Origin of the sequence: Pseudomonas sp. YuFO20 (genome assembly GCF_035064975.1) — a bacterium.
Taxonomy (GTDB): domain Bacteria; phylum Pseudomonadota; class Gammaproteobacteria; order Pseudomonadales; family Pseudomonadaceae; genus Aquipseudomonas; species Aquipseudomonas putida_AE.
In genome coordinates this window covers 56,973-110,574 of record NZ_JAXDEO010000019.1, presented here as the reverse complement: position 1 = coordinate 110,574, position 53,602 = coordinate 56,973, and the positions used below count along the sequence as shown (strand labels likewise).

The window sequence follows — 53,602 nt, the reverse complement described above, 5'->3', positions numbered from 1 at the left end:
AGCAAAAGCCAGAGCAAAAGCCAGAGCAAAAGCCAGAGCAAAAGCCAGAGCAAAAGCCAGAGCAAAAGCCAGAGCAAGGCGAGCTAACGCTCGACCTCGTTGTTGGGTAGTACGTGTTCCTCTGTAGGAGCCGGCTTGCTGCGGGCGGCGTTCCGACAATGGGGCCGCGGGCTCCTACACCTTGGGCCTTAGCAAAATTGAGGTGTAGCCCACCAGAAACAACCCAAACGCAACACACCAAAACAACGCCGAAACCCCCAACCCCAACCCGGATAACGGCACCAGCAACACCCGCACCACCCCTGCGATCAACACCAGGACAAACCCCGCAACGATGGCTTTCGAAGGCCGCAGCGCCCGCCCGGTGTGCCCCAGGCTGACCCGGGCGATCATCGCCAGAATCAACCCGCCAATGCCACCCACCGCCAGCGCATGGGTGGCCAGGCTCTGTTGCGGCATCAGGCCGGCGTGCCACAGCGCCATGGCAAACACCGCCACCACCAGCCAGGCATACGACAGATACAGCGACCACAGCAGGGGCACGCGCCAGATACCGCGGTCATGCCAGCGCCACAGGCGCAGCAGATGCAGACTGCCGATCAAGACAAACAACGCCGCCAGCCAAAGTCTGGGCAGGTCATTCAAACCGAGGGCATATGTCAGCGCGGCCAGCAACCCGCTCACCAGCAGTACCCTGGTGGGTAATGGATTGGCCGCAGGCGGTGCTGGACGATTCAAGCCGCGCTGAATGAAGAACGGGATCACCCGCCCGCCAATCACGCTCATCAGCGCGCCGACCAGCCACAAGGCCGCCAGTACGCCCCGCCGCTGCAAACCCGTATCATCGGCCCAGAGCCCCCACAACGTCATGGCCTGGCAGCCGGCCAGCAAAGTGATCATCAGCAATATCGGATAGTTGTCGCGCTTGCCCGCGGCCACCAGGTCGCGCCCCAACACCCAGGCCAGCAACGGCAAAAAGGGCATTTGCACAAGCAGCAACCCTGCGGGAGCAATCGGCAGCAACCAGGCAATTCGTGCAACCAGCCAGACCAGCAGCAGCCCGATCAACGGCCAGCCCTTGAGTCCCGGGCGACCGGTCCAGTTCGGCACCGCCGTCAGCAGGAATCCGGCGATGATGGCCACGGCGAATCCGAAAGGCATCTCGTGCCGATGCCAGGCGAGCATGCCGCCAACCGGTTGCGCGCGGGGCAAGCGGCCGTACAACCACAGGGCCCAGATTGCCACTGCCAGTGCGGCGAACGCGGCACCTGCCAGAAAGAACGGGCGAAATCCAAGACTGAAGACGGGAGTAGCGGCCAGTTTGCGCATCAGGCCAGCGCCACGCGCTGAGGTTTGCTCAACCAGTGCTGGGCCAGCAGGCGCATGACGTAGCCGATTTTCAGCAGGGTCGGTCCGATGATGGTCATGGCGTGCAACGCCACCAGCGCCACGATCGACAGATGGCCGGCATACAGGTAAGCGCCGTAGATGCCTGCCAGCAACATGGCCAGGCCGACGCCAAGTACACGGCTGGAAAGGTGCAGGACGTTCTGAGCATTGCTGAAGAAATGGAACATTTTCCGTACTCCTGAAGCAGTTCAGTTGTACGTTTCATCCATCAAGTCTCGTGCCAGATATTTAGCCCTTACAAATCAGGTATCTGAGGTCGTAGGTGTCATAACGACTCGCGCTGAAAATAGTCTTAATGACACAAGGCTTGGTCATTAAGACTCCACTTTGTAGAAAATCCTTACACACCCGGCGATCTACGGCTCGGCCAGACCGCCGCAGGCTAGCTACGCTGATAGTCCAGCATGCAAAAACCTGCCAAGGAGACCCGCCATGCTACACATGCAAAAACTCACACCCTGCCTGTGGTTCGATGGTCAGGCCGAAGAGGCCGCGAAGTTCTACTGTGCGATCTTCGATCACTCGAAAATCACCGCCATCACTCACTACGGCGAGGCCGGAAAGGAATTCCATGGCCGGGAAGTCGGCTCGGTCATGACGGTCAGTTTCGAACTCGACGGGCAGACGTTCACCGGCCTAAACGGTGGCCCGAACTTCATCTTCAACGAAGCGATCTCGTTCCAGGTCAACTGCCAGACCCAGGAGGAAGTCGACCACTTCTGGGGACGCCTGTCCGCCGGCGGGCCTGTCGAGGCACAGCAATGCGGCTGGCTCAAGGACAAATTCGGCGTGTCCTGGCAGATCGTCCCGGTGGCGATGATGGAGATGATCAAGGACCCCGACACGGTAAAATCCCAACGCGCCATGCTGGCGATGATGCACATGAAAAAACTCGATATCGCCGAGCTGCAACGAGCCTTCAACGGCGAGAACTAATACACTGTGGCGCTGATCTGCCTAGGATTGACCATGAAGCCCGCAACACCCAGGGACACCGACAAGGCCCCGCGCTTCTGGCGCGATGATGCCCTGCCCTTCATCGAAGCCCGCTCCATCGCCGACGGGCGTGAGGTCTGTTACACCCGGCATGCCCACGAGCACTTTTCCATCGGTGCGATCACCGCCGGGCGCAGTACCTATGTCCATGAGCAATCGAACTCCGAGGTTTGTGCCGGCACCGTGGTGCTGATGAACCCCGGTGATGTGCATGCCTGCAATCCGATCGACGATCAGCCCTGGTCGTACCTGATGCTGTATGTCGACAGCCCATGGCTCACCGACTTGCAGCATCAGCTGGGCTTCAGCAACGATCTGGCGTTTCGCCGGTTCGCGGTCACCCATACCGCAGACCCTGGCCTCTTCATGGGTTTGCAGGCTTTGTATCAGGTGCTGGTCGACGAGCAGCAAGACGTGATGTGTAAACACAGCGCAGCGGTGGAGTTTTTCACCGAGGTGCAGCTACACCTGAACCCGACCGAACAACCGCTGCGCGAGCCCAACTTCAAGCTGGAGCGCGCCGCCGACTTCATCCGCGAGCACTGCACGCAGATGCTCAAGCTCGAAGACATCTGCCAGGCGGCGCAATTGTCGCCGTCCTACCTGATCCGCGCCTTCAAGCAGCATTACGGCATGACACCCCACGCCTTCCTGGTCAACCGCCGCATCCAGTTCGCCCGGGATCAACTGCGCAATGGCAAGCTGATCGCCGACGTGGCGCTGGAAGCAGGGTTTGCCGATCAGGCGCATTTCCAACGGGCGTTCAAGCAGCATCTGGCGGCAACGCCAGGGCAGTATCGCGGTTGATTAAGGCACCAACAGATACACCGCACTCACCGCCAACAACAACGCCATGCCCCGATTGAACAAGCGCATGCCCGCCGGATTGTTCAGGTAGCCGCGCAAAAACGTCCCGGCGTAGGCCCAGCAACCGACCGACAGGTAGCAAATCACCAGGTACACCGCCGCGAACTGCCACACCAGGCGGGCTTCGCCATCGGCGACGAACGCGCCCATGCCGGCCACGCAGGCCAGCCAGGCTTTCGGGTTGAGCCATTGCATGACCGCGCCGTACAGCATCGACGGCGCCCGGTTCGAATCCTTTGCCTGCAGTTGCCCGTCGTCGGCGGCCAGCTTGAACGCCATGTACAACAGGAACGCCACCCCGGCCCACTGGACCACCTGAGTCATTGCCGGCCACAGCAGCAACAGCTCATGCAACCCCAACCCCATCAGCACCAGCAGCAACACGAAGCCCAGCGTCGCCCCGGCCACATGGCGCTGACTGGCACGAAAGCCGAAGCGCGCCCCCGAACCCAGGGCCACGATATTCACCGGCCCCGGCGTGATGGAAGCGGCCAACGCAAACGCCGCCATGGACATGATCAAACTCATTTGCACACCTGCTCAGTCAGTTGAACCAGGCGTCAATGTAAGGAGCCCTGTGCTGCGCGTATTGAAGAAAACTGCCCTGTGCTATGAGTAATAGTCGACCACCTTCTTCACCTTCACCAACGCCTGGCGCAGCGCGACCATGTCCACCGAGCCCAGCGCCAGACGTATCGCGTGGGGGACATGGGGGCTAATCGCAAAGGGTTCGGCGGGCGACACCGACACCTGCTCGCGCATCAACGCCATGGCGATCTGGTCGGCCCGGGCGTCCTCGGCCAAGGGCAGCCAGATGAAATACGAAGACGGATGGCTGATGGTCCTGAGTCCCGCCAGCACCTCACGGGCCAAGGCTTGCCGGGCTTGTGCGTCCACACGCTTTTGCCCCTCGAGTTTGCTGACAGTGCCGTCGTCGAGCCAGGCCGAGGCAATGGCCGTCATCACCCCGGGGGTGTTCCAGGTGGTCGCCATGATGGTGCGTTCAAATCCGGCAATCCATGGCGCCGGCGCGGCGACAAAACCGACGCGCAACCCGGTGGCGACATTCTTCGATAAACCGCTGACGTACACCGTTCTTTCCGGCGCCATTGCAGCCAGGGGTGGCGGGACGTCTTCGGCGAGGAAAGCGTAGGCCGCGTCCTCGATGATCGTCAGGTCATGCCGCCGTGCGATCGCCACCAGATGCTCGCGCTGATCGGCGTCCAGCACCCAGCCCAACGGATTGTGCAAGGTCGGCATCGAGTAGACGGCCCGCACCGGGCGAAGCCGGCACAGTTTGTCCAGGGCAGGCAAATCAGGCCCCTTGTCCGTGACGGGAATGGGCAGGACTTCAAGATGCAGGGTTTCGGCCAGCGTCTTGAAGCCCGGATAGGTCAAGGCGTCCGCGGCAATCACATCGCCGGGCTTGAGCAGGGTCATCATCGCCACCGTCAGGCCATGCTGGGCGCCACTTACGATCAGCACCTGTTCGGCCGGTACGTTCAGGCCGCGTTCGAGCAGATGACGGGCGAATGCCGCCCGCTCATGCAGGCGCCCGGCGTGGGGCTGATAGCGCAGGAGCGACTCTAGGTCACCGGACAGCGCGAGTTGACGCAACGCGTTACGCAACAGATCGGCCTGACCGGGCAATGACGGGTAGTTGAAGTTGAGGTCGATCATCCCTGCCGCCACCACCGACTGGGAAATGCCCTGCCCCGGCGGCAATGAGGTCTCCCGGACAAAGGTCCCGCGCCCGGTTTCGCCGCTGACCAGGCCCATGCTCTCGAGCTCGGCATAGACCCGGCTGGCCGTGACCAGGGCCAAGCCGTGCTCAGCAGCCAACTGGCGGTGAGTCGGCAGACGCGTACCGGGCGGCAAACGTCCGGCGCGGATCTCGGCGGCATATGCATCCACCAGTGTTTTGTAGCGGGAACGAGGCATGTCGAGATGTATCCATGACAATTTTTTGATTGTACCGATAGTCAATCATACGATGGCTTTCGTGCAACCCGACAATGAGTGAGCCAAATGGAACGGACTTCAAACGTGCAAAACCCGGCGCTGGAAAGCAGTGCCCGCGGATGGATCAATGGCCTGATCGGCGTGGTGATTTTCAGTGGCTCGCTGCCTGCGACGCGGGTGGCGGTGCTGGAATTCGACCCGGTGTTCCTGACGGTGGCCCGCGCCACCCTTGCAGCCATCCTGGCCCTGTGCCTGCTGTTGCTGTTCAAGGAAAAACGCCCCGCTCGCAGTCAGCTGGTGCCCTTGTTGATCGTGGCACTCGGCGTGGTGGTGGGGTTTCCGCTGTTGACCGCGCTGGCGCTGCAATACGTTACTTCCGCGCATTCCATCGTCTTCGTCGGCTTGCTGCCACTGGCGACCGCGGCGTTCGGTGTCCTGCGCGGTGGCGAGCGCCCACGGCCGGTGTTCTGGTGTTTCTCGGTGCTGGGCAGCCTGCTGGTGGTCGGATTCGCCGTCGCCCAGGGCCTGACGGCGTCACCCCAGGGTGACATCCTGATGCTGCTGGCGATCCTGGCCTGCGGGCTCGGTTATGCCGAAGGCGCGAAGTTGTCCCGCACACTGGGAGGCTGGCAAGTGATTTGCTGGGCGCTGGTACTGGCACTGCCGGTCATGGCCGCATTGACCTTGTGGCGGCTGCCCGCAACCTTTGCCAGCATCAGTACACCAGCCTGGGTCAGCCTGGCCTACGTGTCCCTTTTCAGCATGCTGATCGGGTTTGTGTTCTGGTATCGCGGGCTGGCGCAGGGCGGAATTGCGGCCGTGGGGCAACTGCAACTGCTGCAGCCGTTTTTTGGCTTGGCGCTGGCGACGACGTTGCTGCATGAAAAGGTCAGCATTGGCATGCTGGCGGTCACTGTGGCGGTGATTCTTTGTGTGGCGGGTGCGAAGAAATTCGCGAAGTAGATTATCGGTTCGCAACAAATTCCCCCGCTTAACCCGCTTGTTTAACAGGCTGGAAAAGCGTGGGCCGTTACGCAGTCACCGTGTAGCGATAACCCACACTGGTCAGCCGCCCATGAAAAGCCAGCGTCGCCTCCGAGGTGCCAAGGGTGTTGGTCGGCAAATGTACATAGCGCAGGTTTTGATCCAGATACGCACCTGGACTGCCAATGATTTCAACACCGCCCGGTTCAAACAGGTAGTCACCTGGCGTCAGGGCCTGCTCAAATATTTTCTGCAGCCTGATGGGCAACGAACTGTTTTGCCTCACATTGCCCAGCTCAAAAACGCCCAAGGCTTGATTGCGGGCATTGATGCTGGTGGTCGAAGGCATGACATTCAAGACGGTCATGTCTTCAAACCCGTTGCTTTGCACCAACATGAATTTGAGGGCGATCAGCCTGGAAAGGGAATCGGGTAGTTTTCCGCAGAGGTTATTGTTATTACCCACGTCAAAGCGTTCCAGTTTGATCAGGTTACCGATCGACTCCGGAATACCGCCTCTGAGAATGCCCCGCGGTGACTGAGAACTCAGATTCAGGCTGGTCAGGTTGTTGAGATTGCCGATCCACTCCGGAATTGATTTGATTGAGTTGTTGACGAAATGCGCCGACGTCAACTTTGCTAACGTCCCAAATTCTTCAGGAAGGCGAGTGATCAATTGATTTTCTATCATCAGGTCCTGCAAATTGCGCAGATGTCCAATGCCTTGCAGGCTGGTGATTCTTCTCGGCTGCCCGCTCAACACCCGTAACACCGTCACTTTATCCAGCATGTCCTGCGTCACCGTGTCTTCGATCGTCACCGGCGTGTTCGTGGCTGCCGAGATATGCTCGGCCGCCACGTGTGCAAATGCAATATCGTCAAAAAGCGTCTTGATCGGCGCCGGGATTGTCACCGCGGCAAAAGTTTTTACAGTTGCAGTATTCGAAGTCATGTCGGTCACTTGGCCATTGAGTAATGACTCCTTTTTAACGCATCGCCGAAATGCTTTTAACTGTCACAACTGTCAGGTAGCTAGACCCGTTTGGAATAATCGGGAGCGCCTGGCGGCAAATAGTTACTGCCCCCCTTGATTGTACGGTGCCTGCGGTTCACGACTGTACGGGGCAAGCCGCACGGCACCTGTGGTAGAAATATCGCTCTCGCTACTGGAGCCGATAATGGACCTCGCCACCCTCTCCCTCTTTCTCCCGGCCTGCTTCGCCCTGAACATGGCGCCAGGCCCGAACAACCTGCTGTCGGTCAGCAACTCGACCCGCTATGGCTACCGCACCGCGTGCCTGGCCGGCATCGGCCGCTTGCTGGCGTTCGCCGCAATGATCGCCCTCGCCTCGGCCGGTCTGGCGGTGGTGCTGCAAACCTCGGAATTGCTGTTCTACGGGATCAAGACTCTCGGTGCGGCGTACCTGTTTTATCTCGCCTGGCAATTGTGGCGGGCCAACCCCGGCGCAGAAACCGCCGTAACCACCCCGCCGGCGGGCATGCTGGCGTTGGCCCGGCAGGAGTTTCTGGTGGCGGCCGGCAACCCCAAGGCGATCCTGATCTTCACCGCGTTCCTGCCGCAATTTGTCGATCCGACCCGCGCGATCACGCCACAATTCGCCCTGCTGGGAGCACTGTTCCTGATCCTGGAATGGATCGCCATCGGCGCCTACGCTTACATGGGCCTGCACATGCGCCGCTGGTTTGCCAAGCCGTCGGGCAAGCGGCTGTTCAATCGCTGCTGCGCGGGTTTGTTGTCGGCGGCGGCTTCAGTGTTGCTGATGGCGCGTCGGGCCTGAATCAACTACCGCTCATGGGGCGCATGCCAATGGATCAATCTACGCCGGACGCTCAGGCCATCTGCAGCCCCATCACCCGCAGCGCGATCTTCATCGTCGCCACCCTGGTGCCCGGCAGTGAAGCCGCGAGCAAAGTGCGGGGCTGGTGCGCAGACGTCGCAGCCCTCACGCGCTCGGTGGGCAAACGCGTTCCCGCCGGTAACCTGTCGTGCATCTGTGGCTTTGGCTCGGCTGCGTGGGACACCTTGTTTGGCCACCCGCGCCCCGCCGCGCTGCACAGCTTCCGCGAATTCGGGCCGGAGGAACGTCGCGCCATTTCCACCCCTGGCGACCTCCTGCTGCACATCCGCGCTGAACATATGGACTTGTGCTTCGAACTGGCGACGCAACTGCTCTCGGCGCTTGACGGTGCGGTTGCGGTCGTCGATGAAGTCCAGGGGTTCCGCTACTTCGACATGCGCAGCATCATCGGTTTTGTCGATGGCACCGAAAACCCCGTCGGGCGCAAGGCTGTCGGCTTCACGATTGTCGGCGATGAAGACCCGTCGTTCAGCGGCGGCAGTTATGTGCTGGTGCAGAAGTACCTGCACAAGATGAATGCCTGGAACGCGTTATCCGTCGAGGCGCAGGAGGGCATTATCGGGCGCACCAAACTGTCCGATATCGAACTCGACGACTCGGTCAAACCGTACAATTCCCACAGCGCCCTGACGACCATCACCAACGATGGGGAAGAAGTGAAGATCCTGCGCGACAACATGCCGTTTGGCCGGCCCGGTGCGGGAGAATTCGGCACCTATTTCATCGGCTATGCGCGCTCGCCCGATCCTCTGGAACAGATGCTTGAGAACATGTTTGTCGGCAAGCCTGCGGGTAATTACGACCGCTTGCTGGATTTCAGCACCGCTGTCACTGGTGGCTTGTTTTTCACGCCCTCGGCGGATCTGCTGGAAGAACTGGCGGATCGCGAGCCCTGAAACTGAAAAGGTTACCCTTGTAGGAGCTGCCGAAGGCTGCGATCTTTTGATCTTTTTTTTCAAGATCAAGATCAAAAGATCGCAGCCTTCGGCAGCTCCTACAGGTCATTGCAAAACCGGAATTCTCTGTTCATTTTCCGGTGGAGACTGTCCCTGCCCCGTTCTATGCTTCGCCCATGAACCTACCACACACACTGCTTCCGCCCCACGCCGAGATGGTCCGCGCCATGCTCGAACGAGACACCACCTACGAAGGGGTGTTTTTTACTGCGGTCAAGACCACCGGGATCTTCTGCCGCCCCGGTTGCACCGCACGCAGCCCGAAACCGGAGAACGTCGAGTTCTTCGCTCACGCCGACGAGTGCCTGGCGGCGGGCTACCGAGCCTGCCTGCGATGCAAACCCATGGACGCCGCCGCGATTGCGCCGGACTGGGTGCAGAAGCTGCTTAAATCGGTAGACCTTGATCCGGACATTCGCTGGACCGACGCCCAATTGCAGGCCGAAGGCATCGAACCGCTGAAACTGCGGCGCTGGTTCAAGCAGCATTTCGGCATGACTTTCCACGCCTGGCTGCGCACCCGCCGCTTGGGCATGGCATTGGGCGGCATCAAACAGGGGGACTCGATCGACAGCGCCGCGTTCGACTCAGGCTACGAATCCCTGAGCGGCTTTCGCGATGCGTTTCAAAAGTCCTTCCACATCACCCCGGGACGCGCCGCCAACAGTGAGCCGCTGCTGTTCACCCGGTTGACGACGCCGCTGGGGCCGATGATCGCCATGGCCGAGCGCCGTGGGCTGGTGCTCCTGGAATTTCTCGACCAGCCTTCGCTGACCCGCGAAGTGCAAAGCCTGCAAAGTCGCCATGGTTATGCCGTGGCGCCGGGACACAACGGGCATTTGCAGCAAGTCGAAGAGCAACTGACCGAGTATTTCGCCGGCGAGCGTACTGAATTCAGCGTCCCCCTGCACATGCCCGGCAGCGAGTTCTCCCGCCAGGTCTGGGCCGAGCTGGCCCACATCCCCTACGGCCACACCACCACCTACGGCGCGATTGCCGCCACCCTGGGCAAACCCGGCGCCAGCCGCGCCGTCGGCCTGGCCAACGGTCACAACCGCCTTTCGATCATCGTACCCTGCCATCGGGTGATCGGCGCCGATGGCTCGCTGACCGGCTACGCTGGAGGCCAGCCGCGCAAGGCGTTCCTGCTCAGGCTGGAGAAGGCGGCGGTGCAGATCACCGAGCAATTGGCCTTTTGATCACAGGCTGCGTTCGCCCAGCCCCGCCAAGGATGCTTCATGCCTGACCCCTACCGCCTGGCCAGCCAATGGCTGGCAAATCTGGATGACGACTGGCGTCGGCACATCGACGCTGTCGGCCCGTGCCTGCATCAACCCCACGCCGCCCGCGATCCCTATGAGTCGCTGGTGCGGGCGATTGCCTACCAGCAACTGCACGCCAGGGCCGGGGATGCGATTGTCGGTCGATTGCTGGCGCTGTACCCCTCGGTGGCGTTTCCGCGGCCTGAGCAGATCGTGGCGACAGATTTCGATCGACTGCGCAGTTGCGGCTTTTCCGCCAGCAAGATTGCGACCATCCTGGGCATCGCCCAGGCGGCGCTCGATGGCGTAGTGCCGGATTACGCCACGGCGCTGTCCATGGACGATGAAGCGCTGATCGAGCGCCTGGTCACCCTGCGCGGCGTGGGTCGCTGGACCGTGGAAATGCTGCTGATCTATAGCCTGGAGCGGCCGGACATTTTGCCGGCCGATGACTTTGGCGTGCGCGAGGGCTATCGACGGCTCAAGGGGCTTGAGGTGCAGCCGACGCGCAAGCAGATGATAGAGATCGGGTTGGCGTGGAGTCCGTATCGGACTGTGGCTGCCTGGTATTTGTGGCGAGTGCCTAACAGGTAGACCGCGTTATCGTTCTTCGCGAGCAAGCCCGCTCCCACATTTGACAGCGCTCTTCTGATGAAACTCGGATAAATGTGGGAGCGGGCTTGCTCGCGAAGACGTCAGCAATCACAACCCGGATTTCAACCGTGTAAACGCCCGGATCAACGCCTTGTTGAACGCCTTGCCATTGTCATTCTTGCTGTACAACGAAGCCCGCACCGCCTGCGCCGGATAGGTCCCCGGATCATTGCGGATCGCCGGGTCGATCAAGGTATCCGCCGCCGTGATCGCATTGGCGTAGTGGATGGTGTCGGTGATCGGCGCGATCACTTCAGGTGTCATCAGGTAATCCATCAAGGCCAGCCCCGCCTCGGGATGCGGGGCATCCTTGGGGATGACCATGGCATCGAACCAGATCAGCGTGCCCTCCCTGGGTATCCGGTACTGCAACGAAAACGGTTTGCTAGCCGCTTGTGCTTGCCCCGCCGCAATGGCCACGTTTCCGTTCCACGACATCGCCACGCAGGTATTGCCATTGGCCAGGTCGCTGATGTTCAGGTCATTGTCGAAGTAGCGAATGTACGGACGGATCTTCGCCAGTTGCTGCTCGGCCAGTTTCAGGTCATCGAGGCTCTGGCGGTTGATGTCCAGGCCCATGTACTTCATCACGGCAGCGAACACTTCATTGGGATCGTTGAGCAGGCTGACCCCGCAATCGGCGAATTTCGCCACCACCGCCGGGTCGAACAGCATGGCCCAGCTGTCGGTTGGCGCATCGGCCAGGCGCTGCTTCACCGCCTCTTCCTGATATCCCACGCCAGTGGTGCCCCAGGCGTAGATTCCGGCATAACGGTTGCCCGGATCGAACACCGCCATGTGCTGGCGGAACTCTTCGCCGACTCCGGCGAAGTGCGGTATCTGCTGCTTGTCCAGGGTCTGGATGGCACCGCTCTGGATCGCCCGGGACAGATGCTGTCCCGCCGTCAACACCAGGTCATATCCGCTGCGACCGGTGAGCAATTTGGTCTCGACGGTTTCCAGGGAGTCGAAGTGATCGGCGACGACATGGATACCGGTTTTTTTCTCGAAGTTGGTCAGCGTGTCCGGGGCCAGGTACTCGCCCCAGATGTACAGGTTTACCACCGGTTTGGCGGTGTCGGCGGCCTGCACACACAGGGGTGCAAGCACCAGCATTAACGCTTGGGTCAGTTTGTGCAGGCGCATTTTTTAAACTCCTTTGCCGGCGTACTGCGGCATGGTGATGCAGGCGACGTTGCCGCCACCGAGAAGAATTTCCCGGGAGTTTTCGATGCCGACGATCTTGTGCCGGGGGAACAGTTCGGCCAGGGTCGCCAGCGCGACCTGATCATTGCGGTCGCCAAACAGCGGTACCACGATCGAGGTGTTACCGGCGTAGTAATTGATATAGGAGGCGCAGATTTTCGTACCCGCCTGACGGGTATGGGTGCTGTCCTGCTGATCCAGGCCCTCGGCCTCCTCCAGGGTCCACTCCAGCACGTCCGGTTGCGGCAGCTTGTGCACGATCAACTCGCGACCACGACTGTCGCGGGTACTGCGCAGGATGTCGTAGGCCTCCTGGTAGATTTCCCACTGCGGGTCGTCGCGATTGTCGGTCCATTGCAGCACCACTTCACCGGGGCGCACGAAGCACGCCAGATCGTCGACGTGGCCGTCGGTTTCGTCAAACTTGCACCCCCGTGGCAGCCAGATGACCTGTTCGGCGCCGAGGTAATCGGTCAAGCGGCGAGTGACTTCGTCCTTGCCCAGGTGCTGGTTGCGATTACGGTTGAGCAGGCATTGCTCGGTAGTGAGGATGCTGCCCTGGCCGTCGCTCTGGATGCCGCCCAGTTCGGCAATCAACGGTGCGCGGTAGCGATCGAAGCGTTCGATTTCGAGGATTTTGCTGGCGATCTGGTCGTCCTTGTCCCAGGGGTAGTACAAGCCGCCGTCGAGGCCGCCGTAGGCGTTGAACTCGAAGTCGACGCCGCGCACTTCGCCGCTCTGGTCATTGACCACAAAGCACGGCCCGCTGTCGCGGAACCAGGTGTCGTTGCAGGTCATTTCCACCACCCGTACCTGCGGCGGCAATTGTCGGCGGGCGGTGGCGAATTGCGCGGCCGAGGCGCAGACGGTGACCGGTTCACTCTGGGCGATGGCGCTGACGATCTGCACCCAGACTTTCTGTGCCGGCTTGGCACCATTGCGCCAGACATCAGTGCGCTCCGGCCAGCCGAGCCAGCAGCCGGACTTGGCTTCGAATTCTCCGGGCAAACGGAAGCCGTCGGATTTAGGCGTGGAATCGAGCAAACGAGCCATGGGCAAACCTCATCAGTGGGCATTGGAATGACCACAGGCTAAGGTGGCTGGCCCTCTGCTCGCCAACGAAGATTATTTCGGAATACTTGAATTCAACTCATCAATCGACCAGTTGATCGTTGAACCATTCCAGCATCTGCGTGACCGCTGGCCGCTCCAGGCGCACGCGCTCACACACCAGCGCGTATTGACCCAGGGCGGTCATGCTTGAGGTGAAAGGACGGACCAGACGACCGCTGAGCAGATCTTCCTGGGCCGTCAGGTTATCGCCCATGGCCACGCCCTGCCCCTGGGCCGCGGCTTCCAGAGCCAAGCCGGCGTGGGCGAAGTACAGTTGCCGTTCGGGGCGCTGATCACCGGCATGGCTGGTGAGCCACGCGGTCCAGGTCTTGCCGTCCTGATCGTCGTGCAGCAGGCAGTGGCGCGCCAGGTCCCTGGGGTTTTTCAGGGTGCCCTGGTTGAACAGCCCGGGACTGCACACCGGAAAAAACTGCAACGCCGGCAACGGCCGGACGAAATAGGCACTGCTGTCCACGGGACCCGTGCCATAGGTGATCGCCAGGTCGATGTCCTCGCCCGGCGCCGTGGCGTCGATCGGTTGCTCGTAGAGGTGCAAGGTGATGTGCGGATACCGCGCGTAAAAATCCGTGAGACGACTCATCAACCACTTCTGCGCGAGTTCCGCGGTAACCGCCAGGCGCAAGACTGCCAGGGACGATGGATCGCGTAGCTCGTCGCAGGCATCGCCGATCAGCTCGAAGGCTTGTTGCAGGCTTTGCATCAGCCGGCCAGCGGCCATGGTCGGGCGAATCTGCCGGCCTTCACGGACGAACAGCGACACACCGAGTTGTTCTTCCAATTGGCGGATCTGGTGGCTGACGGCGCTGTCGGTGACGCACAGCTCCGCCGCCGCCCGGCCGAAATGGGCGTGGCGGGCGGCGCATTCGAAGGTTCGCAGGGCTGCCAGGGAGGGTAGACGTCGCATGAGGGTCTTGTCCGGGTTCGAGGCGTCCATGCTGACCCGGTGGATCGTGGGCGTCCAGTGAGTCCGCGTTATCGTTTTTCGCGAGCAAGCCCGCTCCCACAGTTGATCTGCGGTGTTCCCTGTGGGAGCGGGCTTGCTCGCGAAGAGTTCAGTCCATTCACCGCTCACCCAACTGCCCATCACCCGCGCTAATGGTCGATGACGCCCCCGGAGTCGAGGTGCATGGTAAATCCTCAATCGGAGGGATTCGCGATGCTCAACACACTCAAACAGATCAATTCAACCTCAGCTTTCAACCGCTGGGCCGGCTTCGAGGTCACCCGCGCCGAATCGGGCGAAGCCGAAATCACCCTGGCTTTTCGCGAAAGCGACATGGCGCAGTATGCGGGTTTCCTGCATGCCGGGCTGATTGGCGCATTGCTCGACACGGCCTGTGGCTTTGCCGCTGGAACGGTGGCCGGGAACGTATTGGCATCGCACTTTTCAGTCAACTGCCTGGCGCCCGCGGTCGGTGAAGTGTTCATTGCCCGGGGTCGCGTGGTGAAGGCTGGCAAGAAGCAGGTATTCGCCCATGCCGAGTTGTTCGCGCAAACCGGCGATCAACTGAAACTGGTGGCGACCGGTGACGCGATTCTGGTGCCTGTCGAGGAGCGCTGAGGGTCTAGGCTGTCTTGAGTTCGCTCAAGACAGCCGGAGGTTCTCATGCAACTCGAAGGTTCCTGCCATTGCGGCGCGGTGTCGTTCAGCCTCACCAGCGCCCACCCCTACCCCTACCAACGCTGCTACTGCTCGATCTGCCGCAAGACCCAGGGCGGTGGCGGTTTTGCGATCAACATCGCCGGTGATGCCAATAGCCTCAAAGTGCGCGGGCGCAAGAACATCGCGATCTACCATGCCCTGCTCAAGGGCGAAGGCGAGAAACGCGCCCATCGCAGCAGTGCCGAACGGCATTTCTGTTCGCTGTGCGGTTCGGGATTGTGGCTGTTCAGCCCGGAGTGGCCCGAGTTGATCCATCCGTTTGCGTCGGCCATCGATACACCGCTGCCGGTGCCGCCGGAGCACACGCACTTGATGCTCAGTTCCAGTGCGCCCTGGGTGGAAGCCGAGGTGCGGCCGGGGGATAAACAGTTTGATGTTTATCCCGAGGAGTCCATCGCCGAGTGGCATGAACGTCTGGGTTTAAGCCGCTGATGCTGCGGGCACACCACTGTGGAAACGAAATTCCACATCCGGCGACTCGATCAAGTCCTGCTCGGCGGCGCGGACCTTGTCGATCACCTGGGCGATGTCCTTGGCGTCCCCGTACTGATAGGCCAGCTTCAGGTACCCCTGGAAATGCCGGGCCTCGCTCTTGAGCAGGCCGAAGTAGAACTTGCCCAGTTCGTCGTCCAGATGCGGCACCAGTGCCTCAAAACGCTCACAACTGCGGGCCTCGATGAATGCGCCAACCACCAGCGTATCAACCAGTTTCACCGGCTCGTGACTGCGCACCACCTTGCGCAGCCCCGAGGCGTAACGCCCGGCGGACAGCTGACGCAACTCGATCTTGCGTTTTTTCATCAGGCGCATGACCTGCTCATGGTGCACCAGCTCTTCCCGGGCCAGGCGCGACATCATGTTGATCAATTCGACATGGGAGTGATACTTGGCAATCAGGCTCAACGCCGTGCTGGCGGCCTTGAATTCGCAGTTCTTGTGGTCGATCAGCAGGGTTTCCTGATCGGCCAGCGCGGCTTGAACCCAGCCGTCAGGGGTGCGGCAGCCGAGGAACTCGTGAATTTCGGGAAGGATCATGGGGCTCACGGAAAAATAGGTATAAATCGAAGGGCGCCGATTATACCGGCCTGCCCGAAGACCACCAGCCACTACCGTTGATATGCATCAAGTCACCGAATGTCGCGCAGCAACTATAGTTGTGCAACGCCATGCTTTTTCATTTTCAGGAGATCCCGATCATGCAAGCCATTCGCAGCATCCTGGTGGTCATCGACCCCGAGCATTCGGAAAGCCTGGCACTCAAACGCGCCAAACTGATTGCTGGCGTGACCCAGGCACACCTGCACCTGCTGGTCTGTGATCCCAAGCATGATCACAGCGCCATGCTCAGCGTGCTCAAGGCGGCGTTGCTGGAAGATGGTTACAACGTCACCACCGAGCAGGCCTGGAACCAGAGCCTGCACGAAACCATCGTCGACGTGCAGCAGGCGGAAGGCTGCGGGCTGGTGATCAAGCAGCACTTCCCCGACAGTTCGCTGAAAAAGGCCCTGTTGACGCCGGTGGACTGGAAACTGCTGCGCGCCTGCCCTACCCCGGTACTGCTGGTGAAAACCTCCGGTTCCTGGAAGGACAAAGTGATTCTGGCGGCCGTCGACGTGGGCAATATGGAAAGTGAGCACCGCCATTTGCACGACACCATCATCGATTACGGCTATGACATCGCCAGCCTGGCCAAGGCGCATCTGCATGTGATCAGTGCTCACCCGTCGCCCATGCTGTCGGCGGCCGACCCGACCTTGCAGCTCAGCGAAACCATCGAGGCGCGCTATCGCGAACAGTGCCGGGCGTTCCAGGCGGAATTCGACATCGACAACGAACACCTGCACATCGCCGAAGGCCCGGCGGATGTATTGATTCCGTTCATGGTGCACAAACTGCAGGCGGCCGTGACGGTGATCGGCACGGTGGCGCGTACCGGGTTGTCAGGGACCTTGATCGGCAATACCGCGGAAGTGGTGCTCGATGCAGTGGAGAGCGATGTGCTGGTGCTCAAGCCGCAGGAGGTTGAGGACCACCTGGAGGAGTTGGCGGTGAAACATTGATTTGAAGATCAAAAGATCGCAGCCTTCGGCAGCTCCTACAAGGTGAACGCATTTCCCTGTAGGAGCTGCCGCAGGCTGCGATCTTTTCAGGCGCCAAAGGCGTCTTTCAGAAACCCGGGCGCGATATAGCGCTGATAATGCGCCTCAGACAGCAAAAAGAATTCCCGATCAATGGCATCGCGCAGTTCCGGCAGGTTCCAGTCGCGAAATTCCGGCAACAGCACCATCCCGTAGGCTTCCAGATTGTTGATCACCCGGGCGCCCCGGGCGATCAGCTGGTAGGCCCAGCAATACTCGGACTGATGCGGCACGAAGCGGATCTTGCGCTGTTCCAGCTGGCTCCTGAGCAGCGCCGGATCGAAAATTTCCACCTTGGCGGCCATCACCTGGGACAACAACTGCTCCAGGCGCAGCCATACGGCGCGTTTTTCTTCCTCGTTGTAGCCGTTCCAGCGGATCACTTCGTGGTGGAAACGCTTGCAGCCACGGCACACCAGATCACCGTAAACAGTGGAGCAAAGGCCGACGCAGGGGGTCTTGATGGTCTGATTGGGCATAGGTAGGCAGAACGCGAAAAGCAAAACAGGATGGCATGTTAGCCCTTTGTCTAACATTGATCACCCCTCAAAGTTTCATGAGCCAACTTACCTTTAATTTTTTTTTGCCGTAGAATCAGCCTGCCTTTTTAGGCGCCAATGTCCGTTAGAAGCTGTTTTCAAAGCGTCACGAGCACAGTCGTTCCTTCAGAGCGGTGTTGGCGAAGGGTTTTTCCAGCGGGGAAAAGCCCAGCGCCAACCCTCATCAGCTCCCGTTCTGCAGGCGTAAAACTTTGAAAGCAGCTTCTGTAAGGAATTGTCGGTAATTCTGGCTAAGTGGCTCACAACGCCATGCAGCGCATGAGTACGGCAATTTCGGGATGAGCGTCCCGGACACCCATTTGGGACCACTGATGAGGGTAATAACTGTGCTTGAAGCCTACCGCAAACATATCGAAGAGCGCGCAGCACTGGGTATCGTTCCCCAGCCGCTAAACGCCGAACAAACTGCAGGCCTGGTCGAGCTGCTGAAGAATCCCCCGGCTGGCGAAGAAGCATTCCTCGTTGACCTGATCACCAATCGCGTTCCGCCTGGAGTGGACGAAGCAGCCTATGTCAAGGCCGGCTTCCTGTCCGCCATCGCCAAAGGCGAAGCCACCTCCCCCCTGATCGACAAGAAGCGCGCTGTTGAACTGCTCGGCACCATGCAGGGCGGCTACAACATCGTGACCCTGGTGAACCTGCTGGACGACGCCGAACTGGCGCCAGTGGCCGCCGAAGAACTCAAGCACACCCTGCTGATGTTCGATGCCTTCCACGACGTCGCTGAAAAAGCCAAGAACGGCAATATACACGCCAAAGGCGTGCTGCAATCCTGGGCTGACGGCGAGTGGTTCGTGAAACGCCCGGTGCTGGCCGACAAGATCAGCCTGCGCGTGTTCAAGGTCTCCGGCGAAACCAACACCGACGACCTGTCCCCTGCTCCGGATGCCTGGTCCCGTCCGGACATCCCGTTGCACGCCCTGGCCATGCTGAAAATGGCGCGCGACGGCATCGTGCCGGACGCACAAGGCGTCACCGGTCCGATGAAGCAGATCGAAGAAATGCGCAACGCCGGCTTCCCGATCGCCTACGTGGGCGACGTGGTCGGTACCGGTTCTTCGCGTAAATCGGCAACCAACTCGGTGCTGTGGTTCTTCGGCGACGACGTTCCTTACGTGCCGAACAAGCGTGCCGGCGGTTTCTGCTTCGGCAACAAGATCGCTCCGATCTTCTACAACACCATGGAAGATGCCGGCGCACTGCCAATCGAATTCGACGTTTCCAACATGAACATGGGCGACGTGATCGACCTGTACCCTCATGCTGGCAAAGTCTGCAAGCACGGCACCGACGAAGTTCTGACCACCTTCGAAATGAAGACCCCGGTGCTGTTGGACGAAGTACGTGCTGGCGGCCGTATCCCGCTGATCATCGGCCGTGGCCTGACCGAGAAGGCTCGTACCGAGCTGGGCCTGCCACCTTCGACCCTGTTCAAGAAGCCAGAAGCTCCGGCTGAAAGCACCAAGGGTTTCACCCTGGCGCAGAAAATGGTCGGCAAGGCTTGCGGCGTGACCGGCGTTCGTCCGGGCACCTACTGCGAACCGAAGATGACCACCGTGGGTTCCCAGGACACCACCGGTCCAATGACCCGTGACGAACTGAAAGACCTGGCGTGCCTGGGCTTCTCGACCGACCTGGTGATGCAGTCCTTCTGCCACACCGCGGCATATCCAAAGCCGATCGACGTAACCACCCACCACACCCTGCCTGACTTCATCATGACCCGCGGCGGCGTTTCCCTGCGTCCGGGCGACGGCATCATCCACTCGTGGCTGAACCGCATGCTGCTGCCAGACACCGTCGGTACCGGTGGTGACTCCCACACCCGTTTCCCGATCGGCATCTCGTTCCCGGCCGGTTCCGGCCTGGTGGCGTTCGCCGCCGCCACTGGCGTCATGCCGCTGGACATGCCTGAGTCGGTGCTGGTTCGCTTCAAGGGCGAACTGCAGCCAGGCGTCACCCTGCGTGACCTGGTTCACGCCATTCCTTACTACGCGATCCAGGCTGGCCTGTTGACCGTAGAGAAGAAAGGCAAGAAAAACGCCTTCTCCGGTCGCATCCTGGAGATCGAAGGCCTGCCCAAGCTGACCGTCGAGCAAGCGTTCGAACTGTCCGACGCCTCGGCTGAACGTTCGGCTGCCGGTTGCACCATCCAGCTGTCGAAAGAGTCGATCGCTGAATACCTGCAATCGAACATCACCCTGCTGCGCTGGATGATCGGCGAAGGCTACGGCGATGCCCGTACCCTGGAGCGTCGTGCCCAGGCGATGGAAGCCTGGCTGGCCAACCCTGAACTGATGGAAGCGGACAAGGACGCCGAGTACGCCGAAATCATCGAGATCGACCTGGCCGACATCAAGGAGCCAGTACTCTGCGCTCCGAACGACCCGGACGACGCTCGCCTGCTCTCCAGCGTTGCTGGCGAGAAGATCGACGAAGTGTTCATCGGTTCCTGCATGACCAACATCGGCCACTTCCGCGCTGCCGGCAAGTTGCTGGAACAGGTCAAGGGTCAGCTGCCAACCCGTCTGTGGCTGTCGCCGCCGACCAAGATGGACGCTCACCAGCTGACCGAAGAAGGCTACTACGGCATCTACGGCAAGGCTGGCGCGCGCATGGAAATGCCGGGCTGCTCGCTGTGCATGGGTAACCAGGCACGTGTAGAGCCGAACTCGACTGTCGTGTCGACTTCGACCCGTAACTTCCCGAACCGTCTGGGTGACGGCGCGAACGTCTACCTGGCTTCGGCTGAGCTGGCGTCCGTGGCTTCCATCCTGGGTCGCCTGCCGACCGTCGAGGAGTACATGGAGTACGCTGGCAAGATCGACAGCATGGCGGCCGATGTCTACCGCTACCTGTCCTTCGACCAGATTGCCGAGTTCCGTGAAGCTGCTGCGAACGCCAACATCCCGGTCGTTCAAGCCTAACGCTGCAACGCAATGAAAAACGCCGCCCCTCGTGAGAGGGGCGGCGTTTTTTTATGCCCTTGAATCAAAAGATCGCAGCCTGCGGCAGCTCCTACAGGGACAAGTGAGCCCTGTAGGAGCTGCCGCAGGCTGCGATCTCTTGATCTTTACATTACGCGCTCAATGAGTAGATCAACGCCGAAATCGCCACCAAACCCACTGCAACCACAAACACATTGGAAGCCTGGCCACGATAACGCGCCATCGCTGGCACCTTGCGGATCGCATACATCGGCATCAGGAACAGGATCGCCGCGATCACCGGGCCACCCAGGGTTTCGATCATGCCGAGGATGCTCGGGTTCAGTGTGGCGACGATCCAGCACACCACCAGCATGAACGCCGCCACGATGCGGTCCAGGGTCTTGGCCGCCGGACGCTTGCCGCTCTTGACGATCAGGCCCTTGAGACCTTCACTGGCGCCAATGTAGTGGCCCAGGAACGACTTGGAGATGGCCACGAAGGCAATCAACGGCGCCGCGAAGGCGATGGTCGGGTTGCTGAAGTGGTTGGCCAGGTACGACAGGATCGACAGGTTCTGTGCTTTCGCCTCGGCCAGTTGCGCCGGCGACAGGGTCAGCACGCAGCTGAACACGAAGAACAGCACCATCACCACCATCAAGGCGTGGGCCCGGGACAGGATCTGCGAGCTGCGTTCCTCTGCGTGTTCGCCGTAACGGCGCTTCTGGTCCACGGCGAACGCCGAGATGATCGGCGAATGATTGAACGAGAACACCATCACCGGAATCGCCAGCCACAGGGTGTGCAGCAACTCCGATGGCTCAGGCAGCGTGCTGGCCGTGCTGAGGATGCCGCCGTTCCAGTGCGGAATCAGGAACACCGCCAGGAACAGCAGCGCGACGATGAACGGGTAGACCATCAGGCTCATGGCCTTGACGATCACCTGCTCGCCGCAGCGCACCACGGCCAGCAGGCCGAGGATCAGCACCAACGACAGGACCGCCCGCGGTGGCGGCATGATGTGCAACTGGTGTTCGAGGAAGCTGCCCACGGTGTTGGTCAGGGCCACGCTGTAGATCAACAGGATCGGGAAGATCGCGAAGAAGTACAGCAAGGTGATCAACGCGCCGGCCTTGAGACCGAAATGCTCTTCCACCACTTCGGTGATGTCCGCGCCTTCACGGCCGGACAGCACGAAGCGGGTCAGGCCGCGGTGTGCGTAGAAGGTCATCGGGAACGCCAGCAGCGCCAGCACCAGCAGCGGCCAGAAACCGCCCAGGCCCGCGTTGATCGGTAAAAACAGGGTGCCCGCACCAATCGCCGTGCCAAACAGGCCCAGCATCCAGGTGGTGTCCTGGCGATTCCAGCTCGAAAGCGTTGCGGGTGTCGCTGCTACAAAGCGTTCGTTAACGCTATTGGCCTGATCATTCATCCGGTGGGATCTCCACATTCCGGTCACTTGCCACCCGGCCAGAACGCGTCGGAATACCCGACAGGCAGCGCCCTGGCCGAAACAGGGGCGCGATTCTGGAGGATTAATGAACAGAAGCAAAGACTTAGGTGAGGAACGGTGGTGCCAGATTGGCGTTTTCTCCCCCTGTAGGAGCTGGCTTGCCAGCGATTGGCCCTCAAGCCATGCGTCGATCGCACCGACGCAATCGCCAGCAAGCCGGCTCCTACAAATGGCGTTTCATCGCGCGATCGTATGATCGGTTTGATAAAGGTCATCCATCATGTATTTTAAATGAACCTGTCAACCTTCCGGAGTCTTCCCATGCCACTGGTTCGCGTCGATCTCAAAAAACAGCAGGACCCCACCTACGCCAAACGTATCGGCCAACAGATCTACGCCGCCCTGCGCAGCGCGATTGGCGTGCCGGAAAACGATAACTTCCAGATCCTCGCTGAACACGACGAACAGCATTTCATCTTCGACCCCCAATACCTGGGCATCCAGCGCACCGACGCCCTGGTGGTCATCCAGATCACCCTCAGCGAAGGCCGAACCCTGGAGCAGAAGAAGCTGCTGTATAAAACCATCGTCGAAAACCTCAACACGCAACTGGCCGTGCGCCTGGAAGATGTTTTCATTAATCTGGTGGAAGTGAAGAAAGAGAACTGGTCGTTCGGCAACGGCATCGCCCAGTACGCCCTCTGACAGCCAACCCATAGACCTGTGAGCCGCCCATGCCCCGCGTTTCCCGCAAACAAGCCGACCTCAACCGCGAAATCATCGTCGAGGCCGCCACCCGGCTGTTTCGCGAACGCGGCCTGCACGGGATCAGCGTCGTCGACGTCATGGCGGCGGCGGGCCTGACCCATGGCGGTTTTTATGGCCACTTCGAATCCAGGGAAGCGCTGGCCAGAGAGGCCAGCGAGCGGGCATTCAAGGAGGTGGGGGCGAAATGGCGCGAACGGATCACCGGCGAAGACAAAGCGCAGGCGCGGCGAGCCTTGATCGAGCCTTACCTGTCGGTCGAAAGCCGCGACAATCCCGGTGAAAGCTGCCCGGTGGTAGCCTTTGCCGGCGACATGTGCCACGAACCCACCGACAGCGGCTTGCGCGAACCCTTCATGGCCGGACTGAACCGGCTGCTCGAGGCCTTCGGCAACCTGATGGACTCGGACGATGCCGCGCAAAACCGGCAACAGGCGCTGGTGCAATATTCGCTGATGGTTGGCGCGCTGACACTGGCACGGGCTACCCGCGGCGACGCCCTGTCTGAGGAAATCCTTGAGGCGGCACAGACCTTCCTGACAGAGCCCCCTGCTCCGGTTTGAAATTTCGGTGCGATCAAAAAAGATCGCAGGCTGCGCCAGCTCCTACACTGAGGAGCATGGCTGTTGCCAATCTGCCCCGCAGCCAGCACTCTCAACCGACTTTCGAGCCCGACGTTCCGCTGCCCACAGGAGCAAAGCATGCCTGCAACCGTTCTGGTACTGGTTGAAACCATCAATGATTACCTGCCCATTCTCGAACGCCAGGGCTTTCACCTGATCCTGGCGCCCACGCCCGCCGAGCGCGCCGAGGCCATCAGCCGCCACAGTGGCCAGATCGATGCGGTCCTGACCCGTGGCCCGCTCGGCCTGTACGGCGATGAAATCGCCGCCCTGCCCAACCTCAAGATCATCTGCGTGATTGGCGCGGGCTATGAACAGGTCGACCTGCAAGCCGCCGCCGACCGGGGCATCACCGTCACCAATGGCGCCGGGGTCAACGCCTCCTCGGTCGCGGACCATGCCATGTCGCTGCTGCTGGCGCTGGTACGTGACATCCCCCGCTGCGATGCCGCCGTACGCCGGGGTGAATGGCCGAAAATCATGCGCCCTTCCCTCGCCGGCAAGCGCCTGGGCATTCTCGGCCTCGGCGCGGTCGGCATGGCCATCGCCAAACGTGCCGGCGCGGGCTTCGACATGAGCGTGAGCTACCACAACCGCCAGCACCGCAGCGATGTACCCTACAAGTTCTGCTCGACACCCACTGAACTGGCCCGGGCCTCGGATTTCCTGATCGTCGCCACCCCGGGGGGGCTGGGCACCAAGCACCTGATCAACAAGCAGGTACTCGAGGCCCTCGGCCCCAACGGTTTTTTCGTCAACATCGCCCGGGCCAGCGTGGTGGTCACCGCCGACCTGATCAGCGCGCTCGAGCAACGGCGCATCGCCGGCGCCGCCCTGGATGTCTTCGATGCCGAGCCCAAGGTGCCGGATGCCCTCAAGGCCCTGGCGAACGTCATCCTCAGCCCGCACGTAGCCGGACTGTCCCCCGAGGCCACCCAGGGCACTGTGGAACTGGTGGGCCGTAACCTCGTGGCGTTTTTTTCCGGCCAGCCGGTGCTGACCCCCATCGAGCTGCCGAAGGGCGTGACCCAGGCCGTCTAGCCGGACAATTCAAACAGGTGTATCAAAAGCAATGATTGTCCGGCAACACGCTCACCTATAAGGGCGGGCGGAGGTTGTGGGTGCCGGGTGCGCGCATTAGATTAGCCAATAGTTTCAGGCCACCAGAATAAGCAGAAGGGATAAGCATGGCGCTTACTGACCAATCCACCCGCACCCGCACCGGCGAAGAACTCGATGCCAGCCTGATCGACCCCTACCTCAAGGCCCACATTCCGGGCCTGAGCGGCCTGCCACGGATCAGCCAGTTCCCGGGCGGTGCGTCCAACCTCACCTACTTGCTCGAATACCCGGAACAGGAATTCGTCCTGCGTCGGCCGCCCTTCGGTCACAAGGCCAAGTCCGCCCATGACATGGGCCGCGAATTCCGCATCCTCAATCAGTTGCGCGACGGTTTTCCGTACTGCCCGAAGGCCTACGTGCACTGCACCGACGAAGCGGTGATCGGCGCCGAGTTCTATGTGATGGAGCGGGTCAACGGCATCATCCTGCGCTCCGAACTGCCGCCGGAACTGGGGCTGGACTCGGCGAAAACCCAAGCCCTGTGCAAAAGCTTCATCGACAAGTTCGTCGAGCTGCACCGGGTCGATTACAACGCCTACGGCCTGGGCGACCTGGGCAAGCCGCAAGGCTACGTGGCACGGCAGATCAAAGGCTGGAGCGAGCGCTACGAGAAAGCCCTGACCCCCGACGCGCCGCACTGGGAAGCGGTGAAAGCCTGGCTCAACGACAAGATGCCGGCCGATCACCCGACCTCCAGCATCGTGCACAACGACTACCGCTTCGACAACGTCATCCTCGACCCGAACAATCCGATGCAGATCATCGGCGTGCTCGACTGGGAACTGACCACCCTGGGCGACCCGCTGATGGACCTGGGCAACACCCTCGCCTACTGGATCGAAGCCGATGACCCGGCGCCGGTACAGCTGATGCGCCGCCAGCCCAGCCACGCACCGGGCATGCTGACCCGCCGTGAATTCGTCGATTACTACGCCGAGCGTTCAGGCATCAAGATCGACAATTTCGACTTCTACTACACCTACGGCCTGTTCCGCCTGGCCGGCATCGTGCAGCAGATCTACTACCGCTTCTACCATGGCCAGACCCAGGACAAACGCTTCGCGCAGTTCATTCACATGAACAAACTGCTGGAGCAGATGAGCCTGCAGGTCATCCAGAAATCCAGCCTCTGATACGACACAGCACTTGTAGGAGCCAGGCTTGCCTGCGAAGGCGGCCTCAAGTACGCCTTCGCAGGCAAGCCGGGCTCCTACAAACCGCGATTCAGGCTCCATAACAAGGAAAAACCATGTCCAAGACTCAGTTGTTCGACCTCGACGGCAAGATCGCTTTCGTCTCCGGCGCCAGCCGCGGCATCGGTGAAGCCATTGCCAAACTGCTGGCCCAGCAAGGCGCCCACGTGATCGTCTCGAGCCGCAAGCTCGAAGGCTGCCAGCACGTCGCCGATGCAATCATCGCCGCCGGTGGCAAGGCCACTGCCATCGCCTGCCACATCGGCGAGATGGAACAGATCAGCCGGGTCTTCGCCGGCATCAAGGAACAGTTCGGGCGCCTGGACATCCTGGTCAACAACGCCGCGACCAACCCGCAGTTCTGCAACGTGCTGGACACCGACCTCAGCGCCTTCCAGAAAACCGTCGACGTCAATATCCGCGGCTATTTCTTCATGTCGGTGGAAGCCGGCAAGCTGATGCGCGAAAACGGCGGCGGCAGCATCATCAACGTGGCCTCGATCAACGGCGTGTCGCCGGGTATTTTCCAGGGCATCTACTCGGTGACCAAGGCCGCAGTGATCAACATGACCAAGGTCTTCGCCAAGGAATGCGCGCAGTTCGGCATCCGCTGCAACGCCCTGCTGCCGGGCCTGACCGACACCAAGTTCGCTTCGGCGCTGGTGAAGAACGAGGCGATCCTCAACACCGCGCTGCAGCAGATCCCGCTCAAGCGCGTGGCTGATCCGAGCGAGATGGCCGGCGCGGTGCTGTACCTGGCGAGCGATGCATCGAGCTACACCACTGGCGTTTCGCTGAACGTGGATGGCGGCTTCCTGTCCTGACGCTGACTTCCCGAATCACACCCACACTGTAGGAGCTGCCGCAGGCTGCGATCTTTTGATCTTGTTCTTTAAAGCAAAATCAAAAGATCGCAGCCTGCGGCAGCTCCTACAGGGGGGCATCGTCGTTCGGGTTACTGGGTGACACATCGCGTCACGGTGGTTTCGCGCGTCACCTGCCCTTCCGCCCGCACATCGCCCATCACCTGGGTGCTATCGGAGGTCTGGCAGGTCTTTTCAGGCGGTGGCGGTGGCGCGGCAGGTGGTGGCGGTGGCGGACTGCTGCAGCCGCCGAGAATGATTGCACAGAGCGACAGTGGTGCAAAAATGCGTTTCCCAAGACTTTTCATAGGATGACCCGCGAATAGGATGGACACATTTCTGTGACAACAGAACACCGCCGTAAAGTTCACGGGTGGTCGCAGAAATATCACTTCTGTCCATTTTTATCGCGTATTCAGTCGTCCGGGCAGGGCAAACCTGACAATTCCTACACTACCGGGTCTGGTCGTTGCAGGCTGTTGCTTTGCAACTCGTAGCGCAGTTCTTCGAGGAGCGCGGCCACTGATTCGGGGGACTGCAACCTCGCCACGTTCAAACCGCTGACCACCAGATCGACTTGTCCGGACACCGGGTGGTAGAGCTTGATGGTCAATGAGTGATCGCCACTGACGTTGCACTCACAGGCCAGGGGCGAGAAGGTCCGCTCGATTTGCGTGCGCAACTGGGACACCTGGATCATTGCGATAGCCCGGTGCGGCAATCAAAGGTGCGGGTAATAAGCATGGCTGTTCCTTTTGCGGTTCAAGGCAGACGAATGCTCCGAAACTGTCATTCGCCCGCTCTTAGCCTAAGGTTTACCTCCTGCTTGCCAGAACCTGAGTTTGCACCCCGGCGACTAGTGCATTTGCACCTTAACGCTGGCCCTTCGGACCCCATGCACTTGAAAACAACCCACGCTCGCGCGCCCAGACTATCGCCTCGCTGCGACTGTGCACATCGAGCTTGGAATACACCGTCGCGACGTGATTGCGCACGGTATTGGGCGCCAGTTTCAGGCGTGCGGCGATCTCCTTGTCCGCCAGGCCTTCACAGATCAATTCCAGCACATCGCGCTCCCTGGCGGTCAGGTCGGTAAAGGACACACTGGGCAACTGCGGCGATTTCACGTGCTTCACGTTAGCGAGTTTCTCGATCAGGGTACGACTGAACCATGAGGCGTCTTTCATCACCTCTTCGATGGCCGACAGCAACTCAAGCTCGGTGCGTTTGCGCTCGGTGATGTCCATCAGCACCAGCAGATAGCAAGGGCTGTCCTGGATGTTCACGGTATCGGCACAAACGACACAATCGATCAGTTCCTCGTCTTTCCTGCGCACGCGTATGTCAACGCGGTCCAGGCTTGCGGCTTTCTCCAGGGCGGTAAAGAGCCGTGTCCGCGCGCCTTTGTCATGGAAGAAGTCAATCTCGACGATGGTTTTGCCGAGCACTTCCTCGTTGGCGTAGCCGAGGGTAACGAGGAACGCCTCATTCACATCCATCACCACCTGATCGCTGGCGCCGCACACCAGAATCGGTACCGGGCTCAGGCGAAACGCCTTGGCAAAGCGTTCCTCACTCTGGCGCAGGGCGACCTCGGCCTTGTGCCGGGGCTCCATGTCGACAAAGGAAAACAGCATGCAGGCTTCGTCATTGAGCTCCAGCGGCTGGCCGGCCACTACCACTTGCTTGCTGCCACCGTCGGACAGGCGCAACTCGGCCTGCATCTGCGGTATGGTCGCGCCTTCCAGAAGGCGCTGCTTGGCCAATTCCTTTTTTTCCGCCTGCTCCAGCACATCCAGTTCATAGGTCGAAGTGCCGATCACCTGGTCGCGGGAGTAACCGGTCATTTCGAGGAAACCGGGGTTGACCTTGATGTAGCGCAAATCACTGAGGCGGCAGATCACCGCCGGTGCCGGGTTGGCGGCGAAGGTTTTCTCGAAGCGTTGCTCGGCGCTGGCCCAGTCAGTGACGTCGTCCATGATCAACACCAGCGATTCCGGCTCGTCCTCACTGTCGGCCAACACCATGCTGCGTACGCTATGGACCCAGGTACGCTCTTCGTCCGCAACCGACGTCACTTCCACCAGTACATCGCTGAACGTCTCGCCCCGCGCCACCCGGTTGATCGGGTAGCTGTCGGCCGGCACCGGGTGATGGTTGCGATAGCGCAAGGCAAAACGCTTGGCGTACGCCTTGGCATCGGCACCGAGTTCGCTGACCTGCGCGACTCCGTGCATGGCCAGCGCCGCGTCATTGGCCCACAGGATGCTCTGGTCGGGGTCGAGCAGAATCACCCCGTCGGACAGACCGGCGATGATCTGCTGCAACTGGCGGCGGTTGGTTTCCCGGGTCAAGACGTCCTGGCTCATTGGATCTCCACGTGTAGTGCCTTTGTGAAGATTACGACCACAGGCGTTCATGATCGTGCAGCCTGCCCATCGCGGTCTTGGAGGACCAGTTCACGCAGCGTATCGAGAAACAGCTTGAGCACCGGCGAATCATCGTCCGCACGGTAGGTGGCGTATAACGGCACCTCCGGCAACGCCGGGGTCAGGCGCCGGAACACCAGCCCGGCGGGTGCCAGCTGCTCGATGGACGCCGGCAGCAGTGCCACGCCAAAACCGGCCCTGACCAGGCTGAGCAAGGTTTGTACTTCGATCACCTGTTGGCGGATCTGCGGCGTGAACCCGGCCTGGATGCAGCATTGGTAAAGAAAGTCGGCAAACCGCGACTGCTTCAGTTCCAGCGCCACGAACGGCTCCTGGGCAAGGTCCGCCGGTGCCAGGCTGTCGCGTCGGGCCAAGGGGTGATCGAGCGGCATGACCACCCGGATCGGCTCGTAGATCAGCAGCTCGTTGCGCAGTTGCGGATCGTCATACCCGACCCGGAACACACAGGCATCGATGCGTTTTTCCTTGAGCGCCTTGACCTGTGCGGCAGGGGTCATTTCATGCAGGCGCCAGTTCACCTGCGGGTAACGCTCGCGAAACAGGTGCAGGGCCCGTGGCAACACCCCGACCATCACCGAACTGATCATGCCGATTTCCAGCTCGCCCAACTGACCGCGGCCGGTTTGCCGCGTCAGGTCGAGTGCACGGTTGAGCTGCTCGAACACCAGCGGCGCCTGTTCCTTGAGCATCTGCCCGGCGGCGGTCAGCTCGACCCGGTGGTGGCTGCGCTCGAACAGCGGCGTGCCCAGTTCCTCTTCCAGCAATCGAATCTGCTGGCTCAGTGGCGGCTGGCAGATGTGCAGGCGGGTGGCGGCCCGGCCGAAATGCAGCTCTTCGGCCAGCGCCATGAAGTAACGCAGCAGTCGCAAGTCCATGCCGGTTATCCCAGGTTCAGCGGTGTAGAGCGCTGCCGCACCCCGGTCAGACTGAACAGGGCATTGGCGATGGCCGGCGCCACCGATGGGCTGCCCAGTTCACCGACACCCCCGGGCTTGGCCGGATCGCCCTCGACCAACAGGATGTCGACCTCTGGCATGTCCGACATGCGCGTCACCCGATAGTCATGAAAATTGCTCTGCACCACCCTGCCCTGCTTGATGTCCAGTCGATCGAACAGGGCATGACCGAGGCCCCACATCAGGCCACCGTAGATCTGTTCTTCGACACCGCCGGGCGACACCGCCAGACCACAATCGACCACGCAGGTGAGCTTCTCGACCTTGATGGCGCCGTCCTGTTTCGACACGCGCGCCACGATGGCGATGAAACTGGTGTAACCCTGATTGGTGGCGATCCCCAGCGCCGTGCCATCGGGCAGCGGCTGATCCCAACCGGCACGCTCGGCGGCGCTTTTCAACACGGCGACATGCCGTGGCCGGTCCTGCATGTTGGCCAGGCGGAAGGCCAACGGGTCTTGCCCTGCGCCATGGGCCAGCTCATCCATGAAGCTCTCTACGGCGAACACATTGGGAATGAAGCTCACCGAGCGATACCAGCCACTGGGCACCTGGCTCTCGTGCCTGACCCAGGTCAGGTCGAGGTTGGCCGGGCGATAGGCGAAATCCCAGGCGGTGATGGCTTCCGTGGTGCTGTAGTCCATCTTGTCCGGACGCTCGAAATAGCCTGGCTCCCACTGTTCCGGCGAGGCTGGCGAGACCGCCTCCAGCTGCAACGCGGTCAGACGGCCCTGAGCATTCAGCGCTCCTTTGGCCCGGTGCAGCGTGGCCGGGTGCATGAACAATGAACACATTTCGTCTTCGCGGCTGTTCATCAGTTTCACCGGCACCCTGGCCTGCTGCGCCAGGTAAGCCACTTCGAACAGCCAGTATTTGGCCTCCCGCGCACCGAAACTGCCGCCCGACACCATCTCGTTGATGGTGACCTTGTCCTTGGCGATCCTGCACACCGTTTGCGCCGCTTCCAGCGCCGACGACGGCACCTGCACCCCACCCCAGTAAGTGATGGCGCCGTCCTTGACCTGTGCGGTGATGCAGATGGGCTCCAGTGGATTCTGCACCTTGTAGGGCATGCGGTAATCGGCTTCGAGCAGCTTCGCGGCGTTCGGCCACTGGCCGCTCACATCCCCGGCGGCCATGGCGGACACCCGTTGCGCGCCTTTGTCAGTCAACTCCGCAGCCTGGGCCTTGACCAGTTCATCGCTGTCGAATCCGGCCAGCGGCGAGTCGCTCCACTGCACCTTGAGCAATTCGCGCCCCTGGTGCGCGGCCCAGTAATTGTCCGCCAACACCGCCACACCCGCGACGTTACCGCCCAGGACATCGGGCCGTCCCGGCACCTTGATCACCTTGCGCACACCCGGTACTTGCAGCGCCGCCGCGCTGTCCACCGACACCACATTCGCGCCCACCACGGGAGCCCGTTGAATCACCGCCACCAACATCCCCGGCAGCACCACGTCGATGCTGTACTTGAAGCGCCCGCAGACCTTGGCCTGGGCATCGCGCTTGTGCCGCAGCTTGCCGATGTACTTGAACTGCGCCGGGTCCTTGAGCGTGACCTTGGCCGGCGCCGGCAAATGCGCGGCGACGCCCACGAGTTCGCCGTAGCCGAGGCTGCGTTTGCTCGGCGCATGAACGACGCGGCCTTCTTCGGTACTGCAGCTGTCGGGGCTGACCTTCCACTGTCTGGCCGCCGCCGTGATCAACAGCGAACGCGCCGTCGCGCCGGCCATGCGCAGACGGTCGTACTCCAGCGACACGCTGGTGCTGCCGCCCGTGGAAAAGACTTTCCAGATCGGGTGAATGTAGGTGTCGAAAAACGGATCCTCCGGCGAGATCACCTGCACGGTCATCGGGTTGACGTCCAGTTCCTCGGCCACGCAAGCGGCGAGCGCGGTATGCGTGCCGGTACCGGAGTCGTGCTTGTGCACCACCAGTTTCACCGTGCCGTCAGGCAGGATGCGCACCCAGGCGTTGGGTTCGAATTCACCGGCGGGCGCCGGGGCTTCAGGGTCCGTCGCAGCCATGCTCGAAGGCAGGTAAAACGCGACGGCCAGTCCACTCGCAACGGTCGCCGATTGCTTGAGAAACACACGACGCGAAAGATTCACCTGAGAGATCGTCATCACGCCTCCTTCGGCGCAGACGCCGCTCGCTTGATCGCCTTGTTGATCCGCCCGTAGGTTCCGCAGCGGCACAGGTTGCCGGACATGGCATTGCGGATCGAATCGTCGGTGACCGCCGCCCCGGTGTTGAGCAACGCGGCGGCGGACATGATCTGACCGGATTGACAGTAGCCGCATTGCGGCACATCTTCGGCAACCCAGGCCAGTTGCAGCGGATGCTGTGCGGTGGGCGACAAGCCTTCGATGGTGGTGATGCTGTGCCCCGCCACGGCGGCGACCGGCAACTGGCAGGAACGCACCGCGACACCGTCCAGGTGCACGGTGCAGGCACCGCACAGGCCCATGCCGCAACCGAACTTGGTGCCGGTGAGTTTCAAGTGGTCACGCAACACCCATAACAAGGGCATGGAGGGCGAAGTCTCTACCAGCTCGCGTCGTTCGCCGTTTACCGTGAATTCGATCATTGTCAGGCTCCAAGAGAGCGGCCCGTCTTTGTGCAGGCCTGGTGCTCGATTATTGGGAGCCTTGGGAAAATCGGGCCAGCGACGATTTCTGCCATCCTGTGTAAGTAGGACTAACAGCATGTACAAGCGATACCCGTCGGTGCAGTCCATGAGTGCTTTCATCCAGGCAGCCCGCAGCGGCAGCTTCTCCAGCGCGGCGCGCAAACTCGACCTCACCCACAGCGCCATCAGCCAGCAGATCCGCGCCCTGGAAGACTTCATCGGCCAGCCACTGTTCGTGCGCGAAGGCGGCGGCAGCAACCTGACCGACGCCGGGCAACTGTTCGCCAGCGTGCTGTCCGACGGCCTGGCGCAGATCGATCGGGCGCTGTCTTCGGTGAAAAATCGCAGCGTGGCGCAGCGGCTGACCCTGGATGTCGACAGTGAGCTGGCCCAGAGCTGGCTCAATCCGCGCCTGCCGCAGTTGCTGGATCTGCTGCCCGAGCATGAGGTGGTGCTGCTATCGATGCCACGCTCGGATCGCAGTGCGTTCGAACGCGTGGACCTGGCCTTGCGCTACGGTTATGGCGACTGGGAAGACTGCGAGATGACGCAGATTTGCGGGGATCGGGTGATGGCGGTGGCTGCGCCGGCACTGCTGGAACGCCAGGGTGTGCAACTGCCGTTGAGTGCGCAGCAGATCCTTGAACTGCCGCTGTTGGGCTATACGCGACGGTCGTGGATTCCGTGGCTGGATGCGGCGGGTTTGCCTGCGGTCGAGCCTTCGGCACGGGTGGTGTTCGACAATGCGGCCAACCTGATTGCTGCGGCTGAAGCGGGTGTTGGTGCCGGGCTGGTGCGCGGTTTGCTGGCCGCCGATGCCTTGCGCAGCGGGCGGTTGGTGGTGTTGAACGAGGCGCAGATTGCGGCGCATTACAACCTCTACGCCGTATGGCCACCGGGGCATGGCGAGCGGGTGGCGCCGGTGGTTGAGGCGATCAGGCAGTTGGCTTTGCGTACACATTACTGACGCCTTCGCGAGCAAGCCCGCTCCCACAGTTGACCGCTTTTCTACAGGTGGAATGCATTCGAATGTGGGAGCGGGCTTGCTCGCGAAGAGGCCGGCACATCCACCACCCACCTCCCATATCGAACGCATATCAAACCCCCGCCCAATTAATATTGTACGAACCCCACACCCCCTTCCAATACTTCCCCCCAAGCAGCCAGCGTCCCGAGCCGGATGCGACCAGGCGAGGGAATGCGTGAGTCTTCACGCATAGAAATGGCCGATTGCCCGGACGTGGCTGCTTGTGAACCGCAAGGTTCCCTTCCCGCTATCAGGAGATCGACTTCAATGATCATCGATATCAGTTGCTATCCCACGGATCTCGTGGACCTCGCCTGGAGGCATGACGGTGACCCGTTCACCGGCGAGCGTCTGCTGCAGATGATGGATGGCCCGTACATGGTCAACGGCAAACCTCGCCGCATCGACAAAGCCTTCATCCAGCCGCCCCAGGGCAACACCATCTACACCTGGACCGACGGCGATCTTAGCGGCCGCGAGTCCATCGACGCCTACATGGCCTACACCCTGAAGATGGTCCAGACCTACCCGGACCGTTTCATCGGCTGCTTCGTCTACAACCCGCGCTGCGGCGTGGAAAACGGCGTCGAGGCGATCGAGCGCTACGTCAAGGAACACGGTTTCAAGATGGTGCAGATGCAGGCCAACATGCACGCCTACCGTCCCGACCGCGCCCTGGACTGGGTCCGTCCGGCCTTCGAGAAGTGCGCCGAGCTGGGCATCCCGGTCAAGCTGCACACCGGCGACGGGCCCTACAGCATCCCGTCGGAATGGGTGCCGATGATCAAGGAATTCCCCAACGTCGATTTCATCATGGCCCACTTCGGTGTGCAGACCGGCGGCGTCTACGTGTTCGAACCGATGCAATGGGCGATGGAGCTGCCCAACGTCTACTGCGAATCCGGCTGGTGCCTGCAATCGCGGATCGTCGAGTTCGCCAAGGTCCTGCCGACCCACAAGATCCTCTTCGGCACCGACACCCCGCCGAACGAGCCGGGCATGTGGCTGCGCCTGCTGGAAGTGCTGTGCCACGAACCGCCCCAGGGCCTGAACCTCGACGAGGACACCCTCGAGGAATACCTGGGCAACAACACCGCACGGATGATCGGCCTCGAACCGACCCCGCCGCCACGTTCCGTTTCCGAAGCAGAGGCGCAACTCAAGCGCCCCGTCACCACACAACTGGCCAGGAGCTGAACCGATGATCATCGACACCCATCTGCACCCCACCAACCTGGTCGACGAGGCCTGGCGCCACACCGGCGAACCCTTCACCGGCGAGCGCATGCTCAAGCTGATGGACGGCCCGTACATGATCAACGGCAAGCCGCGCCGCATCGACATGGGTTTCATCCAGCCGCCACCGGGCAACACCGGTTACCGCGACGGCAACCGCCGCGGCCGTGAAGGCGTGCGTGACTACATGTCCTACGTCGCCGAACTGTGCGTGAAGTACCCCGACCGCTTCATCGGCAACTTCAACTTCAACCCGCGCTGGGGACCGGAAAACGGTGCGGCGGAGCTGGAATTCCACATCAAGGAATACGGCTTCAAGATGCTCAAGCTGCACGCCAACATGCACGGTTATCGCCCGGACCGGGCGCTGGACTGGCTGCGTCCGGCGATGAAGGTCTGCGCCAAGTACAACATCGTGGTGCTGATCCACACCGGCGACGGCCCCTACACCATTCCGACCATGTTCTACCCAATCATCCGCGAGTTCCCGATGGTCAATTTCATCATCGGTCACTTCGGCATCCAGACTGGCGGCAACTACTCGTTCGAAGCGTTCTGGATGGCCATGGACACGCCGAACGTGTACTGCGAATCCGGGTGGTGCTTCCAGTCGCGGATAGTCGAATTTGCCAAGGACCTGCCGCGTAACAAGATCGTGTTCGGCACCGACTCGCCACCCAACGAACCGGGCATGTGGCTGCGCGAACTGGAGGTGTTGTGTTCACCGGCACCACAAGGGCTGGGCATCGACGAGGATCACCTTGAGGACTACCTGGGCAACAACATCGCCCGGTTGTGCGGCATCGAACCGACGCCGCCACCCAAGGACCAGGCCGAGGCGGACATTCGTCTGACCACGACCTACCTCTAGGTTCACGCGCCCCCCTGTGGGAGCGGGCTTGCTCGCGAAAGCGCCGGGTCAGTCGCTATCGCCGTTGAATGACACACCGCATTCGCGAGCAAGCCCGCTCCCACAGGGGCCGCGCCAATCTCATTCTACGAGGTGAAACCATGACCCTCTCGACGCTCGGCGATTCCCAGGATTTTCACGATTTTCTTGACGCCTATCGCCGGCAATACCCGGACGATGTGCTCACCATCGCGCAATCCCTTAGCGCCGATCAGGACGTCACCGCCCTGGTCGATGCTCTCGCCACCCAGGGTCGCGACCCGCTGTTGATCTGCGAAAAAGTCGGCAACTTCGGCGCGCCGGTGGTCACCAACCTGTTCGCCTCCCGGACCCGCATCGCCCGGATGTTCGGCGTGCCCCCGGCGCAACTGCACGAGACTTTCCAAAACCGCGCCAACCACCCCATCGCCCCGCGCTACGTGGAAACCGGCCCGGTGCTGGATGAAATCTTCGAAGGCGAAGCCGTGGACCTCGCACTGCTGCCGATGCTCAAGCATTTCGCCAGCGACCGCGGCCCCTACATCACCAACGCGATCATCATTGCGCAAGACCCGGTCACCGGCATCGCCAACATGAGCTATCACCGCTCGATGCGCCACGCCCGGCAGACCCTCGCCACCAGCCTGCACTCGCGCGGTCACCTGTGGCGCATGCTGCAAACCGCTCGCGAGCGCGGCGAGGAATTGCACGTGGCCATGGTGGTTGGCGCGCATCCGCTGTTCATGCTCGCCGCGGCGGCACGCCTGCCCTTCGGCAGCGACGAACGCGCGGTGGCCGGCGGTCTGTTTGGCGAGCCGCTGCAACTGGTCAAGACGCCCCGCTATGGCATCGGCGTGCCGGCCTTCGCGGAGTTTGTGCTGGAAGGCGCCATCGACCCGACGGCCTACGCCGAAGAAGGCCCGTTCGGTGAATTCAGCGGCTATTCCTCGGACCGCTCGACCAACAACGTACTGCGGGTCGACACCCTGATGAGGCGCAAGGACGCCTGGCTGGTGGACGTGGTCGGCGGTCGCTACGCCGAACACCTGACCCTGGCGCGGCTGCCCCGGGAAGCGGAAATGAGCGAGAAACTCAAGGCGCGTTTCCCGGCCGTCACCGCCGTGCACTACCCCAATTCCGGCACCCATTTTCATTGCTACGTGGCCCTGGAGCAGAGCCGCGACGGCGAGGCGCGGCAGATCATGCTCGCCCTGCTCGGCTGGGACCCGTACCTGAAAACCGTGATCGCGGTGGACAGCGACATCGACATCAGCGACGACAGCCAGGTGCTGTGGGCGCTGGCCACGCACTTCCAGCCGCACCAGGACATCTTCGTCATCGATGGCTTGCCCGGCAGCCCGCTGGACCCGTCGTCCTCGGTCAACGGCACCACCTCACGCATGGGCCTGGACGCCACGCGCGGTTCGGGATTCGACGGGATCAAGGCGCAGCTGGACCAGGACGTGGTCGAGCGTGCCCTTGATCTGCTCAAGAGCTTTGAGTCATGAACCGCCAGCGCCTGGTGGTCGGCATCAGCGGGGCGTCGGGTTTCATCTACGGCGTGCGCCTGCTGCAACTGCTCGCCGAACTCGACATCGAAAGCCACCTGGTCATCAGCCGCGCCGCACTGCTGACCATGGCCCACGAAACCGACTACAAACTGGCCGACGTCACCGCGCTGGCAAGCCATTACCACCGCGCCGATGACGTGGCCGCCGGGATCGCCAGCGGTTCGTTCCGCTGCCTGGGCATGGTGGTCGCGCCCTGTTCCATGCGCACCCTGGCAGAGATCGCCACCGGCACCTCATCGGGCCTGATCGGCCGCGCCGCCGACGTCACCCTCAAGGAGCGTCGCACCCTGGTGCTGATGGCCCGGGAAACCCCGCTGACCCTCGCCCACCTGCGCAACATGACGGCGGTCACCGAAATGGGCGGCATCATCGCCCCGCCTGTTCCGGCCTTCTACGCCCGCCCGCAGGACCTGGCGCAAATGGTCGACCACAGCCTCGGCCGCGTCCTCGACCTGTTCGGCCTCGACGCCGGTACGGCAACGCGCTGGCAAGAACCCGCCAGCCCTAAAGCCAAACACAAAACCTGTGGGAGCGGGCTTGCTCGCGAAAGCGGTGGATCAGTCGCTATCTCCGTTGAATGACACACCGCATTCGCGAGCAAGCCCGCTCCCACAATAGAAAACACTGCGACCCATTCGTCAGTAAGGAGCTCTACATGAACACTCCATTCAACGCCCCAACCCCCAACACCAAAATCCCGGTGACTATCCTCACCGGCTTCCTCGGTGCCGGCAAAACCACCCTGCTCAACTACATCCTCAAGGAAAACCACGGGCGCAAGATCGCCGTGATCGAGAACGAGTTCGGCGAAGTCGGCATCGACGGCGACCTGGTGCTCAGCTCGGAAACCGAAGAAATCTATGAGATGGTCAACGGCTGCGTGTGCTGCACCGCCGAGGTCCGCGAAGACCTGGTGCGCATCGTCCGTGAGCTGGTGGCGCGGCCGGTGCGGCTCGATCACATCCTGATCGAGACCAGTGGCCTGGCCGACCCGTACCCGGTGGCCCAGAGCTTCTTCATCAACGACCCGATTGCCGATGAGGTGGAACTGGACGCCATCGTCACCATGGTCGATGCCAAGCACATCGCCCAGCACCTGGAAGACCTGCAACTCGATGGCGTGGACAACCAGGCCGTGGACCAGATCGTCTGCGCCGACCGCATCGTCATCAACAAGGTCGACCTGGTCAGCGAGGCCGAAGTGGAGGCCCTGAGCAAGAAAATCCGCGGGCTCAATGCCACGGCGGAGCTGGTGACCTCCAGTTATGCCGAAATCGACCTGTCGAAAATCCTCGGCATTGGCGCCTTCGAGTCCACGCAAAAACTCATGGAGATCGGCGCCGAGCACGATCACCACGCCGATGAACATCACCATGCCCATGACGAACCCGACCATGAGCACGACCCGAGCGTGACGTCGGTCGGCATCGCCGTGGATGGCGCGGTGAACCTGGGCGACTTCCATCGCTGGATTACAAAGTTGCGCACCGAACAGGCCGACAACCTGTACCGCATGAAGGGTGTACTGGCGGTGGCCGATCAGGACCAACGCTACGTGCTCCAGGGAGTGCACAGCCTCGTCGAGTTCCGCGCATCAACCCTGTGGGGCAGCGAACCCCGCTCAAGCAAGATTGTGTTCATCGGCCGCGACCTGGACCGCGCAGCCCTGAACCAGGGCTTCGCCGCCTGCCTGGCAGGCTGAACAAGGCATCGGAGCCGGTGGATGGCGGTTCCGGGCACATGAATGATTGATGCCCATTTTTCAAGACGACACAAACCCTGTAGGAGCTGGCTTGCCAGCGAAAGCGGTGCGTCTGTTGGCATGGATGTCGACTGATACGCCGCCTTCGCTGGCAAGCCAGCTCCTACAAGGGATGCGGCGCACTGAAAGGGCATCAGAACGAATACCCCTCTGTACCGAATAACAACAGCTAGAGGTGATTCCCCATGTCGTCAGCCAATACCCCCGCAACATCCACCGTCCATCCCGTCGACCGGATTCTGCCGGTCCGGCAAATGCTCACCCTCGGCCTGCAACACATGGCCGTCTCGTACATCGGCGCCATCGCCGTGCCGTTGATTGTCGCCAGCGCCCTGAAAATGTCTCACGCCGACACGGTGGTGCTGATCAGCACCACGTTGTTCTGCTCAGGCATCGCCACCCTGCTGCAAACCGTCGGCTTCTGGAAATTCGGTGTGCGCCTGCCGATCCTCCAGGGCGTGGCATTCAGCAGCGTGGGGCCGGTGATCGCCATCGGCACCAATCCGGAGGTCGGTTTCGCCGGGGTCTGCGGGGCCGTAATAGGCGCAGGGATTTTCACCATGTTGATGGCGCCATTCGTGGGTCGATTACGCCGGTTTTTTCCGCCTGTGGTTACTGGCTGCATCGTCACCGTGATCGGCCTGCAGCTGTTTCCCATCGCCTATGAGTGGGTCGGCGGTGGTCGCCATGCCAGCGACTTCGGCGCACCGGCGTACCTGGCAGTCGCCGCCGTGGTGTTGCTGAGCATCCTGCTGGTCAACCGCTACGGCAGCCCGATGCTGCGCAACATGGCGGTGCTGGTGGGCATGCTGGTGGGCGCGGCGCTGGCTTATGGGCTGGGCATGGGCAGTTTTCACAGCGTGCAGGAGTCGCCGTGGCTCACCGTGCCCTACCCGTTCTACTTCGGCCTGCCGACCTTCAGCCTGATCCCCATTGCCACCATGGTGGTGGTGATGATCGTGCAGATGGTCGAGTCCATGGGGCTGTTCGTGGCCATCGGTGACATCGTCGAAAAACCGGTCGAAGACAAGCAGGTGATCAACGGCCTGCGCGCCAACGGCCTGGCGAGCACCATCGCCGGCATGTTCGCGGCGTTTCCGTTCATTGCCTTCATGGAAAACGTCGGGCTGGTGATCCTCACCGGCGTGCGCAGTCGTTGGGTCGTCGCCGTCAGCGGCTTGCTGATGTGCTCGGTGGCGCTGGTGCCAAAGGCCGGGGCGATCATCGCCTCGATGCCGACTGCGGCCCTCGGCGGTGCCGGGGTCGCCATGTTCGGCGTGGTCGCCGCGGCAGGGATCCAGACCCTGGCCAAGGTCGACTACGAGCGCAATCGCTACAACGTGCTGATCGTCGGCTTCACCCTCGCCGCCGCCCTGGTGCCGGTGCTGGCGCCGGCCCTGTTCAAGCAATTGCCCGAGTGGTCGCAGCCGTTCCTGCACAGCAGCGTTGTCATCGCCTGCCTGGTGTCGGTGCTGCTCAACGCCACCCTCAACGGCGTCAGCGTGCCTGATGCCGCCGCCAGCAAATCCGCCACCCACAGCCTCTGACCGGAGCCGACCATGACTCAACTGCAAAACATCCTGATCAAGAACCCGGCGGCGGTGATGACCGGCCTGCGTGGCCCACGGGCCAGGGCCGGCGCCGTGGACATCCGCATCGTCAACGGGCGTATCGCCGAAATGGCCGCAGGCCTCGAAGTGCAACCCGGTGAACGAGTAATCGATGCACGCCATTCGGTGGTGTATCCGGGCTGGATCAACACCCACCATCACCTGTTCCAGAACCTGCTCAAGGCCGTACCCGAAGGCCTGAACCAAGACCTGCAAGGCTGGCTGGCCAGCGTGCCCTACCCGCGCCTCAACCGCTTCACCCCACAACTGGCACGGATCGCCGCGCAGCTGGGCATGGCTGAATTGCTGCTGTCGGGCGTGACCACCTGCGCCGATCACCATTACCTCTACCATGCCAACGGCACCACCGAGACCGGTGACCTGCTGTTCGACATGGCCGAAGCATTCGGCCTGCGTTTCGTCCTTTGCCGGGGCGGCGCGCTGGAGTCGGCCAGCGCGCATCCGGGGTTCTCGAAAACCGCGCTGCAACCGGAAACCCTCGACCAGATGGTCGGTGACATCGAACGGCTCAAGTCGCGCTATCACCAGGACACCCCGAACGCCCTGCGCCGGGTGGTGGTCGCGCCGACCACGCCGACTTTTTCGCTGCCACCGACGCTGCTGCGGGAACTGGCCCACACCGCCCGTGGCCTCGGCTTGCGCCTGCACACGCACCTGTCGGAAACGCAGAACTATGTGAATTTCTGCCGCGAGAAATACAACTGCCTGCCGGTGGAATTCGTCGCCGAACACGAATGGCTCGGCCCGGATGTGTGGTTCGCCCACGCGGTGCACCTGCAACCCGGTGAAATCCGCATGCTCGCACAAACCGGCACCGGCATTTCCCACTGCCCGGTGAGCAATGCGCGCCTGGGCAGCGGCGTGGCGCCAGTGCCGCAGATGTTCGAGGCCGGGGTGCCAATTTCCCTTGGCGTGGATGGCGTGGCGTCCAACGAGTCCGGGAGCATGGTCGGCGAAGCCAACACTGCGTGGCTGATTCACCGGGCGGAGCAAGGCGCCTCGGCGACCACCGCCGAAGATGTCATCCACTGGGGCACGGCCGGCGGCGCGCAGGTGCTGGGGCTGGGGGCGGTCGGCACGCTTGAGATCGGCCAGGCGGCGGACCTGGTGATCTACGGTCTCGACCATCCGCGCTTCTTCGGTTTCCACGACATCGCCGTGGCGCCGGTGGTGGCCGGTGAGCCCATTGCGGTGAAATACAGCCTGGTCGGCGGCCGGGTGGTGGTCGATGACGGCGTGATCCCGGGGCTGGATGTGCAGCGGATGCGGGCCGAGGCGTGGGAGGGAGTGCGGCAGTTGATGAAGGTAGACAACTGACCTACCACCCCAAATCCCCTGTAGGAGCTGGCTTGCCAGCGAAAGCGGTGTATCAGTTAGCAGAGATGTTGCCTGACACACCGCTATCGCTGGCAAGCCAGCCCCTACAGGGTATCTCCGTCATTTTCGGGAGCGATGCCATGTCCGGCCTCAACGAACTCTTGCAAGCCATCGACACCGCCGCCCAGGCCGGCGAAGAAACCATCCTCGCCACCGTGGTCAAGGTCGAAGGCTCTGCCTACCGCCGTCCGGGTGCGCGGATGCTCATTCCCTTGCACGGTCGCACCGTCGGTACCGTCAGCGGTGGTTGCCTGGAGCAGGACCTGGCAAAAAAAGCCTGGTGGCTGACCGACTCCGGCGAACCGCTGGTGCGCCGCTACAGCACCGGCGCCACCGAGGACGAAGACGATGAGCAAAGCGCCCTGACCTTTGGCCTGGGTTGCAACGGCACGGTATTCGTCATGCTCGAGCGCCTGCGCGCAAAATCCCCTGCACCGGCCATCGAACTGCTGCGCCGTGTGCGCGACCGTCAGCAACCGGCCGCCATGGCCACGGTGATAGGCACCTCTCGTTATGCCAGTGTCCGGGTCGGTGACCGCTTGCTGTCCGACACCGTGGGAAGCCTGTGCAACCTGCAATTGACCCATGGGATTCGTCGTGACCTACACAAGACACTGACGCAGAAAAAGTCCTCGACACGGCTCTACAGCGACGCCCGTGGTGAGGTCGAGGTGTTTTTCGAGTACATCGCCCCGCCGCCGCGCCTGGTGATTTTCGGCGCCGGTCACGACGCACAGCCGCTGGTGCGCATGGCCAAACTATTGGACTGGCACGTTAGCGTCGTCGACAGCCGCAGCCACTTCGCCCGCGCCGAACGTTTCCCGCAAGCCGACGCCGTGGTCTTCGCCAGCCTCGACAACCCGTTGGACCTGTCCCCGCTGATCGATGGCGCCTTTGTGGCGGTGATGACCCACAGCTACCGCCAGGACCGGCACTGGCTTGGGCTGGCCCTGCAAGCCTCGCCCGCCTACCTCGGCCAACTCGGCCCCAGGGAGCGCACCGAACGCCTGCTGGCCGAAATCGACCTGGGCACCTCAGCGCTGCACTACCCGATGGGTCTCGACCTGGGTGGCGATGCGCCGCAGAGCGTGGCGCTGGCGATACTCGCCGAGATGACGGCGGTGATGAACCAGCGCCAGGGCGGGATGCTCAGGCATCGGAGCAAACCGATTCATCAGGTGGATCTGGTGGTCAGTGAAAAGCTTGAGCAGGCGGCAAGCGTTTGATGATCAGGAAATCGCAGCCTGCAGCTGCTGCTGCAGGCTCGATCCTTTGCGTTTCAAGCAGCCTTCGCCCCCTCGGCCACCGCCGCCGAAGCCGCCAGCATCGCCCGCAACAACACCGCACACCCCGCCGCCAGGTCATCCGGGGCGGCATTTTCGATTTCGTTGTGGCTGATGCCGCCTTCGCACGGCACGAAGATCATCCCGGCCGGTCCCAGCTCGGCCAGGAAGATCGCGTCGTGCCCTGCGCCGCTGACGATATCCATGTGCGAAAGGCCCAGCCCTTGCGCCGCGCCGCGCACCGCCTCAACGCAGCCCTTGTCGAAATACAGCGGCGGGAAGTCGGCGGTGGGGGTCAGTTCATAGGTCAGGCCGTGTTCTTCGCAGGTGGTTGCTATGACCTCGCGCACTTCGGCGATCATCGAGTCCAGTCGCGCCGGTTCGAGGTGGCGGAAGTCCAGGGTCATGCGCACTTCGCCGGGGATGACGTTGCGCGAGCCGGGATAGGCTTGCAGGCAACCGACGGTGCCACAGGCGTGAGGCTGATGACCGAGGGCGGCGCGGTTGACGGCGCCGACGATCACCGCGGCGCCGACCAGGGCGTCCTTGCGCAGGTGCATGGGCGTCGGGCCGGCGTGGGCTTCGACGCCACGCAGTTTCAGGTCGAACCATTTCTGGCCGAGGGCGCCCATGACGACGCCGATGGTCTTGCGTTCATCCTCGAGAATCGGCCCTTGCTCGATATGCGCTTCGAAATAGGCCCCCACGGCGTGGCCACTGACTTGGCGGGTACCCGCGTAGCCAATGGCGTTGAGCGCTTCGCCCACCGTCACGCCCTCGGCATCGACCTTGGCCAGGGTTTCTTCCAGGGTGAATTTTTCCGCGAACACACCGGAGCCCATCATGCACGGGGCAAAACGCGAGCCCTCTTCGTTGGTCCAGACCACCACTTCCAGCGGCGCTTCGGTCTCGATGCCCAGGTCATTGAGGGTACGCAGCACTTCGACGCCGGCCAGCACGCCGAAGCAGCCATCGAACTTGCCGCCGGTGGGCTGGGTGTCGATGTGGCTGCCGGTCATCACCGGTGGCAGGTCCGGATTGCGTCCGGGACGGCGGGCGAAGATATTGCCGACGGCGTCGATGCTGACGGAGCAGCCGGCCTCCTCACACCACTTGACGAAAGTGTCCCGGGCCTGGCGATCGAGGTCGGTCAGGGCCAGGCGACACACACCGCCCTTGACCGTGGCGCCGAGCTTGGCCAGTTCCATGAGCGACTGCCACAGACGGTCGCGGTTGATGTGCTGATGGGTGGACTGCAGAACGTCTACGGCCGCGTTCATGGGGATCTCCTCAGGCTGTTCTTATGAGTTTTTCAGGCAATTCTGCGGTGTGTTTGAGGCCGCCTTCGCTGGCAAGCCAGCTCCTACAAGGGATCGCGATCACCTGTAGGAGCTGGCTTGCCAGCGAAGAGGCCCTCCCTTACACCGCAGATTTCACGACAGATGGACTGGGCCGCATCACGCACAACCCGTAATAAATCAACCCGCCAAGGGCCGAGCCGGTGAACCAGCCATAGCTGTAGAACCAGCTGAACACATCGCTGCCCAAAGACAGCAGCGTCAATACCACCGGCCCGCCGAACGCGAGAAAACCGTTCCAGTTCCACGCCGGGTACACGTCGTCGCGGTAGAGGCCGGCCAGGTCCAGCTGCTGTTTCTTGATCAGGAAATAGTCCACCACCATGATCCCGGCAATCGGCCCCAGCAGGCTGGAATAGCCGAGCAACCAGTTGGAATACACCGTTTCCAGGCTGACATCCGAAACGATCAGGCCAAGCTTTTTCAGCAGCTCATGGGCCATCAATGCCAACCCCACGAACCCCGTGAGCATCACCGCTTTGGTCCGGTTGATCGCCTTGGGGGCGATGTTCTGGAAGTCGTTGGTGGGTGAAACGATGTTGGCCGCGGTGTTGGTCGACAGCGTCGCGATGATGATCAGCGCCATGGCCAGCGCCACCCAGACCGGGCTCTGGATATGGCCGATCAGCGTCACCGGGTCGGACACCGTCACACCCACCAGCTTCACCGAGGCAGCGGTCATCACCACGCCCAGGGAGGCAAACAGGAACATGGTCAGTGGCAGGCCGATGATCTGCCCGACGATCTGGTCTTTCTGGCTTTTCGCGTAGCGGCTGAAGTCGGGGATGTTCAGCGACAGCGTGGCCCAGAACCCGACCATCGCGGTCAGCCCGGCCGCGAAATAGCTGGCCACACCCGCGCCTTCTGGACGCTTGGGCGCGATTGCCAGCAGCTCGGTCATCGACACATTGGGCATGGCCCACACCAGCAACCCGACCCCCACTAGCACCAACAGCGGTGCCGAGAGGGTTTCCAGCCATTTGATCGACTCGGCGCCGCGAATCACCACCCACAGGTTCAGTGCCCAGAACACCATGAAGCCGATGACTTCGCCTGTGCCGCCCAGGGACTTCCAGCCCTCGAACACCGAGCCCAGGAACAGGTGGATCGCCAGGCCACCGAACATCGTCTGGATGCCGAACCAGCCACAGGCCACCAGGGCGCGGATCAGGCATGGGATGTTAGACCCCAAGATACCGAAGGACGAGCGCAGCAACACCGGAAACGGAATGCCGTACTTGGTGCCGGGAAAGGCGTTGAGCGTCAGCGGGATCAACACAATGATGTTGGCAAACAGGATGGCCAGCAGCGCTTCACCGACGCTCAGGCCGAAATACGCCGTCAGCACCCCACCCAGGGTATAGGTCGGCACGCAAATCGCCATGCCGACCCATAACGCCGTGATGTGCCATTTGTTCCAGGTTCTTTCACGCACCTTGGTTGGTGCAATGTCGTGGTTGTAACGGGGACTGTCGAGGACATCGCTGCCGGCTTCCAGCTCGAACAAGCCGTCGCGCTCGGTCACTTGCGATCTGATCTGTTGCATGGCCGCTCCACTGTTCTTTGAGTTATTTTTTGCTCATCGAGGGCTGGCGGCATCAATAAACGTGCCGGGTGCCCCGCTTGCGCATCGGGCAGTTCCATAAACACTCTGCAACTCACTGATGTTTATCAGTTTTATTGGGTCACCTCGGTGACTTGACAGGCCACTCAAGCCGAATGCCCGCCAAGTTGTCCGAACAGTCAGGACTCAAACTGGTGCATCGATATTTTTTTCAAAGTCGCGCATCAACCATAGACCATCCTCAAACGACTGATTTCACATAAGAAATCTTGACCATATTTGGATCCTGTCAAGTGCGTCAAAATGGTGAGAGGCCGCACCATTTTGCTGTTTTATGCTTTTATTTGTTATTTATCAAACAGTTAAAACAGTAATAAGCTTATAAAAAATAATCTTGCTCATTCCTATAACTAAGACTAGCTTTTATTCCTGACAGCGTTGACAGGATTAAGCCGGTTGCCGCTCACGTCTATAAAACATCTAGAACCGGCATCAGCCGGTCATTGCCTGCGAGGAACTCGGAATGTCTCTGTTGATCCGTGGCGCTACCGTTGTTACCCATGATGAAAGTTATCGCGCCGATGTGTATTGCGCAGACGGCGTGATCAAGGCCATCGGCGAAGACCTCGACGTTCCCGCAGGTGCCGAGATACTCGACGGCAGCGGCCAATACCTGATGCCTGGCGGCATCGACCCGCACACCCACATGCAACTGCCCTTCATGGGCACCGTGGCCAGCGAAGACTTTTTCAGCGGCACGGCGGCGGGTCTTGCCGGCGGCACCACATCGATCATCGATTTCGTGATTCCCAATCCGCAGCAGTCATTGATGGAGGCCTTCCATCAGTGGCGCGGATGGGCCGAGAAGTCGGCGTCCGACTACGGCTTCCACGTCGCCATCACCTGGTGGAGCGAGCAGGTTCGCGAAGAAATGGAGGAGTTGGTGATTCATCACGGGGTCAACAGCTTCAAGCATTTCATGGCCTACAAGAACGCCATCATGGCGGCCGACGACACCCTGGTGGCGAGTTTCGAGCGCTGCCTGGAACTGGGCGCGGTGCCGACCGTGCATGCGGAAAACGGTGAGCTGGTGTATCACTTGCAACGCAAGCTCATGGCCCAGGGCATGACCGGGCCGGAAGCGCATCCACTGTCACGCCCTTCGCAGGTGGAAGGCGAAGCAGCGAGCCGGGCCATCCGCATTGCCGAAACCCTCGGCACGCCGTTGTATCTGGTCCACGTCTCGACCAAGGAAGCCCTCGACGAAATCACCTACGCCCGCGCCAAGGGCCAACCGGTCTACGGCGAAGTGCTGGCCGGCCACCTGCTGCTGGACGACAGCGTCTATCAGCACCCGGACTGGCAGACCGCCGCCGGTTACGTGATGAGCCCACCGTTCCGTCCACGCGGCCATCAAGAAGCCCTGTGGCACGGTTTGCAGGCGGGTAACCTGCACACAACCGCCACCGATCACTGCTGCTTCTGCGCCGAGCAGAAAGCCGCCGGCAAGGACGACTTCAGCAAGATCCCCAACGGCACTGCCGGCATCGAAGACCGCATGGCGGTGTTGTGGGAGGAAGGCGTGAACACCGGGCGTTTTTCGATGCAGCAATTCGTCGCGCTGACCTCCACCAACACCGCGAAGATCTTCAACCTCTATCCGCGCAAAGGCGCGATCCGCGTCGGCTCCGATGCCGACCTGGTGCTGTGGGACCCGCAAGGTTCGCGCACGATTTCCGCCAAGACCCATCACCAGCAGGTCGACTTCAATATCTTCGAAGGCAAGACCGTGCGCGGTGTACCCAGCCACACCATCAGCCAGGGGCGCGTGGTCTGGGCCGACGGCGACCTGCGCGCCGAGCGCGGTGCCGGGCGGTACATCGAACGGCCGGCTTATCCGGCGGTGTTCGATTTGCTGAGCAAGCGGGCGGAGTTGAATCAGCCCGTTGCGGTGAAACGCTGAGAGCGGCCTGCGGCCTTTCGCGAGCAAGCTCGCTCCTACAGTTTGAAATGCATTCCCCTGTAGGAGCTGGCTTGCCAGCGAAGAGGCCGGCCCAGTCAACACAAAAACAATGCCCGACAGAGGCAGCACCTCAATTACCGTGAGGCCAACACCGTGATCAAGACCCTGACCCACCTCCCGCATCCCCATGAGAACGCGGCCGCCCTCGCCGGCCATTTCACCGACCTGGCGCCGCCACTCAACGATCGCCAGGCGCATCTGGAAGCCTCGCGTTGCCTGTATTGCTACGACGCGCCCTGCGTGAATGCCTGCCCGAGCGAAATCGATATTCCCTCGTTCATCCGCAACATTCACCAGGACAACGTCCAGGGGGCGGCGCAGAAAATCCTTTCCGCCAACATCCTCGGTGGCAGTTGCGCCCGGGTCTGCCCGACCGAGATTCTTTGCCAGCAGGCCTGTGTGCGCAACAACGCCCATGAATGCGCGCCGGTGCTGATCGGCCTGCTGCAACGTTACGCCGTGGACAACGCGCACTTCAGCGAACACCCGTTCGCCCGCAGTGCCGCCAGCGGCAAGCGCATTGCCGTGGTCGGTGCCGGCCCCGCCGGGTTGTCCTGTGCTCACCGCAGTGCGATGCACGGCCATGACGTGGTGATTTTCGAGGCCCGGGAAAAGGCCGGCGGCCTGAATGAATACGGGATCGCCAAATACAAACTGGTGGACGATTACGCACAGAAGGAACTGGATTTCCTCCTGGAAATCGGCGGCATCGAAATCCGCCACGGGTACAAACTCGGGGATAACCTCAGCCTCAGCGACCTGCATCAACAATTCGACGCCGTGTTCCTCGGTATTGGCCTGGCGGCCAGCAAACAGCTGGGCCTTCCGCATGAAGACGCGCCCGGCCTGGTGGCGGCCACCGACTATATCCGCGAACTGCGCCAGGCCGATGACTTGAGCCAGCTGCCGCTGGCCGACCACTGCATCGTGCTCGGTGCCGGCAACACGGCTATCGACATGGCGGTGCAGATGGCCCGGCTCGGCGCCCGCGACGTCAACCTGGTCTACCGCCGTGGCGCCGAGGACATGGGCGCGACTCACCATGAACAGGACATCGCCAAGGCCAATCAGGTACGCCTGCTGACCTGGGCCCAACCGGAAGAAATCCTGCTCGACGACCAGGGCCAGGTGCGCGGCATGCGCTTCGCTCGCACACACTTGGTTGAAGGTCGCCTGCAAACCACCGGCGAAACCTTTGAACAGGCCGCGGATGCCATCTTCAAAGCCATCGGCCAAAGCTTCGATGCCAGCGCCCTCGCCGATCCTTTAGCCCGAGAACTCAAGCGTCAGGGCGATCGCATAGAGGTGGACGAACACCTGCGCACCAGCATCCCCGGGGTGTATGCCGGCGGCGACTGCACCAGCCTCGACCAGGACCTCACCGTGCAGGCAGTACAGCACGGCAAACGCGCCGCCGAGGCGATCAACGCGCAACTGATGCTCAACGTGGAGGCTGCATAAATGGCCGATCTGTCGATTGTCTTCGCCGGCATCAAGTCCCCCAACCCGTTCTGGCTGGCCTCCGCGCCGCCGACCGACAAGGCCTACAACGTGGTCCGCGCCTTCGAGGCCGGCTGGGGCGGCGTGGTCTGGAAAACCCTCGGGGAAGACCCGGCGGCGGTCAACGTGTCATCGCGCTATTCGGCGCACTTCGGGGCTAACAGAGAAGTCCTCGGTTTCAACAACATCGAACTGATCACCGATCGCTCGCTGGAGATCAACCTGCGGGAAATCACCCAGGTCAAGAAGGACTGGCCGGACCGCGCGCTGATCGTGTCGCTGATGGTGCCCTGCGTCGAAGAGTCCTGGAAACACATACTGCCCCTGGTGGAAGCCACCGGTGCCGACGGCATCGAACTCAACTTCGGTTGCCCCCACGGCATGCCGGAGCGCGGCATGGGCGCGGCGGTCGGCCAGGTGCCGGAATACGTCGAGCAGGTCACCCGCTGGTGCAAGACGTATTGCTCACTGCCGGTGATCGTCAAGCTGACGCCGAACATCACCGACATCCGTGTGGCGGCCCGCGCGGCGCACCGTGGCGGCGCGGATGCGGTGTCGTTGATCAACACGATCAACTCGATCACCAGCGTCAACCTGGAGCGCATGGTCGCCAACCCCATCGTCGGCAGCCAGAGCACCCATGGCGGCTATTGCGGCTCGGCGGTCAAGCCGATCGCCTTGAACATGGTCGCCGAAATCGCCCGCGACCCGCAGACCCTGGGCCTGCCAATCAGCGGCATTGGCGGCATCGGCAACTGGCGCGACGCCGCCGAGTTCATGGCCCTGGGCAGCGGTTCGGTGCAGGTGTGCACGGCGGCGATGCTGCACGGCTTTCGCATTGTCGAGGAGATGAAGGACGGCCTGTCACGCTGGATGGACAGTCAGGGCTACGCCAGCATCGCCGAGTTTTCCGGGCGTGCAGTGGGCAATACCACCGACTGGAAGTACCTGGATATCAACTATCAGGTGATCGCGAAGATCGACCAGGAGGCGTGCATTGGTTGTGGGCGCTGTCATATCGCTTGTGAGGACACTTCGCACCAGGCGGTGGCCAGCCTGAAAAAAGCCGATGGTACGCACGCGTATGAAGTGATCGATGAGGAATGCGTGGGTTGCAACCTGTGCCAGATCACCTGCCCGGTCGAGAACTGCATCGAGATGGTGCCGGTGGACACTGGTAAGCCGTTTCTGGACTGGAATCATGACCCGAGAAATCCCTATCACGTCAGTCCTTGAAATCTGCGGTGTTTGAACCAACGCCATCGCGAGCTAGCTCGCTCCCACAGTGGATTTGTGTCGTACATCAATCCTGAGTACACCAATGATCCCTGTGGGAGCGAGCTTGCTCGCGATAAAGCCGGTACAGTCACCAAGAGATACGCTGAATCAACTAAACAAAACCAATACAAGTATCAGGCGTTGATCCCTTACGTACAGAGCCGATGAATTGCGGGTCACGGCTCCAACCCAATCCCCCGCAAAATCACACTGGTCACCGTCTGCACCGCCCGTTCAAATTGCATGTCCGACAGCGGCTGGTGATCATTGAGAATATTCACCTGATGATCAAAGTCGGCGTAGTGCTGGGTCGAGGCCCAGATCATGTACAGCAGGCTTGAAGGCTCCACTGGCAGGATGCGGCCGTCGTCGACCCACTGGCGGATCTTCGCTTCCTTCATCTTGGCCCAGTCGTACAGGCTCGCGTCGAGCTTCTCGCCAAGGGTCGGTGCGCCGTGGATGATTTCGTTGGCCCAGACTTTCGAGCCGTAGGGGCGGCTGCGCGAGTGGTTCATCTTGGCGCGGATATAGCTGCTGAGCACCACGCGCGGGTCGTCGAACATCTCGAAGCACAGCGCATCCTGCTTCCACACTTCCAGCAGGTCGAACAGCACGGCGCTGTACAGTTCGGTCTTGGTGCTGAAGTAGTAATGCAGGTTGGAACGCGGCAGTTGCACTTCGGCGGCGATATCGGCCATGGCGGTGCTGCCAAAGCCTTTTTCGGCGAAGACCTTCTCGGCCCCCAGCAGAATTTTCTCGACGTTACTGCGACGGATCTCGATCTTGTGATTGCCCATGAGGGCTCCCTGACAACAACATTGAACAAGACTAGCACCGCTCTACGGCGCGGCAACAGAGGACAACCAAACTTCGTATAACCGCTCTGGCGCGGCTAGACTGACCACCACTTGAAACCTGCCGCCGAGGGACTCGACATGCGCTTGAAGAACACCCTGACCACCACCGCTCTGCTCGGCGCGCTATTGTGCGCCTCATCCGTATGGGCTCACGCCCACCTGCAAAGCCAGACACCTGCTGCCGACAGCACCGTGAAGCCTCCCGCGGAACTGAGCCTGGTGTTTTCCGAAGGCGTCGAGGCCGATTTCTGCAAGGTCACGATCAGCCGCGACGGCGACGAGATCCTGGTCAAAAGCCTGGTCACCCAGGGTCCTGATAAAAAGACCCTGATTGTCACGCCGGCGGTCCCCTTCACCGCTGGAGACTACAAGGTCGAGTGGCATGTGGTGTCGGTCGATACCCACAAAAGCGAAGGCGCCTACGCGTTCAAGGTCGGCCAGTAACACATGGCGGATGCGATGGTGCTGTGCCGCTTCGTGCATTTTTGCGTGGTGCTGATGTTGTTCGGGGCGTGGGTGTTCCGGCCGCTGCTGTTGGGTCGCCTCACAACGCTGGATCAGCCACTGTTGCGCCTCAGTCAGTGGCTGGCGGTCGTGGCGCTGGCCAGCGGTGTCGGCTGGTTACTGCTGGTCACCGCGAGCATGGCGGGCACCTGGGCGGCGGCGTTCGAACCGGCGATTTTGCTGCGGGTGCTTGGCCGTACTTTTTTCGGTGAGGTCTGGGGCTGGCACCTGCTGCTCAACGCTTTGCTGGTGATCCTGCTGCTGACGCCATGGCGCTCCAGCCTCCCCTTGCAACTGACCCTGAGCAGCCTGTTGCTGGCGACCCTGGCCCCGGTCGGCCACGGTGCCATGTTCGATGGCCTGGCAGGCCGGTTGCTGATCCTCAATCAACTGGTGCACCTGGCGAGCGTGGGCGCCTGGCTCGGTGGCTTGATGTTGCTGGTGATGATCCTGCGCCAGCCTGGTGGGCATTGCATCAAAGTGCTGTTACAGCGCTTCAGTGGCGTGGGCTACGCCTTGGTGGCCGGATTGCTGATCAGCGGATTGATCAACGTCCGGGTGCTCACCGGCGCGTTCTGGCCCACGCCTTTGCTGTCAGGATTTGCCTTGATTCTCTTGATCAAGGTGTCACTGGTCTGCGCGATGCTGGGGCTGGCGATGTTCAACCGGCTACGGATCAACGACTGCGAGCAACGCCTGGTGACGTTGCGCAACAGCGTGCTGCTGGAGTGGTTGCTGGGGCTTGGCGCGGTAGCTGCCGTCTCTTTGCTGGGCACCTTGGCACCGATGATTTCTGGCTGACAAACCCTGTCCCCTGTGGGAGCCAGCCTGCTGGCGATGGCGGAGTATCAGCCTGCATCAATGTTGAATGTGAGATGGCTATCGCCAGCAGGCTGGCTCCCACAAATTACAGTGTGCTGCTGGGAGTGGTTGCTGGGGCTTGGCGCGGTAGCTGCCGTCTCTTTGCTCGGCACCCTGGCACCGATGATTTCCGGCTGACAAACCCTGTCCCCTGTGGGAGCCAGCCTGCTGGCGATGGCGGAGTATTAGCCTGCATCAATGTTGAATGTGAGATGGCTATCG

General features: G+C 61.6%; 49 protein-coding genes. 30 read left to right on the top strand and 19 right to left on the bottom strand.

Annotated elements, in window-relative coordinates:
- Window positions 1–174: 174 nt before the first annotated feature.
- Window positions 175–1,329 carry an NnrS family protein gene (locus SOP85_RS13025; RefSeq protein WP_323627161.1) on the bottom strand — a complete coding sequence of 385 codons (1,155 nt, stop codon included), beginning with the start codon at window positions 1,327–1,329 and terminating at the stop codon, window positions 175–177.
- Complete coding sequence (locus SOP85_RS13020) at window positions 1,329–1,577, bottom strand: transmembrane sensor/regulator PpyR (RefSeq protein WP_323627159.1); 249 nt, start codon at window positions 1,575–1,577, stop codon at window positions 1,329–1,331. The genes SOP85_RS13025 and SOP85_RS13020 overlap by 1 nt, the downstream gene beginning before the upstream one ends.
- A gap of 265 nt (window positions 1,578–1,842) precedes the next feature.
- Between SOP85_RS13020 and SOP85_RS13015 the strand changes: the two genes are divergently transcribed.
- Together SOP85_RS13015 and SOP85_RS13010 are read left to right on the top strand one after the other, a co-directional pair.
- Window positions 1,843–2,346: a VOC family protein gene (locus SOP85_RS13015; RefSeq protein WP_274076354.1), complete on the top strand. Its 504-nt coding sequence runs from the start codon at window positions 1,843–1,845 to the stop codon at window positions 2,344–2,346.
- A 33-nt stretch (window positions 2,347–2,379) separates the two neighbouring features.
- On the top strand, window positions 2,380–3,213 hold the full coding sequence (locus tag SOP85_RS13010; RefSeq protein ID WP_323605962.1) for an AraC family transcriptional regulator: 834 nt from the start codon (window positions 2,380–2,382) through the stop codon (window positions 3,211–3,213).
- On the opposite strand, the gene SOP85_RS13005 is transcribed toward SOP85_RS13010, so the two are convergent.
- The gene (locus tag SOP85_RS13005) at window positions 3,214–3,801 is read right to left on the bottom strand and encodes a LysE family translocator (protein WP_274076352.1); all 588 of its coding nucleotides are present in this window, start codon (window positions 3,799–3,801) and stop codon (window positions 3,214–3,216) included. It abuts the gene before it with no gap.
- An 81-nt stretch (window positions 3,802–3,882) separates the two neighbouring features.
- Window positions 3,883–5,214: an aminotransferase-like domain-containing protein gene (locus SOP85_RS13000; RefSeq protein ID WP_323627158.1), complete on the bottom strand. Its 1,332-nt coding sequence runs from the start codon at window positions 5,212–5,214 to the stop codon at window positions 3,883–3,885.
- 87 nt (window positions 5,215–5,301) lie between these two features.
- Between SOP85_RS13000 and SOP85_RS12995 the strand changes: the two genes are divergently transcribed.
- The gene (locus SOP85_RS12995; protein ID WP_323627156.1) at window positions 5,302–6,198 is read left to right on the top strand and encodes a DMT family transporter; all 897 of its coding nucleotides are present in this window, start codon (window positions 5,302–5,304) and stop codon (window positions 6,196–6,198) included.
- A 67-nt stretch (window positions 6,199–6,265) separates the two neighbouring features.
- Here SOP85_RS12995 and SOP85_RS12990 read toward each other — a convergent pair whose 3' ends face one another.
- Window positions 6,266–7,171 (bottom strand): leucine-rich repeat domain-containing protein, encoded by a 906-nt coding sequence (locus SOP85_RS12990; protein ID WP_323627154.1) that lies wholly within the window; start codon window positions 7,169–7,171, stop codon window positions 6,266–6,268.
- A gap of 226 nt (window positions 7,172–7,397) precedes the next feature.
- Between SOP85_RS12990 and SOP85_RS12985 the strand changes: the two genes are divergently transcribed.
- The 4 genes from SOP85_RS12985 (at window position 7,398) to SOP85_RS12970 (ending at window position 10,911) form a co-directional block, all read left to right on the top strand.
- Window positions 7,398–8,018: a LysE family translocator gene (locus SOP85_RS12985; RefSeq protein ID WP_323627153.1), complete on the top strand. Its 621-nt coding sequence runs from the start codon at window positions 7,398–7,400 to the stop codon at window positions 8,016–8,018.
- A gap of 29 nt (window positions 8,019–8,047) precedes the next feature.
- Complete coding sequence (locus SOP85_RS12980; RefSeq protein ID WP_442967906.1) at window positions 8,048–8,995, top strand: Dyp-type peroxidase; 948 nt, start codon at window positions 8,048–8,050, stop codon at window positions 8,993–8,995.
- Window positions 8,996–9,171: 176 nt separating this feature from the next.
- Window positions 9,172–10,254, top strand: a complete 1,083-nt coding sequence (locus tag SOP85_RS12975; protein WP_323627151.1) for a bifunctional transcriptional activator/DNA repair enzyme AdaA — start codon at window positions 9,172–9,174, stop codon at window positions 10,252–10,254.
- Window positions 10,255–10,293: 39 nt separating this feature from the next.
- Complete coding sequence (locus SOP85_RS12970; protein ID WP_323627150.1) at window positions 10,294–10,911, top strand: DNA-3-methyladenine glycosylase family protein; 618 nt, start codon at window positions 10,294–10,296, stop codon at window positions 10,909–10,911.
- A 108-nt stretch (window positions 10,912–11,019) separates the two neighbouring features.
- Here the strand turns inward: SOP85_RS12970 and SOP85_RS12965 are convergent, their stop codons facing one another.
- The 3 genes from SOP85_RS12965 to SOP85_RS12955 all read right to left on the bottom strand — a co-directional run bounded on the left by SOP85_RS12965 (window position 11,020) and on the right by SOP85_RS12955 (window position 14,215).
- Complete coding sequence (locus tag SOP85_RS12965) at window positions 11,020–12,117, bottom strand: extracellular solute-binding protein (RefSeq protein ID WP_323627149.1); 1,098 nt, start codon at window positions 12,115–12,117, stop codon at window positions 11,020–11,022.
- A gap of 3 nt (window positions 12,118–12,120) precedes the next feature.
- Entirely contained in the window at window positions 12,121–13,230 is a 1,110-nt protein-coding gene (gene aguA / locus SOP85_RS12960; protein WP_323605978.1) for an agmatine deiminase, read from the bottom strand.
- 100 nt (window positions 13,231–13,330) lie between these two features.
- The gene (locus SOP85_RS12955) at window positions 13,331–14,215 is read right to left on the bottom strand and encodes a LysR substrate-binding domain-containing protein (protein ID WP_274076342.1); all 885 of its coding nucleotides are present in this window, start codon (window positions 14,213–14,215) and stop codon (window positions 13,331–13,333) included.
- A 252-nt stretch (window positions 14,216–14,467) separates the two neighbouring features.
- Here SOP85_RS12955 and SOP85_RS12950 point away from each other — a divergent pair, with 252 nt between their 5' ends.
- Together SOP85_RS12950 and SOP85_RS12945 are read left to right on the top strand one after the other, a co-directional pair.
- Window positions 14,468–14,872 (top strand): PaaI family thioesterase, encoded by a 405-nt coding sequence (locus SOP85_RS12950; protein WP_323627148.1) that lies wholly within the window; start codon window positions 14,468–14,470, stop codon window positions 14,870–14,872.
- 45 nt (window positions 14,873–14,917) lie between these two features.
- The gene (locus tag SOP85_RS12945) at window positions 14,918–15,406 is read left to right on the top strand and encodes a GFA family protein (protein WP_323627147.1); all 489 of its coding nucleotides are present in this window, start codon (window positions 14,918–14,920) and stop codon (window positions 15,404–15,406) included.
- Here SOP85_RS12945 and SOP85_RS12940 read toward each other — a convergent pair.
- Window positions 15,395–16,009 (bottom strand): tRNA-(ms[2]io[6]A)-hydroxylase, encoded by a 615-nt coding sequence (locus SOP85_RS12940; protein WP_274076339.1) that lies wholly within the window; start codon window positions 16,007–16,009, stop codon window positions 15,395–15,397. The genes SOP85_RS12945 and SOP85_RS12940 overlap by 12 nt on opposite strands.
- Window positions 16,010–16,170: 161 nt before the next feature.
- Here SOP85_RS12940 and SOP85_RS12935 point away from each other — a divergent pair, with 161 nt between their 5' ends.
- Complete coding sequence (locus tag SOP85_RS12935) at window positions 16,171–17,034, top strand: universal stress protein (RefSeq protein ID WP_274076338.1); 864 nt, start codon at window positions 16,171–16,173, stop codon at window positions 17,032–17,034.
- Between the two features lie 86 nt (window positions 17,035–17,120).
- Here the strand turns inward: SOP85_RS12935 and SOP85_RS12930 are convergent, their stop codons facing one another.
- Window positions 17,121–17,591, bottom strand: a complete 471-nt coding sequence (locus tag SOP85_RS12930) for a DUF1289 domain-containing protein (protein WP_274076337.1) — start codon at window positions 17,589–17,591, stop codon at window positions 17,121–17,123.
- A gap of 407 nt (window positions 17,592–17,998) precedes the next feature.
- On the opposite strand from SOP85_RS12930, the gene acnB reads away from it, so the two are divergent.
- Entirely contained in the window at window positions 17,999–20,599 is a 2,601-nt protein-coding gene (gene acnB / locus SOP85_RS12925) for a bifunctional aconitate hydratase 2/2-methylisocitrate dehydratase (protein ID WP_323627164.1), read from the top strand.
- Window positions 20,600–20,750: 151 nt separating this feature from the next.
- On the opposite strand, the gene SOP85_RS12920 is transcribed toward acnB, so the two are convergent.
- Window positions 20,751–22,031, bottom strand: a complete 1,281-nt coding sequence (locus SOP85_RS12920) for a serine/threonine transporter (protein ID WP_323627146.1) — start codon at window positions 22,029–22,031, stop codon at window positions 20,751–20,753.
- Window positions 22,032–22,373: 342 nt separating this feature from the next.
- On the opposite strand from SOP85_RS12920, the gene SOP85_RS12915 reads away from it, so the two are divergent.
- From SOP85_RS12915 to SOP85_RS12895, 5 genes are all read left to right on the top strand, one after another.
- Window positions 22,374–22,757, top strand: a complete 384-nt coding sequence (locus SOP85_RS12915; protein ID WP_323627145.1) for a tautomerase family protein — start codon at window positions 22,374–22,376, stop codon at window positions 22,755–22,757.
- Window positions 22,758–22,786: 29 nt separating this feature from the next.
- Window positions 22,787–23,380, top strand: a complete 594-nt coding sequence (locus tag SOP85_RS12910) for a TetR/AcrR family transcriptional regulator (protein WP_323627144.1) — start codon at window positions 22,787–22,789, stop codon at window positions 23,378–23,380.
- Between the two features lie 138 nt (window positions 23,381–23,518).
- A complete protein-coding gene (locus tag SOP85_RS12905; protein ID WP_323605991.1) occupies window positions 23,519–24,481 on the top strand; it encodes a 2-hydroxyacid dehydrogenase in 963 nt (320 codons plus the stop codon).
- Window positions 24,482–24,627: 146 nt separating this feature from the next.
- The gene (locus SOP85_RS12900; protein ID WP_274076333.1) at window positions 24,628–25,695 is read left to right on the top strand and encodes a phosphotransferase family protein; all 1,068 of its coding nucleotides are present in this window, start codon (window positions 24,628–24,630) and stop codon (window positions 25,693–25,695) included.
- Between the two features lie 116 nt (window positions 25,696–25,811).
- Complete coding sequence (locus SOP85_RS12895) at window positions 25,812–26,579, top strand: SDR family oxidoreductase (RefSeq protein ID WP_323627143.1); 768 nt, start codon at window positions 25,812–25,814, stop codon at window positions 26,577–26,579.
- A gap of 487 nt (window positions 26,580–27,066) precedes the next feature.
- Here the strand turns inward: SOP85_RS12895 and SOP85_RS12890 are convergent, their stop codons facing one another.
- The 5 genes from SOP85_RS12890 to SOP85_RS12870 all read right to left on the bottom strand — a co-directional run bounded on the left by SOP85_RS12890 (window position 27,067) and on the right by SOP85_RS12870 (window position 32,617).
- Entirely contained in the window at window positions 27,067–27,318 is a 252-nt protein-coding gene (locus SOP85_RS12890) for a DUF1652 domain-containing protein (protein ID WP_323627142.1), read from the bottom strand.
- A 172-nt stretch (window positions 27,319–27,490) separates the two neighbouring features.
- Window positions 27,491–28,987: a helix-turn-helix transcriptional regulator gene (locus SOP85_RS12885; RefSeq protein WP_323627141.1), complete on the bottom strand. Its 1,497-nt coding sequence runs from the start codon at window positions 28,985–28,987 to the stop codon at window positions 27,491–27,493.
- 47 nt (window positions 28,988–29,034) lie between these two features.
- Window positions 29,035–29,943 carry a LysR substrate-binding domain-containing protein gene (locus SOP85_RS12880; protein WP_323627140.1) on the bottom strand — a complete coding sequence of 303 codons (909 nt, stop codon included), beginning with the start codon at window positions 29,941–29,943 and terminating at the stop codon, window positions 29,035–29,037.
- A gap of 5 nt (window positions 29,944–29,948) precedes the next feature.
- Window positions 29,949–32,153, bottom strand: coding sequence for a xanthine dehydrogenase family protein molybdopterin-binding subunit (locus SOP85_RS12875; protein WP_323627139.1), 2,205 nt, complete (start codon window positions 32,151–32,153; stop codon window positions 29,949–29,951).
- A complete protein-coding gene (locus tag SOP85_RS12870) occupies window positions 32,153–32,617 on the bottom strand; it encodes a (2Fe-2S)-binding protein (protein ID WP_323627138.1) in 465 nt (154 codons plus the stop codon). The genes SOP85_RS12875 and SOP85_RS12870 overlap by 1 nt, the downstream gene beginning before the upstream one ends.
- 118 nt (window positions 32,618–32,735) lie before the next feature.
- Here SOP85_RS12870 and SOP85_RS12865 point away from each other — a divergent pair, with 118 nt between their 5' ends.
- From SOP85_RS12865 to SOP85_RS12820, 9 genes are all read left to right on the top strand, one after another.
- On the top strand, window positions 32,736–33,626 hold the full coding sequence (locus SOP85_RS12865) for a LysR substrate-binding domain-containing protein (protein ID WP_323606004.1): 891 nt from the start codon (window positions 32,736–32,738) through the stop codon (window positions 33,624–33,626).
- 327 nt (window positions 33,627–33,953) lie between these two features.
- Entirely contained in the window at window positions 33,954–34,883 is a 930-nt protein-coding gene (locus SOP85_RS12860) for an amidohydrolase family protein (RefSeq protein ID WP_323606005.1), read from the top strand.
- Window positions 34,884–34,887: 4 nt separating this feature from the next.
- Complete coding sequence (locus SOP85_RS12855; protein ID WP_323627137.1) at window positions 34,888–35,793, top strand: amidohydrolase family protein; 906 nt, start codon at window positions 34,888–34,890, stop codon at window positions 35,791–35,793.
- 140 nt (window positions 35,794–35,933) lie between these two features.
- The gene (locus SOP85_RS12845; protein WP_323627136.1) at window positions 35,934–37,319 is read left to right on the top strand and encodes a UbiD family decarboxylase; all 1,386 of its coding nucleotides are present in this window, start codon (window positions 35,934–35,936) and stop codon (window positions 37,317–37,319) included.
- A complete protein-coding gene (locus SOP85_RS12840; RefSeq protein WP_323627135.1) occupies window positions 37,316–37,963 on the top strand; it encodes a UbiX family flavin prenyltransferase in 648 nt (215 codons plus the stop codon). Before SOP85_RS12845 ends, SOP85_RS12840 begins: the two co-directional genes overlap by 4 nt.
- A gap of 74 nt (window positions 37,964–38,037) precedes the next feature.
- Window positions 38,038–39,084, top strand: a complete 1,047-nt coding sequence (locus SOP85_RS12835; protein ID WP_323627134.1) for a CobW family GTP-binding protein — start codon at window positions 38,038–38,040, stop codon at window positions 39,082–39,084.
- A gap of 245 nt (window positions 39,085–39,329) precedes the next feature.
- Entirely contained in the window at window positions 39,330–40,691 is a 1,362-nt protein-coding gene (locus SOP85_RS12830) for a nucleobase:cation symporter-2 family protein (RefSeq protein WP_274076322.1), read from the top strand.
- Between the two features lie 12 nt (window positions 40,692–40,703).
- Window positions 40,704–42,092 (top strand): amidohydrolase family protein, encoded by a 1,389-nt coding sequence (locus SOP85_RS12825; protein WP_323627133.1) that lies wholly within the window; start codon window positions 40,704–40,706, stop codon window positions 42,090–42,092.
- A gap of 140 nt (window positions 42,093–42,232) precedes the next feature.
- Window positions 42,233–43,378, top strand: a complete 1,146-nt coding sequence (locus SOP85_RS12820) for an XdhC family protein (RefSeq protein ID WP_323627132.1) — start codon at window positions 42,233–42,235, stop codon at window positions 43,376–43,378.
- A 53-nt stretch (window positions 43,379–43,431) separates the two neighbouring features.
- Here the strand turns inward: SOP85_RS12820 and SOP85_RS12815 are convergent, their stop codons facing one another.
- Window positions 43,432–44,715, bottom strand: coding sequence for a Zn-dependent hydrolase (locus tag SOP85_RS12815; RefSeq protein ID WP_323627131.1), 1,284 nt, complete (start codon window positions 44,713–44,715; stop codon window positions 43,432–43,434).
- A 139-nt stretch (window positions 44,716–44,854) separates the two neighbouring features.
- Window positions 44,855–46,339 (bottom strand): NCS1 family nucleobase:cation symporter-1, encoded by a 1,485-nt coding sequence (locus tag SOP85_RS12810; RefSeq protein WP_323627130.1) that lies wholly within the window; start codon window positions 46,337–46,339, stop codon window positions 44,855–44,857.
- A 541-nt stretch (window positions 46,340–46,880) separates the two neighbouring features.
- Between SOP85_RS12810 and hydA the strand changes: the two genes are divergently transcribed.
- From hydA to preA, 3 genes are all read left to right on the top strand, one after another.
- A complete protein-coding gene (gene hydA / locus SOP85_RS12805; RefSeq protein WP_274076317.1) occupies window positions 46,881–48,320 on the top strand; it encodes a dihydropyrimidinase in 1,440 nt (479 codons plus the stop codon).
- 153 nt (window positions 48,321–48,473) lie between these two features.
- Complete coding sequence (locus SOP85_RS12800) at window positions 48,474–49,841, top strand: NAD(P)-dependent oxidoreductase (protein ID WP_323627129.1); 1,368 nt, start codon at window positions 48,474–48,476, stop codon at window positions 49,839–49,841.
- Window positions 49,842–51,116, top strand: coding sequence for an NAD-dependent dihydropyrimidine dehydrogenase subunit PreA (preA, locus tag SOP85_RS12795; RefSeq protein WP_274076315.1), 1,275 nt, complete (start codon window positions 49,842–49,844; stop codon window positions 51,114–51,116).
- Between the two features lie 218 nt (window positions 51,117–51,334).
- Here the strand turns inward: preA and SOP85_RS12790 are convergent, their stop codons facing one another.
- Window positions 51,335–51,955, bottom strand: coding sequence for a TetR/AcrR family transcriptional regulator (locus SOP85_RS12790; protein WP_046817413.1), 621 nt, complete (start codon window positions 51,953–51,955; stop codon window positions 51,335–51,337).
- A 138-nt stretch (window positions 51,956–52,093) separates the two neighbouring features.
- Between SOP85_RS12790 and copC the strand changes: the two genes are divergently transcribed.
- Entirely contained in the window at window positions 52,094–52,459 is a 366-nt protein-coding gene (copC, locus tag SOP85_RS12785; protein WP_323606109.1) for a copper homeostasis periplasmic binding protein CopC, read from the top strand.
- A 3-nt stretch (window positions 52,460–52,462) separates the two neighbouring features.
- The gene (copD, locus tag SOP85_RS12780; RefSeq protein ID WP_323627128.1) at window positions 52,463–53,320 is read left to right on the top strand and encodes a copper homeostasis membrane protein CopD; all 858 of its coding nucleotides are present in this window, start codon (window positions 52,463–52,465) and stop codon (window positions 53,318–53,320) included.
- The last annotated feature ends 282 nt before the right edge of the window (window positions 53,321–53,602 follow it).

What these genes read in the sequence shown, in the direction of transcription:
- SOP85_RS13025 (WP_323627161.1), bottom strand. Translation starts at nt 1,329, where the DNA reads ATGCGCAAACTGGCCGCTACTCCCGTCTTCAGTCTTGGATTTCGCCCG.
- SOP85_RS13020 (WP_323627159.1), bottom strand. Translation starts at nt 1,577, where the DNA reads ATGTTCCATTTCTTCAGCAATGCTCAGAACGTCCTGCACCTTTCCAGC.
- SOP85_RS13015 (WP_274076354.1), top strand. Translation starts at nt 1,843, where the DNA reads ATGCTACACATGCAAAAACTCACACCCTGCCTGTGGTTCGATGGTCAG.
- SOP85_RS13010 (WP_323605962.1), top strand. Translation starts at nt 2,380, where the DNA reads ATGAAGCCCGCAACACCCAGGGACACCGACAAGGCCCCGCGCTTCTGG.
- SOP85_RS13005 (WP_274076352.1), bottom strand. Translation starts at nt 3,801, where the DNA reads ATGAGTTTGATCATGTCCATGGCGGCGTTTGCGTTGGCCGCTTCCATC.
- SOP85_RS13000 (WP_323627158.1), bottom strand. Translation starts at nt 5,214, where the DNA reads ATGCCTCGTTCCCGCTACAAAACACTGGTGGATGCATATGCCGCCGAG.
- SOP85_RS12995 (WP_323627156.1), top strand. Translation starts at nt 5,302, where the DNA reads ATGGAACGGACTTCAAACGTGCAAAACCCGGCGCTGGAAAGCAGTGCC.
- SOP85_RS12990 (WP_323627154.1), bottom strand. Translation starts at nt 7,171, where the DNA reads ATGACTTCGAATACTGCAACTGTAAAAACTTTTGCCGCGGTGACAATC.
- SOP85_RS12985 (WP_323627153.1), top strand. Translation starts at nt 7,398, where the DNA reads ATGGACCTCGCCACCCTCTCCCTCTTTCTCCCGGCCTGCTTCGCCCTG.
- SOP85_RS12980 (WP_442967906.1), top strand. Translation starts at nt 8,048, where the DNA reads ATGGATCAATCTACGCCGGACGCTCAGGCCATCTGCAGCCCCATCACC.
- SOP85_RS12975 (WP_323627151.1), top strand. Translation starts at nt 9,172, where the DNA reads ATGAACCTACCACACACACTGCTTCCGCCCCACGCCGAGATGGTCCGC.
- SOP85_RS12970 (WP_323627150.1), top strand. Translation starts at nt 10,294, where the DNA reads ATGCCTGACCCCTACCGCCTGGCCAGCCAATGGCTGGCAAATCTGGAT.
- SOP85_RS12965 (WP_323627149.1), bottom strand. Translation starts at nt 12,117, where the DNA reads ATGCGCCTGCACAAACTGACCCAAGCGTTAATGCTGGTGCTTGCACCC.
- aguA (WP_323605978.1), bottom strand. Translation starts at nt 13,230, where the DNA reads ATGGCTCGTTTGCTCGATTCCACGCCTAAATCCGACGGCTTCCGTTTG.
- SOP85_RS12955 (WP_274076342.1), bottom strand. Translation starts at nt 14,215, where the DNA reads ATGCGACGTCTACCCTCCCTGGCAGCCCTGCGAACCTTCGAATGCGCC.
- SOP85_RS12950 (WP_323627148.1), top strand. Translation starts at nt 14,468, where the DNA reads ATGCTCAACACACTCAAACAGATCAATTCAACCTCAGCTTTCAACCGC.
- SOP85_RS12945 (WP_323627147.1), top strand. Translation starts at nt 14,918, where the DNA reads ATGCAACTCGAAGGTTCCTGCCATTGCGGCGCGGTGTCGTTCAGCCTC.
- SOP85_RS12940 (WP_274076339.1), bottom strand. Translation starts at nt 16,009, where the DNA reads ATGATCCTTCCCGAAATTCACGAGTTCCTCGGCTGCCGCACCCCTGAC.
- SOP85_RS12935 (WP_274076338.1), top strand. Translation starts at nt 16,171, where the DNA reads ATGCAAGCCATTCGCAGCATCCTGGTGGTCATCGACCCCGAGCATTCG.
- SOP85_RS12930 (WP_274076337.1), bottom strand. Translation starts at nt 17,591, where the DNA reads ATGCCCAATCAGACCATCAAGACCCCCTGCGTCGGCCTTTGCTCCACT.
- SOP85_RS12920 (WP_323627146.1), bottom strand. Translation starts at nt 22,031, where the DNA reads ATGAATGATCAGGCCAATAGCGTTAACGAACGCTTTGTAGCAGCGACA.
- SOP85_RS12915 (WP_323627145.1), top strand. Translation starts at nt 22,374, where the DNA reads ATGCCACTGGTTCGCGTCGATCTCAAAAAACAGCAGGACCCCACCTAC.
- SOP85_RS12910 (WP_323627144.1), top strand. Translation starts at nt 22,787, where the DNA reads ATGCCCCGCGTTTCCCGCAAACAAGCCGACCTCAACCGCGAAATCATC.
- SOP85_RS12905 (WP_323605991.1), top strand. Translation starts at nt 23,519, where the DNA reads ATGCCTGCAACCGTTCTGGTACTGGTTGAAACCATCAATGATTACCTG.
- SOP85_RS12900 (WP_274076333.1), top strand. Translation starts at nt 24,628, where the DNA reads ATGGCGCTTACTGACCAATCCACCCGCACCCGCACCGGCGAAGAACTC.
- SOP85_RS12895 (WP_323627143.1), top strand. Translation starts at nt 25,812, where the DNA reads ATGTCCAAGACTCAGTTGTTCGACCTCGACGGCAAGATCGCTTTCGTC.
- SOP85_RS12890 (WP_323627142.1), bottom strand. Translation starts at nt 27,318, where the DNA reads ATGATCCAGGTGTCCCAGTTGCGCACGCAAATCGAGCGGACCTTCTCG.
- SOP85_RS12885 (WP_323627141.1), bottom strand. Translation starts at nt 28,987, where the DNA reads ATGAGCCAGGACGTCTTGACCCGGGAAACCAACCGCCGCCAGTTGCAG.
- SOP85_RS12880 (WP_323627140.1), bottom strand. Translation starts at nt 29,943, where the DNA reads ATGGACTTGCGACTGCTGCGTTACTTCATGGCGCTGGCCGAAGAGCTG.
- SOP85_RS12875 (WP_323627139.1), bottom strand. Translation starts at nt 32,153, where the DNA reads ATGACGATCTCTCAGGTGAATCTTTCGCGTCGTGTGTTTCTCAAGCAA.
- SOP85_RS12870 (WP_323627138.1), bottom strand. Translation starts at nt 32,617, where the DNA reads ATGATCGAATTCACGGTAAACGGCGAACGACGCGAGCTGGTAGAGACT.
- SOP85_RS12865 (WP_323606004.1), top strand. Translation starts at nt 32,736, where the DNA reads ATGTACAAGCGATACCCGTCGGTGCAGTCCATGAGTGCTTTCATCCAG.
- SOP85_RS12860 (WP_323606005.1), top strand. Translation starts at nt 33,954, where the DNA reads ATGATCATCGATATCAGTTGCTATCCCACGGATCTCGTGGACCTCGCC.
- SOP85_RS12855 (WP_323627137.1), top strand. Translation starts at nt 34,888, where the DNA reads ATGATCATCGACACCCATCTGCACCCCACCAACCTGGTCGACGAGGCC.
- SOP85_RS12845 (WP_323627136.1), top strand. Translation starts at nt 35,934, where the DNA reads ATGACCCTCTCGACGCTCGGCGATTCCCAGGATTTTCACGATTTTCTT.
- SOP85_RS12840 (WP_323627135.1), top strand. Translation starts at nt 37,316, where the DNA reads ATGAACCGCCAGCGCCTGGTGGTCGGCATCAGCGGGGCGTCGGGTTTC.
- SOP85_RS12835 (WP_323627134.1), top strand. Translation starts at nt 38,038, where the DNA reads ATGAACACTCCATTCAACGCCCCAACCCCCAACACCAAAATCCCGGTG.
- SOP85_RS12830 (WP_274076322.1), top strand. Translation starts at nt 39,330, where the DNA reads ATGTCGTCAGCCAATACCCCCGCAACATCCACCGTCCATCCCGTCGAC.
- SOP85_RS12825 (WP_323627133.1), top strand. Translation starts at nt 40,704, where the DNA reads ATGACTCAACTGCAAAACATCCTGATCAAGAACCCGGCGGCGGTGATG.
- SOP85_RS12820 (WP_323627132.1), top strand. Translation starts at nt 42,233, where the DNA reads ATGTCCGGCCTCAACGAACTCTTGCAAGCCATCGACACCGCCGCCCAG.
- SOP85_RS12815 (WP_323627131.1), bottom strand. Translation starts at nt 44,715, where the DNA reads ATGAACGCGGCCGTAGACGTTCTGCAGTCCACCCATCAGCACATCAAC.
- SOP85_RS12810 (WP_323627130.1), bottom strand. Translation starts at nt 46,339, where the DNA reads ATGCAACAGATCAGATCGCAAGTGACCGAGCGCGACGGCTTGTTCGAG.
- hydA (WP_274076317.1), top strand. Translation starts at nt 46,881, where the DNA reads ATGTCTCTGTTGATCCGTGGCGCTACCGTTGTTACCCATGATGAAAGT.
- preA (WP_274076315.1), top strand. Translation starts at nt 49,842, where the DNA reads ATGGCCGATCTGTCGATTGTCTTCGCCGGCATCAAGTCCCCCAACCCG.
- SOP85_RS12790 (WP_046817413.1), bottom strand. Translation starts at nt 51,955, where the DNA reads ATGGGCAATCACAAGATCGAGATCCGTCGCAGTAACGTCGAGAAAATT.
- copC (WP_323606109.1), top strand. Translation starts at nt 52,094, where the DNA reads ATGCGCTTGAAGAACACCCTGACCACCACCGCTCTGCTCGGCGCGCTA.
- copD (WP_323627128.1), top strand. Translation starts at nt 52,463, where the DNA reads ATGGCGGATGCGATGGTGCTGTGCCGCTTCGTGCATTTTTGCGTGGTG.